The 57,671-nt window shown below is 66.5% G+C and carries 51 protein-coding genes (2 of these 51 only partly in view); 34 read left to right on the top strand and 17 right to left on the bottom strand.

Going from position 1 to position 57,671, the window contains the following annotated elements; all coding sequences use genetic code 11:
• A protein-coding gene (locus J2S97_RS08645; protein ID WP_307048338.1) for a carbohydrate ABC transporter permease crosses the window boundary here: on the bottom strand, positions 1-271 show its start. The gene continues 620 nt to the left of window position 1, outside the view; the window shows 271 of its 891 coding nt (coding positions 1-271); its start codon is at positions 269-271; its stop codon lies off the left edge, out of view.
• Positions 268-1,593 (bottom strand): extracellular solute-binding protein, encoded by a 1,326-nt coding sequence (locus J2S97_RS08640; RefSeq protein ID WP_307048336.1) that lies wholly within the window; start codon positions 1,591-1,593, stop codon positions 268-270. The genes J2S97_RS08645 and J2S97_RS08640 overlap by 4 nt, the downstream gene beginning before the upstream one ends.
• A gap of 232 nt (positions 1,594-1,825) precedes the next feature.
• On the opposite strand from J2S97_RS08640, the gene J2S97_RS08635 reads away from it, so the two are divergent.
• The 12 genes from J2S97_RS08635 to J2S97_RS08580 all read left to right on the top strand — a co-directional run bounded on the left by J2S97_RS08635 (position 1,826) and on the right by J2S97_RS08580 (position 11,988).
• Complete coding sequence (locus tag J2S97_RS08635; RefSeq protein WP_307048334.1) at positions 1,826-2,863, top strand: LacI family DNA-binding transcriptional regulator; 1,038 nt, start codon at positions 1,826-1,828, stop codon at positions 2,861-2,863.
• Between the two features lie 203 nt (positions 2,864-3,066).
• A complete protein-coding gene (locus tag J2S97_RS08630) occupies positions 3,067-3,369 on the top strand; it encodes a DUF4193 domain-containing protein (protein ID WP_104173883.1) in 303 nt (100 codons plus the stop codon).
• A 198-nt stretch (positions 3,370-3,567) separates the two neighbouring features.
• Positions 3,568-3,870, top strand: a complete 303-nt coding sequence (locus J2S97_RS08625) for an urease subunit gamma (RefSeq protein WP_307048333.1) — start codon at positions 3,568-3,570, stop codon at positions 3,868-3,870.
• Between the two features lie 9 nt (positions 3,871-3,879).
• Entirely contained in the window at positions 3,880-4,227 is a 348-nt protein-coding gene (locus J2S97_RS08620; protein WP_307048331.1) for an urease subunit beta, read from the top strand.
• Positions 4,224-5,969, top strand: a complete 1,746-nt coding sequence (ureC, locus tag J2S97_RS08615; protein ID WP_307048329.1) for an urease subunit alpha — start codon at positions 4,224-4,226, stop codon at positions 5,967-5,969. Before J2S97_RS08620 ends, ureC begins: the two co-directional genes overlap by 4 nt.
• A gap of 23 nt (positions 5,970-5,992) precedes the next feature.
• Positions 5,993-6,478, top strand: coding sequence for an urease accessory protein UreE (gene ureE, locus J2S97_RS08610; protein WP_307048327.1), 486 nt, complete (start codon positions 5,993-5,995; stop codon positions 6,476-6,478).
• A 15-nt stretch (positions 6,479-6,493) separates the two neighbouring features.
• Positions 6,494-7,162, top strand: coding sequence for an urease accessory protein UreF (locus J2S97_RS08605; RefSeq protein WP_307048324.1), 669 nt, complete (start codon positions 6,494-6,496; stop codon positions 7,160-7,162).
• 12 nt (positions 7,163-7,174) lie between these two features.
• Positions 7,175-7,792 carry an urease accessory protein UreG gene (gene ureG / locus J2S97_RS08600; RefSeq protein ID WP_307048322.1) on the top strand — a complete coding sequence of 206 codons (618 nt, stop codon included), beginning with the start codon at positions 7,175-7,177 and terminating at the stop codon, positions 7,790-7,792.
• A gap of 50 nt (positions 7,793-7,842) precedes the next feature.
• Positions 7,843-8,673 carry an urease accessory protein UreD gene (locus tag J2S97_RS08595; protein WP_307048604.1) on the top strand — a complete coding sequence of 277 codons (831 nt, stop codon included), beginning with the start codon at positions 7,843-7,845 and terminating at the stop codon, positions 8,671-8,673.
• On the top strand, positions 8,673-9,725 hold the full coding sequence (locus J2S97_RS08590; RefSeq protein ID WP_307048320.1) for a HoxN/HupN/NixA family nickel/cobalt transporter: 1,053 nt from the start codon (positions 8,673-8,675) through the stop codon (positions 9,723-9,725). Before J2S97_RS08595 ends, J2S97_RS08590 begins: the two co-directional genes overlap by 1 nt.
• A gap of 57 nt (positions 9,726-9,782) precedes the next feature.
• Positions 9,783-10,367 (top strand): HhH-GPD-type base excision DNA repair protein, encoded by a 585-nt coding sequence (locus J2S97_RS08585; protein ID WP_307048319.1) that lies wholly within the window; start codon positions 9,783-9,785, stop codon positions 10,365-10,367.
• A 43-nt stretch (positions 10,368-10,410) separates the two neighbouring features.
• Positions 10,411-11,988, top strand: a complete 1,578-nt coding sequence (locus tag J2S97_RS08580) for an FAD-dependent oxidoreductase (RefSeq protein ID WP_307048317.1) — start codon at positions 10,411-10,413, stop codon at positions 11,986-11,988.
• Positions 11,989-12,006: 18 nt separating this feature from the next.
• Here the strand turns inward: J2S97_RS08580 and J2S97_RS08575 are convergent, their stop codons facing one another.
• On the bottom strand, positions 12,007-12,615 hold the full coding sequence (locus J2S97_RS08575; RefSeq protein WP_307048315.1) for a TetR/AcrR family transcriptional regulator: 609 nt from the start codon (positions 12,613-12,615) through the stop codon (positions 12,007-12,009).
• Positions 12,616-12,769: 154 nt separating this feature from the next.
• Here J2S97_RS08575 and J2S97_RS08570 point away from each other — a divergent pair, with 154 nt between their 5' ends.
• The 5 genes from J2S97_RS08570 to J2S97_RS08550 all read left to right on the top strand — a co-directional run bounded on the left by J2S97_RS08570 (position 12,770) and on the right by J2S97_RS08550 (position 18,175).
• A complete protein-coding gene (locus J2S97_RS08570) occupies positions 12,770-14,227 on the top strand; it encodes an APC family permease (RefSeq protein ID WP_307048313.1) in 1,458 nt (485 codons plus the stop codon).
• Entirely contained in the window at positions 14,217-15,860 is a 1,644-nt protein-coding gene (locus J2S97_RS08565; RefSeq protein WP_307048311.1) for an amidohydrolase, read from the top strand. Before J2S97_RS08570 ends, J2S97_RS08565 begins: the two co-directional genes overlap by 11 nt.
• Before the next feature lie 61 nt (positions 15,861-15,921).
• The gene (locus J2S97_RS08560) at positions 15,922-16,305 is read left to right on the top strand and encodes a DUF1801 domain-containing protein (protein WP_307048309.1); all 384 of its coding nucleotides are present in this window, start codon (positions 15,922-15,924) and stop codon (positions 16,303-16,305) included.
• Positions 16,306-16,403: 98 nt separating this feature from the next.
• Positions 16,404-16,763: a VOC family protein gene (locus J2S97_RS08555; protein WP_307048307.1), complete on the top strand. Its 360-nt coding sequence runs from the start codon at positions 16,404-16,406 to the stop codon at positions 16,761-16,763.
• Between the two features lie 77 nt (positions 16,764-16,840).
• A complete protein-coding gene (locus J2S97_RS08550) occupies positions 16,841-18,175 on the top strand; it encodes an aspartate aminotransferase family protein (RefSeq protein WP_307048602.1) in 1,335 nt (444 codons plus the stop codon).
• Between the two features lie 128 nt (positions 18,176-18,303).
• Here the strand turns inward: J2S97_RS08550 and J2S97_RS08545 are convergent, their stop codons facing one another.
• Positions 18,304-20,181, bottom strand: a complete 1,878-nt coding sequence (locus J2S97_RS08545; protein WP_307048305.1) for an HNH endonuclease signature motif containing protein — start codon at positions 20,179-20,181, stop codon at positions 18,304-18,306.
• Between the two features lie 117 nt (positions 20,182-20,298).
• Positions 20,299-20,691 carry a (R)-mandelonitrile lyase gene (locus tag J2S97_RS08540; protein WP_307048304.1) on the bottom strand — a complete coding sequence of 131 codons (393 nt, stop codon included), beginning with the start codon at positions 20,689-20,691 and terminating at the stop codon, positions 20,299-20,301.
• 306 nt (positions 20,692-20,997) lie between these two features.
• On the opposite strand from J2S97_RS08540, the gene J2S97_RS08535 reads away from it, so the two are divergent.
• The 3 genes from J2S97_RS08535 (at position 20,998) to J2S97_RS08525 (ending at position 22,735) form a co-directional block, all read left to right on the top strand.
• The gene (locus J2S97_RS08535; RefSeq protein WP_307048302.1) at positions 20,998-21,282 is read left to right on the top strand and encodes a carboxymuconolactone decarboxylase family protein; all 285 of its coding nucleotides are present in this window, start codon (positions 20,998-21,000) and stop codon (positions 21,280-21,282) included.
• Positions 21,283-21,410: 128 nt separating this feature from the next.
• Entirely contained in the window at positions 21,411-21,644 is a 234-nt protein-coding gene (locus J2S97_RS08530) for a hypothetical protein (protein ID WP_307048300.1), read from the top strand.
• A gap of 47 nt (positions 21,645-21,691) precedes the next feature.
• On the top strand, positions 21,692-22,735 hold the full coding sequence (locus J2S97_RS08525; RefSeq protein ID WP_307048299.1) for an NAD(P)-dependent alcohol dehydrogenase: 1,044 nt from the start codon (positions 21,692-21,694) through the stop codon (positions 22,733-22,735).
• Between the two features lie 125 nt (positions 22,736-22,860).
• On the opposite strand, the gene J2S97_RS08520 is transcribed toward J2S97_RS08525, so the two are convergent.
• Positions 22,861-25,968 (bottom strand): alpha-amylase family glycosyl hydrolase, encoded by a 3,108-nt coding sequence (locus J2S97_RS08520; protein WP_373460525.1) that lies wholly within the window; start codon positions 25,966-25,968, stop codon positions 22,861-22,863.
• A gap of 185 nt (positions 25,969-26,153) precedes the next feature.
• Here J2S97_RS08520 and J2S97_RS08515 point away from each other — a divergent pair, with 185 nt between their 5' ends.
• Positions 26,154-27,023, top strand: a complete 870-nt coding sequence (locus J2S97_RS08515; protein ID WP_307048297.1) for a putative protein N(5)-glutamine methyltransferase — start codon at positions 26,154-26,156, stop codon at positions 27,021-27,023.
• On the opposite strand, the gene J2S97_RS08510 is transcribed toward J2S97_RS08515, so the two are convergent.
• The 8 genes from J2S97_RS08510 to J2S97_RS08475 form a co-directional block, all read right to left on the bottom strand.
• A complete protein-coding gene (locus tag J2S97_RS08510) occupies positions 27,020-28,006 on the bottom strand; it encodes a glycosyltransferase family 4 protein (protein ID WP_373460524.1) in 987 nt (328 codons plus the stop codon). The genes J2S97_RS08515 and J2S97_RS08510 overlap by 4 nt on opposite strands.
• 82 nt (positions 28,007-28,088) lie before the next feature.
• Complete coding sequence (locus tag J2S97_RS08505) at positions 28,089-30,248, bottom strand: amylo-alpha-1,6-glucosidase (protein ID WP_307048293.1); 2,160 nt, start codon at positions 30,246-30,248, stop codon at positions 28,089-28,091.
• Between the two features lie 241 nt (positions 30,249-30,489).
• The gene (locus J2S97_RS08500) at positions 30,490-31,023 is read right to left on the bottom strand and encodes a hypothetical protein (protein WP_307048291.1); all 534 of its coding nucleotides are present in this window, start codon (positions 31,021-31,023) and stop codon (positions 30,490-30,492) included.
• Positions 31,024-31,171: 148 nt separating this feature from the next.
• Positions 31,172-31,435: a GlsB/YeaQ/YmgE family stress response membrane protein gene (locus J2S97_RS08495; protein WP_307048289.1), complete on the bottom strand. Its 264-nt coding sequence runs from the start codon at positions 31,433-31,435 to the stop codon at positions 31,172-31,174.
• A gap of 134 nt (positions 31,436-31,569) precedes the next feature.
• A complete protein-coding gene (locus tag J2S97_RS08490; protein WP_307048288.1) occupies positions 31,570-32,400 on the bottom strand; it encodes an aldo/keto reductase in 831 nt (276 codons plus the stop codon).
• Between the two features lie 68 nt (positions 32,401-32,468).
• Complete coding sequence (locus J2S97_RS08485; RefSeq protein WP_307048598.1) at positions 32,469-33,488, bottom strand: NAD-dependent epimerase/dehydratase family protein; 1,020 nt, start codon at positions 33,486-33,488, stop codon at positions 32,469-32,471.
• A complete protein-coding gene (locus J2S97_RS08480; RefSeq protein ID WP_307048286.1) occupies positions 33,482-34,453 on the bottom strand; it encodes an aldo/keto reductase in 972 nt (323 codons plus the stop codon). Before J2S97_RS08480 ends, J2S97_RS08485 begins: the two co-directional genes overlap by 7 nt.
• Positions 34,454-34,503: 50 nt before the next feature.
• Positions 34,504-35,349 carry an aldo/keto reductase gene (locus J2S97_RS08475; RefSeq protein WP_307048597.1) on the bottom strand — a complete coding sequence of 282 codons (846 nt, stop codon included), beginning with the start codon at positions 35,347-35,349 and terminating at the stop codon, positions 34,504-34,506.
• A 176-nt stretch (positions 35,350-35,525) separates the two neighbouring features.
• Here J2S97_RS08475 and J2S97_RS08470 point away from each other — a divergent pair, with 176 nt between their 5' ends.
• From J2S97_RS08470 to J2S97_RS08445, 6 genes are all read left to right on the top strand, one after another.
• Complete coding sequence (locus J2S97_RS08470; RefSeq protein ID WP_307048284.1) at positions 35,526-36,431, top strand: helix-turn-helix transcriptional regulator; 906 nt, start codon at positions 35,526-35,528, stop codon at positions 36,429-36,431.
• Positions 36,432-36,550: 119 nt separating this feature from the next.
• On the top strand, positions 36,551-42,544 hold the full coding sequence (locus tag J2S97_RS08465) for an Ig-like domain-containing protein (protein WP_307048282.1): 5,994 nt from the start codon (positions 36,551-36,553) through the stop codon (positions 42,542-42,544).
• A gap of 77 nt (positions 42,545-42,621) precedes the next feature.
• Positions 42,622-43,833 (top strand): DUF58 domain-containing protein, encoded by a 1,212-nt coding sequence (locus J2S97_RS08460; protein ID WP_307048280.1) that lies wholly within the window; start codon positions 42,622-42,624, stop codon positions 43,831-43,833.
• Positions 43,830-46,313, top strand: coding sequence for a transglutaminase-like domain-containing protein (locus J2S97_RS08455; RefSeq protein ID WP_307048278.1), 2,484 nt, complete (start codon positions 43,830-43,832; stop codon positions 46,311-46,313). Before J2S97_RS08460 ends, J2S97_RS08455 begins: the two co-directional genes overlap by 4 nt.
• A gap of 27 nt (positions 46,314-46,340) precedes the next feature.
• Positions 46,341-48,026: a serine/threonine-protein kinase gene (locus J2S97_RS08450; RefSeq protein ID WP_307048277.1), complete on the top strand. Its 1,686-nt coding sequence runs from the start codon at positions 46,341-46,343 to the stop codon at positions 48,024-48,026.
• Between the two features lie 137 nt (positions 48,027-48,163).
• Positions 48,164-48,361, top strand: coding sequence for a hypothetical protein (locus tag J2S97_RS08445; RefSeq protein ID WP_307048275.1), 198 nt, complete (start codon positions 48,164-48,166; stop codon positions 48,359-48,361).
• Positions 48,362-48,422: 61 nt separating this feature from the next.
• Here the strand turns inward: J2S97_RS08445 and J2S97_RS08440 are convergent, their stop codons facing one another.
• The gene (locus J2S97_RS08440; RefSeq protein WP_104173833.1) at positions 48,423-48,632 is read right to left on the bottom strand and encodes a dodecin; all 210 of its coding nucleotides are present in this window, start codon (positions 48,630-48,632) and stop codon (positions 48,423-48,425) included.
• Positions 48,633-48,814: 182 nt separating this feature from the next.
• Positions 48,815-49,684, bottom strand: coding sequence for an SGNH/GDSL hydrolase family protein (locus tag J2S97_RS08435; RefSeq protein WP_373460523.1), 870 nt, complete (start codon positions 49,682-49,684; stop codon positions 48,815-48,817).
• A 162-nt stretch (positions 49,685-49,846) separates the two neighbouring features.
• Between J2S97_RS08435 and J2S97_RS08430 the strand changes: the two genes are divergently transcribed.
• The gene (locus J2S97_RS08430) at positions 49,847-50,104 is read left to right on the top strand and encodes a metal-sensitive transcriptional regulator (RefSeq protein ID WP_028270603.1); all 258 of its coding nucleotides are present in this window, start codon (positions 49,847-49,849) and stop codon (positions 50,102-50,104) included.
• A gap of 60 nt (positions 50,105-50,164) precedes the next feature.
• Here the strand turns inward: J2S97_RS08430 and J2S97_RS08425 are convergent, their stop codons facing one another.
• Positions 50,165-50,875, bottom strand: coding sequence for a FadR/GntR family transcriptional regulator (locus tag J2S97_RS08425; RefSeq protein ID WP_307048272.1), 711 nt, complete (start codon positions 50,873-50,875; stop codon positions 50,165-50,167).
• 152 nt (positions 50,876-51,027) lie between these two features.
• Here J2S97_RS08425 and J2S97_RS08420 point away from each other — a divergent pair, with 152 nt between their 5' ends.
• The 6 genes from J2S97_RS08420 to J2S97_RS08395 all read left to right on the top strand — a co-directional run.
• Positions 51,028-52,542, top strand: a complete 1,515-nt coding sequence (locus J2S97_RS08420) for a four-carbon acid sugar kinase family protein (RefSeq protein WP_307048270.1) — start codon at positions 51,028-51,030, stop codon at positions 52,540-52,542.
• A gap of 41 nt (positions 52,543-52,583) precedes the next feature.
• Complete coding sequence (locus tag J2S97_RS08415) at positions 52,584-53,486, top strand: NAD(P)-dependent oxidoreductase (RefSeq protein WP_307048268.1); 903 nt, start codon at positions 52,584-52,586, stop codon at positions 53,484-53,486.
• A 209-nt stretch (positions 53,487-53,695) separates the two neighbouring features.
• Positions 53,696-55,162 (top strand): GntP family transporter, encoded by a 1,467-nt coding sequence (locus J2S97_RS08410; protein ID WP_307048265.1) that lies wholly within the window; start codon positions 53,696-53,698, stop codon positions 55,160-55,162.
• Positions 55,162-56,028 (top strand): class II fructose-bisphosphate aldolase, encoded by an 867-nt coding sequence (locus tag J2S97_RS08405; protein ID WP_307048263.1) that lies wholly within the window; start codon positions 55,162-55,164, stop codon positions 56,026-56,028. Before J2S97_RS08410 ends, J2S97_RS08405 begins: the two co-directional genes overlap by 1 nt.
• Positions 56,029-56,118: 90 nt before the next feature.
• Positions 56,119-56,511 carry a DUF1304 domain-containing protein gene (locus tag J2S97_RS08400; RefSeq protein WP_307048261.1) on the top strand — a complete coding sequence of 131 codons (393 nt, stop codon included), beginning with the start codon at positions 56,119-56,121 and terminating at the stop codon, positions 56,509-56,511.
• A gap of 107 nt (positions 56,512-56,618) precedes the next feature.
• Positions 56,619-57,671, top strand: partial view of an acyltransferase family protein gene (locus tag J2S97_RS08395; RefSeq protein WP_307048259.1) — the 5' portion only. Its footprint extends 345 nt past the window's final position; 1,053 of the gene's 1,398 nt are visible here — the first part of the coding sequence; the start codon lies at positions 56,619-56,621; its stop codon lies beyond the right edge, outside the window.

Here is a 57,671-nt window from a genome sequence, read left to right as displayed (position 1 = left end):
GCAGCAGGCTGATCGGCGTCTGCACCAGCCAGGAAACCACCATGATCACGAAGGTCAGCCAGACAGCGTTGTACATGACGGGGTCGGACAGGACAGCGAGCCAGTTGTCCATGCCGGCCATGCTGATCGCGCCGATGCCGTCCCAGTTAGTGAAGCTCAGGGCAACGACGCCCAGGAGCGGAAGGACAGCGAAGACAGCGAAGAACAGCAGGGCGGGCAGGACCATCCAGCCGAGGGATCCACCCCGGGCCCTGAGTGAGGCGGCGCTCATTTCCCAAGCGTCGCATTCATGTTCTCGGCGAACTGCGCCGGGGTGATGGACTTGAGGAACAGTTGGTCGATGTTGCTCAGCAGCGCTTCCGCGGCGGTGGGGCTCAGGGCCTGGTCCCAGGACTGCTGCAGGCTGGGGGCGTTCTTGCTCAGCGTGTACACGTATGTCAGGAAGTCTTTGTCCTCGCTCGAAGCGAGCTTGTCCTCGATGCCCTGCACAATGGGCACCTGGCCGGAGGAAATATAGGCGGTGATCTCATCCGTGGTCAGCAGGCCGTCCTTGAAGAACTTCTTAGCCGCTTCTTTTTCCGCATTGCTGGCCTTGGCGGAGATCGAGAGGTACTGGGCGGGGTTGCCCACGGTGTTCAGGGGATCGCCCTTGCCGCCGCTGATGGTGGGGAAGTCGAACCAGCCGAGCTTTCCGTCCTGGACGAAGGTTCCGCCGTCGTGCTTCATCCCGCCGTATGTCCAGGCTCCGTGCAGCATCATGGCCGCCTTGCCGGTGAACAGGAGCGCCTGGTCGGCGTTGCTGTCCGCCGTGATGGAGGAGAATCCCTTGATGAATCCGTTGGCCGTGACCAGTTCCTGGATCTTGGCGCAGGTTTCGAGCACTGCCGGATCGGACCAGGCCATGGCCTTGCCGTCGAAAATCGCCTGGAAGACTTCAGGCCCGCCGATGCGGTCCAGCAGGTACTCCAGCCACATCATGGACGTCCAGCGCGACTGGCCGCCGAGCGACAAAGGCGCAATCCCCATGTCATTGAAGGTCCTGGTCAGGGCCAGGAGATCGTCCCAGGTCTTGGGCGGCTGGGCATTGGCTTTCGCGAAGAGTTCCTTGTTGTAGTAAAAGACGATCGGTGCCACCGTCTGCGTGGGCACGGCGTAGATTTTGCCGTCAACGGTGGCGGCGCCGAAGGAAGACGGGAAGAGCCGGGACTTGACGTCCGGATTCGCGTCGAACCAGCCGGTGAGGTCCTCCACTTGGCCCGCCTGTGCGTAGGTCTTCAGCGTTCCGCCGCCCCAGCCATAGATGATGGTGGGAGCCTGGCCAGCGCCGATGGCCGTCTTGATCTTGGTCTTGTAGGCATCGTTCTGGAAGGCGGTGGCCACGACCTTGGAGTCCGGATTGGCCGCATTGAAAGCGTCCAGGCTCTTTTTCCGGATGGACTCATTGGGTTCTCCGGTCAGGGACCAGAAGGTGGCGCCGCCGACGGGCGCCGTACCGGGGCCCGAGGTGCCGCAGGCGGTCACTGTCCAGGCTGCGAGGGGAGTGAGGGCCGCAAGGGCAAGGAATGACCTGCGTGAGGAAAGGCGTGCTTCCATTCTGATCTCCATTGAAAAGAGCCGCGGCGTTGCGGCGCTGGGTGGGTGCCGGCCGGTCGGGCGGCAGCAGGGACTCGGAACGTTTCGAAATATTTCGCAACTAATTCGTTTACTGAGATAGAAGTTAGCGCCGATCGCGGCCCTGCGTCAAGGGTTTTCGGGCGAATCTTGACGGAGGTGCCTCGGCTAGTGCAGACTTCAGCTACCGAAATTTTTCGAGAAAGTTGCTGGAATGCCTGCGAAGACACCTAAGGCCAAGCTGAACCTGGCCGACGTCGCGGCGCTTGCCGGGGTGTCCACTCCCACCGTTTCCAAGGTCATCAACGGCCGCGACGACGTTGCAGAGGCGACCCGTGCCCGCGTCCAGAAGGCCCTGGCCAAGCTGGGTTACGAGTCGCCGATGCAGCGCAGGGTCAGGTCCGCCGGGCCGGCCCTCGTGGACCTGGTCTTTGACGGGCTGGACAGTTCGTACTCCCTGGAAGTGATGTCCGGGATCGTCGGCTGCGCCGCGGAGGAGGGCGCAGAGGTGGTCCTCAGCAGCGTGACTCCGGACAAGCTGCAGAACACGGACCACGAACAATGGTCCCAGCGGCTTTTCGATGCCGGCCGCAAGGGACTCATCCTGGTGACATCCGAAGTCACGCCCGGCCAGCTGGAATCCTTCCGGCGCCGGAACATCCCCGTGGTGGTCATCGACCCGCTCAATCCGCCCCGGTCCGGGTTCGTCAGCGTCGGTGCCACCAACTGGGCCGGCGGCAAGGCCGCCGCTGAGCACCTAATCGCGCTCGGGCACCGGAAAATTGCGTTCCTGGGCGGCCCTGAGGCTGCCGAATGCAGTGTTGCCCGGCTCCATGGCTACCTGGCGGCCCTGCGTGCCGCCAACATCCCGGCGAATCCGGACTACATCGTGACCGGCCAGTTCCTGCGTAACTTTGGCGTCGCGGGCGCGCGCCAGCTGTTCGCCCTCGCCGACCGGCCCACCGCAATTTTCGCCGGTAACGATGCGATAGCGCTCGGCGTCCTGGACCAGGCCCGCCTGCAGGGCATCCGCGTCCCTGAACAGCTGAGCCTGGTGGGCTTCGACGGGACCGACATCACCGAACAGTCAGTTCCCCGCCTGACGTCCGTGGCGCAGCCGCTTCAGGAAATGGGGCGGACTGCCCTCCGGTCCGTCCTTCGGCTGGCCAACGGGGAAACCCTGGAATCAACGCACGTTGAACTGGCAACCGAACTGGTGGTCAGGGATTCGACGGCGGCGCCTGCCGCCTGACCTCCCGCGGCCTGAACTGAGGTTCCTGGACGTCCATCGTCTGTACTTAAGGCGCCTGTACTTAACTGGCAGGAATGCACTCTAAACTTGACGGGTCCCCCGCGTATCTCCGACGCAGTCTGTCTTACTGGCAGGGAATAAGGGCGCGATGGTGTATGTTGCATTGCCGTCAGACAAGAACATTAGAAAAGAGAACCCCCTAAGTGGCAACCGATTACGACGAAGTACGATCCGACGTCAAGGAATCCCAGGACAACTCCCTGGAAGCGCTCCAGTCAGCGAACGCCCCTGATGCACGCAGCGTTGTCCGTGAGCTGGATGAGGCCGACGCACTGGACGATGGCATGGTTCCCGGCGGGGAATTCGTCGCCGAGGAACTGGTGGTCCAGGTCATCCCGCAGGCCCAGGATGAATTCACCTGCTACTCCTGTTTCCTGGTCCGGCACCGGTCCCAGATCGCCCGCGAAAAGAACGGCCACGCCTATTGCGTTGACTGCGAAGGCTAAGCGCCGCCACACCGTCTCCCCGCATCCCCGAAACCGGGAGACGGACCCCGGAAATCTCACGGAAACCTGACCGGCCTACTGTGGTCACGAACCATAGTCGTAGGTGCTCTGGCAGGAGCGCTCCGGCGGGTCTGGCTAAGCCCGATCCTCCGGGTCTATAAACATAGGACCGAGCCGGGCCGTTGAAGGGATTTTCTGATGCATCTGATGCCCCGTGAGCAGGAAAAGCTCATGATCGTGGTAGCCGCAGACCTCGCCCGGCGCCGCCAGGCCCGCGGCCTGAAGCTGAACTTCCCTGAATCCGTGGCGATCATCAGCTACGAACTGATTGAGGGCGCCCGGGACGGCCGCACCGTCGCTGAGCTCATGAGCTACGGCACCACCCTGCTCAGCCGCGACGACGTGATGGAAGGCGTGCCCGAAATGATCCACGACGTCCAGATCGAGGCCACGTTCCCGGACGGCACCAAGCTTGTCACCGTCCACGATCCGATCCGATAGGGGCAGGCCATGATTCCGGGTGAGTATGTTCTGGGCTCAGCGCCTGTGGTGGTCAATGCCGGACGCGAGGCAGTCGACGTCGCCGTTGTTAACACCGGTGACCGGCCCGTGCAGGTGGGCTCGCACTACCACTTCGCCGAAGCGAACGCCGCCCTTGAGTTCGACCGCCAGGCCGCATACGGCCGCCGGCTGGACATTCCGGCCGGCACCGCCGCCCGGTTCGAGCCGGGGGACAGCAAGACCGTCCGGCTGATCGGACTGGCGGGCAGCCGCGAGGTTCACGGCCTCAGCAACGCGGTCAACGGCGCGCTGGATCCGGGCAAGGCCCGGCAAGAAGCGAAGGGGGAGGCCACGTGAGTTTTGAGCTGACACGCAGGCAGTACGCGGACCTGTACGGCCCGACGACGGGTGACGCCATCCGCCTCGCGGACACCGAACTGTTCCTCGAAATCGAAAAGGACCTCACCGTGTACGGCGAGGAGGTGGTGTTCGGCGGCGGCAAGGTGATCCGCGACGGCATGGGCCAGAACGGCCAGGTCCTGCGGGATGAGGACGTTCCGGACACCGTGATCACCAACGCTGTCATCCTGGATTACACGGGAATCTACAAGGCCGACGTCGCGCTCAGGGACGGCCACATCTTCAAGATCGGCAAGGCGGGCAACCCGCAGATCACCGACGGCGTGGACATCGTCATCGGCGCCAGCACCGAAATCATCGCCGGGGAACGGAAGATCCTCACGGCCGGCGCCGTGGACACGCACATTCACTTCATCTCCCCGGACCAGGTGCCCACCGCCCTCGCCAGCGGCGTGACCACCATGGTGGGCGGCGGAACCGGGCCGGCCGAAGGCACCAAGGCCACCACGGTCACCCCCGGGAAATGGCACATCCAGCGGATGCTGCAGGCCACCGAAGGCATGCCGATCAATATCGGCCTGTTCGGCAAGGGTCACGCCTCCGCCGTCGAACCGCTCGCCGAGCAGATCCGAGCAGGCGCCATCGGGCTCAAGGTCCACGAGGACTGGGGATCCACCACCTCCTCGATCGACAACTCGCTGAAGGTTGCGGACGAATACGACGTCCAGGTGGCCATCCACACCGACACCCTCAACGAGTGCGGCTTCGTGGAGGACACCATCCGGGCCATCGGCGGCCGGGTCATCCACACCTTCCACACCGAGGGAGCCGGCGGCGGCCACGCCCCGGACATCATCAAGATCGCCGGACTCCCCAACGTCCTGCCCGCCTCCACCAACCCCACGCTGCCGTACACGCGCAACACCATCGAGGAGCACCTGGACATGCTCATGGTGTGCCACCACCTCAACCCGGACATCCCGGAAGACGTGGCGTTCGCCGATTCCCGCATCCGTGCCGAGACCATCGCGGCGGAGGATGTCCTGCAGGACATGGGCGTCTTCGCCATTACCTCCTCCGACTCGCAGGCCATGGGCCGGGTGGGCGAGGTGATCACCCGTACCTGGCAGGTGGCAGACAAGATGAAGAAGCAGCGGGGGGTCCTCAAGGACCCTGCCGGTGGAACGCACGGCGCTCCTACTGGCTCCGGTGCGGAGAGTGACAACTTCCGGCTCAAGCGCTACGTGGCGAAATACACCATCAACGCCGCCATCGCGCAGGGCATGGCCGACTCCATCGGCTCCGTCGAGGAGGGCAAGTTTGCGGACCTGGTGCTCTGGGACCCGGCGTTCTTCGGGGTCAAGCCGGAACTGGTGCTCAAGGGCGGGCAGATCGCCTACGCGCTGATGGGCGACGCCAACGCCTCCATCCCCACCCCGCAGCCGCGCACCATGCGCCCGATGTTCGCCGCGTTCGGCAAGGCCGTGCAGCAGTCCTCCATCACGTTCCTGTCCCAGGCCGCCATCGACGCCGGGGTGCCGGAAGAGCTTGGCCTGCAGAAGGTCATCCGGCCCGTGTCGGGGATCCGGTCGCTGACCAAGGCCGACCTCAAGTACAACGACGCCACCCCGGACATCCAGGTGGACCCGGAGACCTACAAAGTGACCGTGGACGGCGAGGACGTCACCTGCGAACCGGCGGACGTGCTGCCCATGGCCCAGCGCTACTTCCTCTTCTAAGTTCCCGACCCCCGGAGCCCCACGTGATCATCGAGAAAATCCTCGGCAACCTGCACGAGATCCCGGCCTCGGAGGCCGGGGCCTTCGCCGGTCTGCACCAGGAGAAGGTGGTGCTGACCAGCGCCCAGTTGGTCAAGCGCATCCAGCGCGTCACCACGGACCACGGCAAGGAGCTCGGCATCCGGCTCCCGTCCGGATCCGGGGACCTCCGTGACGGCGACATCCTGCACATCGCCGAAACCAGCATGATCGTGGTGTCCGTACTGCCCACCGACGTGCTGGTGGTGGCGCCCCGGACCATCCACGAGATGGGGGTGGTGGCGCACTCGCTCGGCAACCGGCACCTGCAGGCCCAGTTCTTCGACGCCGCCTCCGAGTACGGTGCCGAAGTCATGGTGTGCCAGTATGACCACACCGTGGAGGATTACCTCAAACACGTCGGAGTGCCCTACGACCGCCAGGAACGCGTGATGCCCGTCCCCTTCCGCCATGCCGAACACTCGCACTGACGCGGCGGCGGTTCAGTGAGCGATTACCAGTTGGCATTGCAGCAGCTCACCGATTCTGCGCTTCCTACCGGGGCGTTTTCGCACTCGCTGGGGTTTGAGACATACATTGAGCGCGGGCTGGTCCATGATGAGGCGAGCTTTGGGGTGTGGCTTTCCGCGTTTGTGGGGCAGCAGCTTTCCTATTCCGACGGGCTTGCCATCCGTTTCCTGTATGAGGGCGTCCCTGTTGCCGGGCTGGATTCGCTGCTGACGGCACAGCTCCTGCCGCGGCAGCTGCGGGAGGCTAGCATCAAGATGGGGACGAGGCTGCTGGAGATCGGCTTAGAGGTTTTCCCGTCCCCGGAACTGGCGGCATACCGGGAGCTGGTGACCACCGGCCGCGCCGCCGGGCACCAGCCGCTGGCGTTCGCCGTCGTCGCCCGTTCCCTGGGCGTTCCGCTGACCGAAGCGCTCGCCGCGTACCTTTTTGCAGCGGTCACCTCACTGACCCAGAACGCCGTCCGCGCCATCCCGCTGGGGCAGAACGCCGGCCAGCGGCTGCTGCGGAAAGCGGCCGATGACGTCGCTGCCGCCGTCGGGCGGATCGCCCGCCTGGCACCGGACGACTTCGGGGCGGTCAGCCCCGGACTGGAAATTTCGCAGATGCGGCACGAGCATCAACGTGCCCGAATGTTCATGAGCTAGCAGGAGGACAGAATGTCTGAACCCATCAAGATCGGCATCGGCGGACCGGTTGGCGCCGGCAAGACCCAGCTCGTGGAGCGGCTCACCCGGCACATGAGCCGCGAAATCTCCATGGCCGCCATCACCAACGACATCTACACGATCGAGGATGCCAAAATCCTGGCCGCCAACGGAATCCTGCCTGAGGACCGGATCATCGGCGTCGAAACCGGCGGCTGCCCGCATACGGCGATCCGCGAAGACACGTCCATGAACACCGCGGCCATCGAGGAGCTCAAGAAACGGCACCCCGACCTACAGGTCATCTTCGTAGAATCCGGCGGCGACAACCTCTCCGCAACGTTTAGCCCCGAGCTCGTCGATTTTTCGATCTATATCATCGACGTGGCACAGGGCGAAAAGATCCCGCGCAAGGCCGGCCAGGGCATGATCAAGTCCGACCTCTTCATCATCAACAAAACCGACCTCGCCCCGCATGTCGGAGCGGACCTTTCAGTCATGGAGCGGGACTCGCGCGAATTCAGGGGCGAGAAGCCATTCTGCTTCACCAACCTCAAAACGGACGAAGGGCTCGACGCCGTCATCGACTGGGTGCGGCGAGACGTCCTGATGCTCGACCTGGCATCGTGAGCACGACGGCGGCTCTGGGGACTGCGGCCGCCCCTGCCGTGAAGTCGCCGATGGGGGAGCTCGAGCTGCGCATCGAGCATCGCGGGGCCAGGTCCGTGGCCGCGCATCAGTATCATCGGGGCGCCTTGAGGGTTTTACGGCCGCATTACCTCGATGAGTCCGGGCAGGTTTGTTATGTCGTTGTGAACCCTGGTGGGGCCTATCTTGGGGCTGATCTTTATGTCATCGATGTGGAAGTTGGTGACGGGGCGGCGTTGGTGCTGACGACGCAGTCCGCCACGAAGATCTACCGGACTCCGGGGTCGTTTGCCGAGCAGCGGATGACCCTGCGGCTGGGGGAGCGGGCGCAGCTGGAGCTGGCTCCGGACCAGCTGATCGCCTACCGGGAGGCCAGTTACCGGCAGAATACGCGCGTCACCGTGCGGCCGTCGTCGAGCCTGGTGATGGCCGAAGTCGTCACGCCGGGGTGGTCCCCGGACGGGGCGTCGTTCCGGTACGAGGAACTGCGGCTCCGCACCGAAATCCACGTGGAGGCAGCCGGCGGCACCGAACTCCTGGCGCTGGACAACCTGCTGATCCGGCCGCCCCTCAACGACGTCACCGGGATGGGGTTCATGGAAGGCCGCAGCCACCTGGGTTCGCTGGTGGTGGTGGATGAACGCGTAAACCAGGCCCTCGCCGACGAGCTCCATGGGCTCACCATCAGCCACGACGCCTACACCGGCGTGTCCCTGAGCGCATCAATCGGCGGAACGACCGGCCTGGTGCTGCGGTCGCTGTCAGACTCCACGGAGGAACTCAACCGGCTGCTGGGCGCGTGCACTGCCCTGCTGCGTGAACGCTGGCACGGGCAGGCGCCCCTGAACCTGAGGAAGTACTGATGACCACGCTGACCCAGTTCGCCGCGATGTACCGGGAACGCGAGCAGCTGCCGCTCCGGACCCGGATGCTCTTCGCGTTTGGGGCGGTAGCCGCGCTGCATGTTGCCGCCGTCGTACTTCTCCTTTCCGGAACGGCGGCGGGCGGACAGCCGCTGGCCCTGGGCCTGGTGCTCACCGCCTACCTGGCCGGCATCAAGCACAGCTACGACTGGGACCACATCGCCGCCATCGACAACTCGACGCGGAAGTTCGTGGCCCAGCGGAAGGATCCCGTGAGCGTCGGGTTCGCGTTCAGCCTGGGGCACAGCTCGGTGGTGATCCTGGCAGGGATCCTGGTGGTGGGCGGTGCAGCCATGGTGGGCCAGTTCATGGAGGACGGCACCACCGGAAACCTGGTGCTGGGCCTGATCGGCAGCGGCGTCTCCGGGCTGTTCCTGCTGGCGATGGGCCTGTTCAACGGCTCGGCTTTCCTGCGCGCCGCGCAGGCGTACCGGAACGTGCAGGGCGGCGGAGAAGTGCAGGACGGGGACCTTGAAGCGAAAGGATTCGTGGCGCGCCTGCTGGCCAAGCCGCTGTCCCGGGTTCAGCGGCCGCGGAACATCTACGTGATCGGCTTCCTGTTCGGGCTGGGTTTCGATACAGCCACCACCATCGGGCTACTGGTGATGACGACGGCGGCCTCCCTCGCCGGAGTGTCCCCGCTGGCCCTCCTGGCGCTTCCGCTGGCGTTCACCGCGGCCATGACGCTCTTCGACACCACCAACGGCGTCGCCATGATGCGCATGTACAGATCCGCCATCCACAATCCGCAGCGGAAGCTCGGCTTCAACACCCTGATCACCGGCATCTCGGCCGTGTCGGCCCTGTTCATCTCGGCCATCACCCTGGGCGGATTCCTCAATACGGCCTTTGGTTTGGAGGATCCCCTGACCACCTGGCTGGGCGCAGTGGACCTCGGCGACGCCGGGCTGCTGCTCGTGGCTGTCCTGCTGGCGGTGTGGGGTGTTGCCGCGCTGCGTGGGCGGATTAAGGGCCGTTCACAAGCGCCCTAGCTTCGACGCGGCCGCCACCCCATGACGCGCGCCGGGCCGGGTGGCAGGATAGGACGCATGGAACTGCACATCACAGGGGACCCCGCCGCCGACAAACTACTCAGCGATGACGCGTTTGCGCTGCTCACCGGCATGCTGCTGGACCAGCAGGTGACCATGGAGTCGGCGTTTGCCGGTCCCGAGAAGATCCGGACGCGCATCGGATCCATGGATCCCGCGGAGATCGCCGGGTACGACCCGCAGGGCTTCATCGAGATGTTCAAGGAGCGGCCGGCCGTGCACCGCTTCCCGGGATCCATGGCCGGACGTGTCCAGGCCCTCGCCGAAACCGTCCACAGTGATTGGAACGGGGACGCCACAGCCATCTGGACGCAGGGGAGCCCTGACGGGCCGGACGTGCTGCGCCGGCTCAAGGCCCTGCCGGGATTCGGCGAGCAAAAGGCCAAGATCTTCCTGGCGCTCCTCGGGAAGCAGTGCGGTCTCCAAGCGGAAGGCTGGCGCGAGGCCGCCGGACACTACGGCCAGAAGGACGCCTTCCTCTCCGTCGCCGACATCGTCGATCCGGAATCGCTGAGCAAAGTGCGCGCCAGCAAGCAGGCCGCCAAGGCCGCTGCCAAAGCGGCGAAGACCACCGGGGACTGACAACCCGGCCCAGGCAAGCCCAACTGCGTGGAAGGCGGATACCGTGAGTGAGCAGCCAGCAGGTAAGTTCGCCTCCCTTTGGGCGGCCACCAGTGCATCCACGAGCTACGCCGCCCTCAACGCGGACCTCGAGGTGGATGTGGCCGTGATCGGAGGCGGCATCGCAGGCCTGACCGCTGCGCTGGCCCTGAAACGGGCCGGCCAGACGGTGGCCGTGCTGGAGGCGGCCCGCGTGGGCACCGGAGTCACCGGAAACACCACCGGCAAGGTCACCTCCCTGCACCGGCTGGCCTACACGGAACTCGCCGGCCGGCACGGTGCCGAGGCGGCCCGCATCTACGGACAGGCCAACGAAGCCGCGATTCAGCATGTGGCCGGCACAGTGACGGAAGAAGGCATCGACTGCGGCTTCCGGCGGGTATCCAACTACACCTACGCCGAATCGGAGGCCACGCTCGATCTCGTCCGGGAGGAAGCTGCACTGGCCGCCAGGCTTGGACTCCCCGCGTCCTTCACCACCGAAGTGCCGCTGCCCTTTGCCGTCAAGGGGGCGGTCCGTTTCGGCGACCAGGCGCAGATCCACGCGCTCAGGTACGTGCAGGGCCTGGCCCGAGCCGTGGACGGAGATGGCAGCTTCGTGTTCGAGGAGTCGCCTGCCACGGGATTCCGGGACGGGACGCCGGCTGTGGCCGACACGGAGCGGGGATCGGTCCGGGCCCGGGAGATCATCGTGGCGACCAATATGCCGATCGAGGACCGGGGAATCTTCGCCGAGCGATGCTACCTGCACCGCTCCTACATCGTTGCCGCCCGCAGCGACCTACCCCCTTTGGATTCCACATTCCTCAGCCTTGACGAGCCGATGCGCTCCATCCTGACCATCGAACTCGATGGCACAAGCTATGTCCTTACCGGCGGCGAAGGCCATCCCGCGTCGGAGCGCAGCGACTCGGCCGAACGGTACCGGAGGCTCAGCTCGTTCGCCCGTGACCGCCTGGGCGCCGACGAGATCGTCTACCGCTGGTCCACCCAGGACGCCATGCCTGCCGACGGGCTGCCTTACGTCGGGCCAATGTCTCCGGACTCCCGGCACATTCACGTGATCACCGGACTGCGAAAATGGGGCCTGACCAACGGCACCGCCGCAGCCCTGATTCTCCGGGACACGCTGTGCGGCCGGTCCAACCCATGGGCGGCAGTGTTTGACAGCACGCGGGGCGTCCGCGACGGGCGTGCGGCGCAGGCAGACGGTGAGCCAACGGACGGTGAGCTGGCAGGCGGTGAGCCAACGGACAGTGAGCCAACGGACGGTGAGCAAACAGAGTCCGGGCAGCCTCCCGCGTCGCCGGAGGCGCCTGCCGTCCCGCTTGTTATCGCTCCGGGCGAGGGTCAGGTAGTGGATGTGGACGGGGCGAAGACCGCCGTCTACCTCAGTCCGGCGGGCAACCTCAGCGCCGTGTCGGCCGTCTGCACCCACCTGGGTTGCACCGTCGAGTTCAACCCGGCAGACGTGACCTGGGACTGCCCGTGCCACGGTTCCCGGTTCAGCACCGACGGCACCGTCGTCCAGGGCCCGGCCGCCCGGAACCTCGCTTCCAGCCCGGCACCGCCGCTTAGCTGAGCTTCGCCCGCTGCGGCGTTACCCGGCCAGCTTCGCCCGTAGTCCGCCGATGATCACATCCAGGCCGAAGTCGAAGGCGTGCCCGCCACGCTCCGCTGACGGTCCGGCATTGCCGAGTGCGCGCTTGAGCGTGGGGTAGCCCTCCCCGGGCGGGTCCCAGACAACTTCCGGAGCCGCCAGGTCCAGTGCCGCACCGAGGGCAAAGCTGTCGATGGTGGAGATGGCCGCCACCACGTCCCGGCCCCGGAATCCCGCACCCTCCAGAGCCAGCGCGAGGTCCTCGTAGAGGCCGATGACCTCCGGATCGGTGATGGACTGCAGGACCAGCAGCGGCGCCAGCCGCGGGTGGCGGGCGAACGCGTCCCGGTAGGCGCGGATCAGGACCCGCAGGGCAGCCTCCCAGTCGCTGTGGTCCACCGGAGAGTAGGGCTCTTCGGTGATGATCCGGTGGCGCAGGAGTTCCAGGATCTCGTCCCTGCCGCTGACGTGGTTATAGATGGAGGACTGGCTAACGCCGATCTTATTGGCCAGTTTCGGGAAGCTGAAGTCGCCGCTCTCATCAACCAGCTCCAGGGCGGCCGTGGTGAGGGCCTCCACGGATATCAGCGGGAGGAGCGGGCGCCCCATGGGTTCTCCTGACTGCAGCTCTTGTACGTCCTGCCCAGCCTAGTCGGCGGGACTCCGTGACGCTGTTTTGGGAAAACTATTGTGCTCTGCGCCACACGCCTCCATAATAAACGAAAGCCTTTCGTTTAGCAGGGCTCCCAGAAAGGACGGACAAGTGCCGGATACCCAAACCAGACCACCGACGTCGTCCGCGGACGGCTCCCTCAAGCGCAACGCCCTGGGCACGGGCGGCATTGCCTTCCTCGTTATCTCGGCAGCAGCCCCGCTCACCGTCATGGCGGGCGTGGCGCCCGTAGCCATCGGCGTGGGCGGAATCGGCGCCCCGGCCGGCTACCTCCTGGCCGGCATCGTGCTCACCCTCTTTGCCATCGGCTTCATGGCCATGACCCGCCACGTCAAGGCATCCGGCGGCTTTTACACGTACATTTCACTGGCCATGGGCAAGACCGTGGGACTCGCCTCCGCCATCCTGGCGATCGTCTCCTACAACTGCCTCCAGATCGGCGTCTACGGCCTCTTCGCGGTCCAGACCCACGACATGTTCAAGGTGCTGTTCGGACTCGAGGTGCCCTGGCCGGCCATCGCGCTCGCCGCCGTCGCTGCCGTATGGTTCCTCGGCTATCGGGGGATCGACGTCGGTGCGAAGGTGCTCGGCGTGCTCCTGGTCGCTGAGACGGGCATCCTCGCCGTGATGGGAGTGGGCATCCTCGGCAGCGGCGGAGCCCACGGGATCAGCGTGGGTTCGTTCAGCCCGGAGCACGCGTTCGGCCCGGGCGTCCTGGCGATTCTTGGCATCTGCTTCGCCGCCTTCATGGGCTTCGAGTCAACGGTGCTCTACCGCTCCGAGGCCCGCAACCCGGACAAATCCGTGCCGCGGGCCATGTACATCGCCGTCGGCTTTATGTCCGTTTTCTACGCCTTCATCGTCTGGACCGTGGTCCAGGCCTATGGCGAAGACCGCGTCGTGGAAGCCGCAGGCGACCTGGCTGGCGGGATGTTCTTCCAGACCATCAACCACTATGTGGGTCCGTGGGCCGAAGTGGTGATGTACGTTCTGATCGTCACCAGCGTTTACGCCTCGCAACTGGCCTTCCACAACGCGATCAACCGCTACGTCTACATGTTGGCCCGCGACGGCGTGCTGCCCGCCTTCCTCGGCCGTACCCATCCCAAATTCCAGTCCCCGCACCGCGCCGGCCAGCTGCAGACGGTCCTTGCCGCCGTGGTCATCACCATCTGCGCCCTGCTCAACGCCGACCCGTACCAGCAGCTGCTGATCTGGGTGAACACGCCGGGTATTTTCGGCATCGTCGGGCTTCAAGGGCTCGTTTCGGTTGCGGCCTTCCTCTACCTGCGCCGGAATCCCGCCGCAGCGACGCACAAACTGATGGTGCCGCTCAGCCTGGCCTCGGCAATCCTGCTCTTCGGCGTGGTGCTGCTGATCGGCCTGAACATCGAGCTGCTCACCTTCGCCGACGCCCTGACCAACACCATCCTCATCCTGGTGACGCCCCTCGTCTTCATCGCCGGGCTCCTGGCAGCCCGCTGGGTGCGCCGCCACCGTCCCAAGACCTTCGCGCAGATTGGAAGCTTCGAAACCCATGAATCCTGATTTGATCATCCTGGCCGACGCCGTCCACACGATGGAGGACTGGACGCCCGGGCGCCCCGCGCCACAGGCCGTGGCCGTCCAGGGCGGCGTGATTGCCGCCGTCGGAAGCCGTGAGGATGCCGCGGGCTGGCCGGCCGCGGAGGTCATCGACTTCGGTGCCGCCGTGCTGACGCCCGGCCTGGTGGACTGCCACATCCACCCTGTCTTGGGCCTGGAACTGACGCGCGGCTGCGACCTGTCCGGCGCCAAGGACCTTGCCGAGGTGCGCGCACTGTTGCGCGCCGAAGCGGAGGCGGTCCCCTCGGGGGATTGGGTGCGGGGCTGGGGCCTGGACCCGAATGTTTTCGGATCCGCCGCCGCCCACCGCGAGCTGATTGACGACGTCGTCTCCGGACGGCCGTGCCTCATCCGCCTCTTCGACGGGCATTCCGCCCTGGCCAGTTCCCGGGCACTCGAACTGGCGGGGGTCACCGGACCGCGGGCGTTCGAGCAGGCTTCGGAAGTCGTTTGCGACCCCAGCGGCAGGCCCACGGGGCTCCTGCTGGAGGCCGCCGCCGTCGAGCTCGTGGCGCATCTGATGCCGGCGGAGTCCTTCGACGAGCGGAAGGCGAGGCTGGCGGAACTCTTCACGCTGTTCGCGCGGTCCGGGCTCACGGGAGCGCACGTGATGGACTGCGGTGAGGGTTCACTGGAGCTCTACCGTGCCCTCGAAAACGACTTGGACGGCGGCCTCCCGCTGCGCCTGCGGATATCACCGTGGTGCATGCCCGGCAGCGGCGAGCAGGACTGGCGCCGGCTCGCGGAGCAGATCGGACTGGGCGGTAAGCGCTGGGAGGTGGCCGGCATCAAGCTGTTCGTTGACGGCACGGTGGACAACGGCACGGCGTGGCTGTTTGATCCCGACGTCTATGGGGAGTCGGTGGCCCCGTTCTGGCCCCGCCCGGAGGAGTACGCGGCGGCGGTGCGCTTCTTCGCCGGCCGCGGGATTCCCACGGCCACGCACGCGATCGGCGACGCCGGAGTGGCCGCTGTCCTGGACGCCTTCGAGTCCCTGCCTCCCGCGGTGCGGTCGGTTGCACCGGAGGCCGTGCACCGGATCGAACACCTCGAAACCGTCCCGGACGCCCTGATTGAGAGGTTCTCCCGGGCGGGCTTGGTGGCGAGCATGCAGCCGACGCACTGCACCCACTACTCCCGCGCCGACCAGAGCGACAACTGGTCCACGCGGCTGGGATCGGAACGCGCGAACAACGCCTGGCGGTGCGCGGACCTCCGTGCGGCGGGAACCACCCTGGGGCTCGGCTCCGACTGGCCGATCGCCCCGTTCGAACCGCTGCCCATCCTGGCGGACGCGCAATTACGACGGCGGGCCGGCCGCCCGGGCGAACAGCCGGTCGTTCCGGGCCAGGCCCTCACTGCTTTGCAGGCGCTTGAAGGCTACACGTCGCATGCTGCCAGGGCCGCGGGGGAATGGGTGGTCTCCGGGTCCGTCACCGTCGGCAAGCGCGCGGATTTCACGGTGTTCGACGTCGATCCGCTGTCTGCTGCGCCGGACGACCTGGCTGATGCGCAGGTTCTGGCCACGTTCGTGGACGGACGGGTGCAGCACCTGGCGGTGGGAGCAGTCCGGTAGGACGCGGGCCGGCCCCGCGCCGTCGGCTTGGGGCCGGACGCCGCGGGCCTAGTCTGTACGCATGGACAAGCCGGAAAAGGGGACGAACCGCAACCCTGCCGTTGATGAGTGGTTCCAAAACTATGACAACCCGCAGCGGGACCTGGTGGCCAGCATCCGGGACTTCATCCTCGCGGTCGACCCGGCCGTGACCGAGGCCATCAAATGGCAGGCGCCCACCTTTATGTACAAAGGCAACATCGCCTCCTTCTTCCCCAAGTCGAAGAAAAACGTGACGCTTATGTTCCACACCGGCGCCTCCCTGCCGGACGAGCTGGGACTCTTGGAAGGCGACGGCGAGGTGTCCAGGGTTGCGCGCTTCCTCGATGCGGCGGATTTTGAGGCCAAGAAGCCGGCGCTTGAGGCGGTCATCAGGCGATGGATCCGGGACAGGGACCGGGGCTAGGGCGACCATCCGGGAGCAGCGTCGGAGTCAAGCCGTTCGACGACGGCGCATCCCCCCGACTGCAGACACCCCCCACCTTCCGCCGGTAGCATGCCCGTATGGCTATCGCACGCTTCCCCACCCTCGTCATCGACTGCCCCGACGCTGGAGCCCTTGCGGCCTTTTATGCTGCCCTGCTCGGCTGGAACGTGAAGGATGACGGCGACTGGGTCGAGATCCGGCCCGACGACGGCAGCAACTGCATTTCGTTCCAGCAGGTGGACGGCTACCAGGCGCCCGAATGGCCCGGCCAGTCCCACCCACAGCAGATGCACCTGGACATGGTGGTGCAGGACCTGGACTACGGGCAAAAAGAGGTCATCAGGCTGGGAGCCACCAAAGCGGAGACGCAGCCCGGCACAACCTTCCGCGTGTTCCTCGACCCCGCCGGCCACCCCTTCTGCCTCTGCCTGAGCTAGGCAGGACGAACGGGTTCACTAACTATCTTCGTTTCCCGTTCCTGACGTTCAAGAGACCGCCGAGGGACAGCCCGGCACTGAAGCAACGGAGGTTGGTCATGAATCTCGACGAACTGGTCTTCCATCCCTGGGTTGTTCAGGGGCCGCGGGACGTGCCAACCTTTGTCGGCGGCTCCGGGAGCTACGTCATCGACGCCAACGGACGGCGCTACCTGGACTTCAGCTCGCAGCTGGTGTTCACCAACCTTGGTCACCAGCATCCGCGCATCGTGGCTGCGATCAAGGAGCAGGCCGACCGTCTGTGCACGCTCGCACCTGGCCACGCGTCCGATGTCCGGGGCGAAGCGGCGCGGCTGATTGTGGAGGTCGCGCCGGAGCGCCTTGGGCACGTGCTGTTTACCACCGGCGGGACTGAGGCTATCGAGCATGCGGTTCGGATGGCGCGCCTCTACACCGGCCGGCCGAAAGTGCTCGCGGCTTACCGCTCGTATCATGGCTCGACGGCGGCATCGATCCACCTCACCGGCGACCCGCGCCGCTGGGCTTCGGACACCGGCGCGGCAGGTGCCGTCCATTTCTTTGGACCTTTCCTGTACCGGTCGGCGTTCGGATCGAGGACGCCGGAGGAAGAGTGCGAGCGGGCGCTCGCCCATCTGGAACAGGTAATCCTGTTGGAAGGCCCGTCGACGATCGCCGGCCTGGTTCTGGAATCTGTGATCGGCAGCTCGGGTGTCATTGTGCCACCGGCCGGGTACCTGCGTGGGGTCCGTGAGCTGTGCGACCGCCACGGCATCGTCTACATCGCCGACGAGGTAATGGTGGGTTTCGGCCGCACGGGCGCCTGGTTCGGCGTCGACCACGATGGCGTGGCGCCCGACCTGATGGCGTTCGCGAAGGGCGTGAACTCCGGGTACGTGCCGCTGGGCGGCGTGCTGGTCGGCGACGCGATCTACGAGATGTTCACCAGACGCCCCTACCCCGCGGGCCTGACATACAGCGGACACCCGCTCGCCTGCGCCGCAGCCGTCGGCGCCATCAGCGCGATGCACGAGGAGGGCACCGTTGCGGCAGCCGCCCGCCTCGGCACTGACATCCTGGGGCCAGGGCTCAGGGAGCTTGCCGGGAAGCACGAGTCCGTCGGCAACGTTCGCGGCATCGGCGGCCTCTGGACCGTCGAACTGGTCCGCGACCGGTTGACCAAAGATCCGCTCGTCCCGATAGGAGCCACTGGTGCGGCGAATGCGCCAATGGTTGCCTTCACCAAGGCATGCCTGGACCGGGGCATGTTGCCGCTGACTATGGGTAACCGCGTCAATGTCGCTCCTCCCCTTAACGTAAACGACTCCGACGCCGCCGCGGGTCTGGCCATCCTGGACGAGGCACTGGCGGCAGCCGACGCCTTCCTGGACTAACGCATTCCTTGCCTGCAGCGGGGCGCGCCTTGAACGTCGTGCCGGCCCCGCTAGCGATTCCGACTTGATCCGATCGGCGTTGCTGCGTTCGCCCGCTTGGTCAGCGCACGGTTGCGCCTGGCAGCATCTCATTCGAGCCTGAAGTATCTGTTCCGTTGTGGTCTTTGTCGTGGGTCGATGTGGGGTGGCGGGATGAACCAGGGGATGCCGGTTTTGACTTGGATGGTCCATTGTTCTTTGTGGATGAGGTGGTGGTGATGGGAGCAGAGGAGGGTTCCGTTGTCGGTGCTGGTGGGTCCGCCGTGTGACCAGTAGGTGATGTGGTGGGCTTCGCACCAGGTGGCGGGGATGGTGCAGGCGGGGAAGGCGCAGCCCTGGTCGCGGGCGGTGATGGCTTTGCGGATGTGCGGCGGGAAAATCCTTGTGGTGCGGCCGATGTCCAGGATGCGGCCTTCGCTGCCGAGCAGGACGGGGATGATGTCGGCGTCGCAGGCGATCTTCCGGACCGTGGAGGCTGTGACCGGGCCGGTGAACATGAACGAGCCCGTGCCCGGGATGCCGTGGATGCTCGGAATGCCGGGTGATCCGGTTGGGCTGTCGTTGGTACTTGTTCCGGTGCCTGCGGCCGGGGTGCGGTAGCGCGGTCCTTGGGCGGTGGTCTGCTCGAGGCGGTCCAGGAGGTCGCGGTAGTCGATGGTGACCATGACCTGCGGGCGGAGTCCTCCCGCGGCGGGGAGTGCGCCGGTGGTGAGGGCTGTTTTGCAGGCGCCGACGAGGCCGTCGAGGAGCCGCTGCGGCCGGGTCCGCCGGTCCAGATCCTGGCCCAGATCCAGGTCCAGGTCCAGGTCCAGGGCAGCTTCTCTGCCGGCGGCGGTGTCCGGGCCTTCGCTGGTGTCCTGCCTGGCGGTTCCGTCAGTGTCTCCTGGTACCGGGACGTCACTGCTGCCGTCAGTGCCGCCTGCCGGGGTGCGGGGGTTGGTGGCGGTGTTCATCACGGTCAGCAGTGATTCGTACTGGTCCGGGGTGGCGAAGATTTCCAGGTGGTGGAGTCCGCGGCGGGCGCGGCGGAGGAATACGCCCTGCCGGCGGTGGAGTTCCTCTTCGGAGGGTTCGGATCCGTCCTGGTCGATCGCGTCGGTCCATTGCCGGGCGACCCGGGTCAGGAAGTCCGTGTCGTTTTCGGCCGCGGTCCGGGTCAGGGCGTGTTCCATCCGGGCCGTGGTGTCCGCGTCGGCGTGGTGCCGGACCCGCTCCAGGGCAAGGGTGATGATGGTCGCGGGCCGGGATGCGACGGTCCCGGCGGTAACGGCGGCGGCGAGTTCGGGCCGGACCGGAGGTTCGGTGTGGCCGGCGAACCCGGCACGGGGCAGCAGATCGGCCGCGAGGGCCATCCTGCGCCGGGCCTCGGCGACACTGATCCGCAGCCGGGACCGGAGGAACTCCGCAGCGTTCCGGCACCCGTCATCGGCAGGGTCCGGTCCCGCAACGGTTGACGCTTGGCCGGCGGCGGCCGTTTCGGTCGGTTCTGCGCCCCATCCCGTGACCCAGCCGGCAGCCCGGCCAGCCCGGCCCGAGCCCGCTGACCCCGCCGCTCCTGTGCCGACTGCGGCCGAGCGCGCTGCCGCGGCGGCTTCACGCCGGGTTCGGTCCACTGCCCCGGCCGCGACGATCTGCAGGTATTCGACTACCCGGGAGACTTCCTCGACGTGGCCGGCGAAGTCCGCAGCCTCGCGGAAGCTCAACAGCGCGGCGTCCTCGGCCGCTGTCGAACCGATCCCCTTGAGCAGCTCAAGGCTCCTGGCGAGATCACCGGACCCTCCGCCGTCGGACGCTGCTTCAAGTGGATGCTGGCGTCCCGCAGGGACACTGCGAAGGCCGCGGACGCGCGCGGTAAACGGTTGAGGAGCCGGCGGTTGAACAGCAGGAGGCTGAACAGCGGCACGGGCAGCGGGCAGTTTGGCCCACCGCAATGCCCCTCCTGCTGCAGAATCCCCCACGGCTTCCATGAACTAAGTCTGCCGCGGGGGTATGACGTTTAGGCCTGCTGCTCGGGCTGCGGAAATACGCCAGCCGCCGGTCGCCCCGGGAACGGGGAGCGCCAGGCCGAGCCAGTCAGGAAACCCCTACTCCGAGCGGTCCACGTGCTCGGCCCAAGCGGTTTCCGGGCCCTCCTGGCCTTCGCCCAAGGCTTCCCACATGGCCAGGTGGCACATGAAGTGGCCCGGGGCGGCGCCGTGCCAGTGCTCTTCACCCGGCGGCGTGTAAATGGTGTCGCCGGGACGGATCTCGATGACCTCGCCGCCGCGGGACTGGACCAGGCCACGGCCTTCGGTCACATGCAGGGTCTGGCCGTTCGCGTGCGAGTGCCACGCGGTGTGGGCGCCCGGCGAGAAACGGACCATATTCACGCGCAGCTGCGAGGGTTCCTCGCCCCTGGCGATCACGTCGAACCAGACGTCGCCGGTGAACATTTCCGCGGGTCCCTTGTTGCTTGGCGTCTTCGGCTGGATTTCCAACTGGTCTCCCTTTGTTGCTGGACTTGCGGCTGCCTTGCGTTTGGCTGGATTGCGCGCCAGTGGGCGTCGCGGCGGCGCCCCATAGGCGCGGCGTTTCACGCATTCAACACTAGGAGGCTTCACCGGCGGCTGGGAGGCCCTGTCAGTACCTGTATCAGCAGAACCTTCCCCGCGCGGAGAGGACGCGGTTTGTTGGATAAGCACCGAAAACATCCTAAGGAGCACCACCATGGCAACAGAGACCCCCTCACCGGCCCAGCGGCTCATCGGCGACGCGCGCCCAAACTGGCGCAGCTTACCGACGACGTGCTGTTCGGTGACGTCTGGGCGCGGCCCGGGCTCTCACCCAAGGACCGCAGCCTCATCACCGTCGCGACGCTCACCGCGCTGTACCGGACAGGACAGCTTCCCTCCCACCTGCGCCTGGCACTTTCCAACGGACTCTCCCCGGACGAGCTGGTGGAGGCCATCACCCATCTGGCCTTTTACGCAGGGTGGCCGAACGCCATGACGGCCGCCACTGCGCTCAAGGAAGTCCTTGCAGAACAGGCCACCCCTGCGGAAACCACGACGACGGCGCACGCCGGCTGACCGGCCCAACGCACCGTTACATCAACCCACGCTCCTGCTCATGGGCCGGCACAAGGACCGTACGGACCTGGGACTCGAATTCGGTGCCACGGACATCAACCGAACGCGGGGACGAAGGGATCGAACGCATGCGCGAACTCACCGGCGGCGACGGAACGCACACGGTGCTGGAGTGCGTAGGCACCCAGGACGCCATTGACACCCCCGCCCGGGCCTACATCGAAGAACTCATGCCGGACATCCTGTCGGGAACAATCCAGCCCGGCAAGATGTTTGACCATACTGTTGCCCTCGACGACGTCCCCGCCGGCTACCGGGCCATGGCCGACCGCGCATCGCTCAAAGTGCTCATCCGCCCCTAAGACTTCCACCCAACCGAACCAATCCCTCACCCAACATTGGAGAGAAATTGCTTACCGCTAACGCTTACGCTGCCCCGTCCGCTGACGGAGCCCTCATTCCCACCACCATCGAACGCCGCGACGTCGGGCCCCACGATGTGCTGATCGAGATCAAGTACGCCGGCATCTGCCACTCCGACATCCACACCGTCCGCGGCGACTGGGGACCCCAGCAGTACCCGCTGGCACCGGGCCACGAAATCGCCGGAATCGTCACCGAGGTCGGCGCCGAAGTCACCAAGCACACCGTCGGCGACCGCGTCGGCGTCGGCTGCATGGTGAACTCCTGCGGCGAATGCGTGAACTGCGAGAAGGGCGAGGAGCAGTACTGCCTCAAGGGAATGACCGGCACCTATGGCGCCGTGGACCGCGACGGCACCATCACGCAGGGCGGCTACTCCACCCACGTCGTGGTGACCGAGGATTTCGTCGTCCGGATCCCGGAGGGCATCGAGCTCGACGTCGCCGCGCCGCTGCTTTGCGCCGGCATCACCACCTACTCGCCGCTGCGCCACTGGGGCGCGGGACCCGGCAAGAAGGTGGCCATCGTGGGACTCGGCGGGCTCGGACACATGGCCGTCAAGATCGCGCACGCCATGGGCGCCGAGGTCACCGTGCTCTCGCAGTCACTGAAGAAGCAGGAAGACGGCCTGCGCCTGGGCGCGGACCACTACTACGCCACCAGCGATGAGAACACCTTCTCGGACCTGGCCGGCAGCTTCGACCTGATCATCAACACTGTCAGCGCCAAGATCGACATCAGCTCCTACCTGCAGCTGCTGACCCTCGACGGTGCCCTGGTGAACGTGGGCGCCCCGGCGGAGCCGCTCCCGGTGAACGTGTTCTCGCTGATCATGGGCCGCCGGTCCTTCGCCGGCTCGGCAATCGGCGGCATCCGCGAAACCCAGGAAATGCTCGACTTCTGCGCCGAGCACAACCTCGGCGCCGAGATCGAAGTCATCCCGGCCGAGAAGATCAACGATGCCTACGAACGCGTCCTGGCTTCCGACGTCCGCTACCGCTTCGTCATCGACACCTCCACCCTGGTCTAAGAAGGCAACAAAACCACGCACCACAAAGCAGCGCCGTCCTCAGGAGAGGGCGGCGCTGCTTTCCCGGTTAACGTCCACGAGCTGGACCGCCACGCCGGTGGTAGGCGCGCCCGGGCCCGGGACGCCTAGCCGGCAGTCATCACGTGGGTGAAGTGGTCGTACCGGATGGTGAGGGGGCCGCCGTCGTGCGCCAGGCTGATATTGGCGCCGTTCGGCGAGCCGCCGGCACCGTAACTCACATTCCAGGACCGGTCCAGGGCAGCCTTGAACTCGTAGGTACCGGCGGGAAGGTCGGGTACGGACAGCTTCCAGACCAGGTCGGCGGGGTCCAGGACCAATTGGGCCTTGTCGCACGCCGGCAACCAGTCCTCCGGGCATCCCAGCTCCGAATTCATGCTGCCGGCCGCAGCCACTGCGCCGGGTTGCTGCGACGCGTAGACCGGGCTGAGCAGATGGGTCGTGTGGTCGTACCGGAAGGTGACGGCACCTCCCGGGTGCTCCAGCGCGATGTTCTGGCCGTTGAAGGCGCCGCCTGCCCCGTAGTTTTCGCCCCAGCCGCCGTTGATGGCGGCCTTGAACTCGTACGTTCCCCTTGGAAGTTCAGGCACCGTCAGGCGCCAGACCTTGTCCGCCGGGTCGAGCGACATGAAGGCGGAGGCGCAGGCCGGCTGCCAGTCGCCCGGGCAGCCGAGCTCGGAATTCAGGCTGCCGGCCACCGTGACCGAATCCGGCTGCGGGATTTCACCGGCCACAACGGTGCGGATATTGCTGACCACAGTCGCCGCGCCCGGAACGGACATCGTTGCCCGGTAACGGACCCCGGTGCCGTCGGCGATCCCCAGCGCCGCAAGATCGTCGAAGACCGTGTAGGCCGGCGATGAGCTGTCCGAACCGATGGCAGTCCAGCTGCCGCCGTCCACGCTCCGCTCGAAGCTCACCGTGTAGTCGGCCTTCTCCGGGCTGGCGGTGGCACTGACTTCCACCTTGCCGTCCACGCTGCCGCCCTCGGCCGGTTTCTGCATTATGAGGACAGGGGAGGGGACAGCGCCCGTCCGGGCTGCGCTCGCGGAGGTGTGCCCGCCGTTATCGAGGACCACTGCGCGATATTCCACAGCCGTGCCGGGGTTCAGCCCCGTGACCTCGTGGAACACCTGGTACGGGGCGGTGTCGTCCGTGCCGATCGGCTCCCATTCCCCGCCCGGTGTCCGCGCCTGGAAGGTGACCTCGTAGAACGAGGAACTGTCGACGTCGGCCGCCACCCGGATCCTGCCGTTGTCGCCCGCCGCCGTGGCCGGCTCCTGGAGCACGACGGCGGGGGCCGCCTTGGAGTGCGGAATCCGGCCTGACGATTCGTAGACCACTGCGGAAAGCGGCGGGACGGTGACGGTGAGTTTGCCGTCGGCGGCCGACTTGGACTCCGCCGCGGAGCCACCGGTGTCCCCATAGACCCGGCTGTACGTGCGCTTGGAGATGTACGTGGGCACCGCTGCCGTCTGCGCCGTCTCGCTGTTGTTTACTGCCACCACGTATTCGCGCTGGTCCTTCGCGTCAGTGCGGGAGAACGCGTAGATGCCAGTACCGTTCGAGGCGTACCGGTTCTGGTGGGCGCCGTTTCGCAGGGCCGGATGCTCTGCAGTCAGCGCGGCGAGTTCGCTGATCTTGCCGTAGAGCGGATGGCCGGTGTCGAAGTTGTCCGTGGCATGCGTGGCGTCAGTTCCCAGCAGGTCATCGTCGAGATATTCGGGCACCTGGCTGGCGAAGAGCGTCTGCCGCGCATCCTGGTCCCCGCCCGGCCCTGTGAAGCCCTGCTCGTCGCCGTAGTACACCACGGGGTTGCCCCGCGAGAAGTACATCAGCTCGTGGGCCAGCCGGTCCCGGGCAACGCGTTCGGCATCGTCCGTCCCCGGGTTGTCCGCGGCAATGAAGCTGCCGATCCGCCCCATGTCGTGGTTGCCCAGGAACGTGGGGAGTTGGTAGACGTTGGAGTCGGCGTCGGTGTACCAGTCGTCCGCTGCGAAGAACGTCTCAAGGTTCGCGGCCGCCTGGCTGCGTGAGGCAAAGTTCCTGGCGGCGTCCTGGAACGGGAAGTCCAGGACGGCCTGCATCTCGTTGCGGGTGGTGAACTGGGAGGTGAAGCTCTTGGAGGTGTCAAAAACCTCGCCGAACATAAAGAACTCGTCCTTGCCCTGTTCCCTGGCGTAGTCCAGCACCCTGGGGCCGAACTCCTGCCAGAACTCGTCGTTGACGTGCTTCATGGTGTCGATCCGGAAACCGTCCACGCCGAAGTCCTTGATCCATGTTTCATACACATCCGCCATTCCGTCCACCACGGTGGGGTGCTCTGTGAAGAGATCGTCCAGGCCGAAGAAGTCGCCGTAGAAGGAGTCCTCGCCCTGGAAGGTGGTGTCACCCCGGTTGTGGTACAGCGCGGGATCGTTCAGCCAGGACGGCACCTTGAGGTCCTTTTCGGCGGGTTCCAGCTTAGGCGTGTACGGGAATGATGTTGCCGGGTCCAGCGCCGGGAACGTGTCCTTTCCGGCGTAGTCACGGTCGTCGAACTCCACGCCGGCGGCTGTCTTGTAGGGCGCGGCGTCCTTCGGGACGTACGGCTTGCGGGCGTCCTTGGGGTCTTCTCCGTAGCCGATCACGTCCGCGGTGTGGTTGGTGATGATGTCGAAATAGACCTTCATCCCGCGCGAGTGCGCCTCGTCGATCAGCGCCTTCAGTTCAGCGTTGGTCCCCAGGTGCGGGTCGATCTGGGTGAAGTCGGTGACCCAGTAGCCGTGGTAGCCGGCCGATTTGTCCTCCGGCTGGACCGCTTTGTTCTTGAAGCTGGGCGTCAGCCAGATGGACGTGGTGCCCAGGCCCTGGATGTAGTCGATCTTGTCCAGCAGTCCCTTGAGGTCGCCGCCGTTGTAGAAGCCTTTTTTCGTCGGGTCGAAGCCGGACACCATCGGATCGGAGCCCAGCCCGCCGTCGTCGTTCGCGCTGCTCCCGTTGCTGAAGCGGTCCGCCATCACGAAGTAGAAGTTCTCGTCCGTCACCGGAGCGCGGAGCGAATGGGCGGCCGACGGCGAGCCGGGGCCTTTCGCCTCAGGCGTCGCGTGGGCCGGTGCCGCCAGCGAGGCCGCGGCAACCAGCGCCGCGACGGCTGCGGCGGCAAGCCTGGCAGGCGGCCTGAGGGGTGAATGTTTGCACGGTGGATTCTTATGGATTGCACTGCGGGAAAACACGATGAGGAAACCTTCCGGTAAGCGACATTGCTGCTGTGAAGGACGATGCGGGAGACCGGCTACTGAGAGCCAAGTCACACTGTAAGCGCTTGCACCGACATTTTCCAGCAAATCCCAAGGTTGCTTGGCACCGCTCTTCGTTCGATAGCATGAATCCCATCGACCGCTGCTGAGGGAGCCCGCTTTTGCCACCAGAAAGCTCATTGCGGACCGGTCAGCCCGGCCGGACGGAATCTGCGGACAGTCCGGACGACGCAGTCCGCCGTCTCCGCGCTGCCGGCTGCGTCTTTGCCGAAGACGAAGCCCGCCTGCTCACAGGCGCGGCAGCCTCAGCCGCTGAGCTGGACGCGATGATTGAACGGCGCATCGCCGGGCTTCCCTTGGAGCACATCCTCGGTTGGGCTGAGTTCTGCGGGCTTCGCGTGGGGGTCGCTACAGGCGTGTTCGTGCCCCGCCGACGGACCGAGTTCCTTGTCCGGCAGGCGGAGCTGCTGCTCCGCGGTTCCCACGACGGAGGATCCCACGACGGCGGGCGGGGCGCCGCCGTCGTCGACCTCTGCTGCGGTTCCGGGGCCGTGGGGGCTGCCCTGGCAGCACGCGTGGCCGGGATCGAACTGCACGCCTCGGACCTGGACCCCAATGCGGTGCTCTGCGCCAGGCGGAACCTTGAGCCGGCCGGCGGCCGGGTCCATGAGGGCGACCTCTTCGAACCGTTGCCGGACCGGCTCCGCGGCCGCATCGGAATCCTGGTGGCAAACGCTCCCTACGTCCCCACGGCGGCGATCGGGACCATGCCGCCGGAAGCCCGCACTCACGAGCCCCGGATGTCCCTGGACGGCGGTCCGGACGGGCTGGACATCCAGCGAAGGGTTGTTGCCGGGGCGCCGGACTGGCTTGCGCCCGGCGGGCACGTGCTGATCGAGACGAGCCGGCGCCAGGCGGGGCGGACCATCGGGCTCATGCGGCAGGCCGGACTGGCGGCGCGGCTCGCCGGCGACCCGGAGCTGGACGCCACTGTGGCGATCGGCACTCTCGCGGGCAGCAGTACAGGTTAGAACCCGGCAGCGGCCTGCTCCTCCGTTGCCCGCGGGGATCCCGCCAGCAGCGCGGAGTAGAGCCGGATGTACTCCCGGACCATCCGCCGTGAACTGAAGCGCTGCTCGGCTGCCCGCCTGCAGTCACTGCGGCGCAGCCAGATGCAGCCGCGGAGCGATTCCGCGAGGCCCTGTAGGCTGTCCGCGAGGAACCCCGTTTCGCCGTCGCTGATGATTTCCGGGGCCGAACCCCGACGCGTGGCCACTACCGGCGTGCCGGCGGCCAGCGCCTCGATCATGACCATACCGAACGGTTCCGGCCACTGGATCGGATTCAGCAGCGCGACGGATTCACCCAGCAGCAGGTACTTGTCCGCTGTGCGCAGCTCGCCGAGGTATTCGATGTCCGTGCCCAGCAGCGGTTCGATCACGTCGTGGAAGTAGTCCTGTTCAAACGGTTCGCGCATCTTAGCGCCGATCCGCAGCGGGATGCCTGCCTGGCGTGCCACCATGATGGCCTGGAGGACTCCTTTATTTGGGTGCATGCGCCCCAGGAAGCAGGCTCCGCCGTTGGGCGACGGGCTGTACCGGACGGACCGGACATCGATGCCGTGATGGATGACGGCGTCGATCTTCACTCCCCGGGCGGTGGACGCCTGGTGGTGCGAGATGGCCACGAGTGATGCTTCCCGGTGCATGGCGCGGTAAATCTGCGTGAGTTCGTCGTCGAACGGCCCGTGGAGGGTGGTGACACGGGGAACATCCGGCACCCTCCGCTGGCACAGCGGGCCCAGCAGCGTGTGGTCATGCACGATGTCCACATCCTGCATGGCTTCGTAGGCGCGGAGAACGTGCAGGATCTCCTGCCGTCCCGAGTCCATGCAGAGGTCGGACGATTCCGAGAGGCTCGGAACCCTCGGAACGGGACAGGTGCTGTCGGCCGAGGCGGCAAGCACAACGTCGTGCCCTGCCTCCGCGAGCCCCACGGCAAGCGTGTGGACCACCGATTCCGTCCCTCCGTAGCTAGGCGGGGGTACAGGAATCCAAGGTGGCGCCAAGATGCCGATACGCATTGTGCCTCCTACATCAGCCAGCCTTCCGGCCGGGGTCATGGTGGACCCTAATGAGGTCCGCCAGGGGTTCCTGCGTCCCCAGATGCAGCTCAATCGACGGCGGCAGCCCCGTCACGTGTGCGCTGTTGCCCGAGACCTCGATGGTCAGCCGGGAACCGGCCAGCGGCATTTGCTCTTTCCGCAGGTAGCCGAATCCGTCCGGGAAGGCAGGGCTCAGCCAGAGCCGGCCGGTGGAGGCGGACGGATCAAATCGCAGCAGGACCCGGATGAGGTGGATGGGCGTGGCCGATGCCCAGGCCTGCGGTGAGCACGACGACGGGTAGGCAATCGGGGCCCGGCCCGCTTCGCGCGGGAAACCGCAGAACAGCTCCGGGAGCCTGCCGCCGAAAGCCTCCGCGGCGTCGAAGATGGCCATGGCCACGCGCTGGGACTCTTCAACGAAGCCGTAGCGCATCAGGCCGGCGGCAATCAGGGCGTTGTCATGCGGCCAGACGGAGCCGTTGTGGTAGCTGACCGGGTTAAAGGCGCCCATGGTGGAGGCCAGCGTGCGGACGCCCCAGCCGGAGAACATGTCCGGCTCCATCAAGCGCTGCGCCACAAGGAGCGCCTTGTCATCGTCCACGATGCCTGACCACAGACAGTGCCCCATGTTGGAAGCGCAGGCATCCACGGGCCGTTTGTCCTTGTCCAGGGCCACGGCGAAGTATCCGCGTTGCGGCAGCCAGAACCTGCGGTTGAACTCCTCTTTGAGTGCGGCAGCCCGGTCGCCCCAGGTCCGGGCAAGGGTGGCGTCTCCGGTGTCCAAGGCCAGCAGCGCCCGGGCCACGTAGGCGCTGTAGACATAGCCCTGGACCTCGCAGAGTGCGATGGGTGGTTCAGCGAGCGTGCCATCCGCGAAATTGATGCCGTCGTAGGAGTCCTTCCAGCCCTGGTTGAGGAGCCCGTGCCGGGTGGCGCGCTCATATTCCAGAAAGCAGTCCCCGTCCCGGTCCCCGTAGTTGGTAATCCAGTCCAGCGCCCGGTCCGCACTGGGCAGGAGTTCCTGCACCGCCTGCGGCTCCAGTCCCCAGCGGCTGACCTCCCCCAGTAGCATGACGAACAACGGGGTGGCATCCGCCGTCCCGTAATAGATCCCGTCCCCGCCCAGCGACAGGGCGCCGCCTGCACCGAGGCGTACCTCGTGGAGGATCCGCCCGGGCTGCTCCTCTGTGAGCTTGTTGATTTTTTGGCCCTGGTGTTCGGCCAGCGTCTGTAGAGTGCCCAGCGCGATGGTGGGATCCACGGGAAGCGCCATGAGGGAGGTCAGCAGGGAGTCGCGTCCGAACAGGGCCATGAACCACGGTGCTCCCGCGGCAATCACGGTGCGGTCCGGATGCGCCGGGTCCGGGATCCGCAGCGAGCCCAGGTCCTGCTGGCTCTGGCGCAGTATCCTTTCGAGCACCGGATTGTCCGTGCTGATCTGCGGTGCGGCAGCCCACCAGCGTCGGTGGCGCAGGGCGGGAACCGACTCATGGTGCGGGACGCTGGCCGAGAACTTGCCCGGCGGTTCGCTGCCGTCCGAGCTGGGTGTGACCACAATGGTGGCGGTCCAGGATCCTTTCGCCGGCACCGTCACCTTGAACATCACGCCGTGCCGGTTCACGTCCCCTCCCGGGGCGCTGACCGTGACACCCAGCAACCTGCCGTTGTGGCGCCCGCTGATGATCAGCCGGTGGCCCTCAGGCCGGTGTGAGGGGCGCAGCTGCCTGGTCTTCCGGCCGGCCTTGACCTCGAACAGGTCCGCGAAGTCTGCTTCCACCGCCAGTTTGATGCTGCAGGGCGCGGGAGCGCTGGAGTAGTTGCGCACGGTCAGCGTCTCCCGGACACCGTCGCCCACCTGCCGGTCACGCTCAATCACCATGGGACGGTCGGCTGCTCCGTCCGGCTGGGGCGCACGGCCGGTGAACACCGCCCGGTACGGTTCCGGGTTCACCGCCATGAGTCCTTCCACCACGTGGTTGTTGACCATCAGGTTCCAGCGCGAGAGGATCCGGGTGTCCTGGTAGTAAGCGCCGTGCGCCAGGGCGGGGTCCAGATCACCGTTGCCGGCCGAAATCAAGAAGGAGGATCCTTCGACGATGGTCACGGCGTCGTGGCCGATTGATCCGGCGGTCTCCAGCGTCCAGCCATTCATGGCCGCCGCCGACGAACAGGCCGCGCCGGAGTGATTGCGTGAATTGAGGCGAGACGTCGAAAGCTCATGAATTCACTCCGGACCGAGGATTCAGTGGCCAACTGCTTAGCCACCCACATTCTAAAATTCCTGCTGACTTCGGGCAAGGAATCTTGGGCTGGCACAGGAACGGGGTCCTCCCGGGCCGGACAACGCATCCGGCCGGGAGGACCCCGTGCTGTTGAGGATGGACCCCGTGGAGCTAGCTGGAAGTCCGCTCGGGGTTCGTGTTCGTGGCGGCCCCGGCAGGCGTAGCGCCGCCTTCGTCGGACCAGTCCTGGCCGGTTGCATCATTCAACGCCGGGTCGCTGGTGACGTCCGGAGTGCCGGTGCCCGGGGTGCTGGTGTCAGAGGTGCCCAGGTTGACGGTCTCCGGGTGCGTGCTGTGCGACGGGACGTAGTCGCCCGCCGGCAGATCGCTCCCAGTGCTGGAATCACCGGCTTTCGCCTGGCTGTCCTTGGTGCTGTTCTTGCCGGAGCCGGCCGCGTTGTCCCGGTGCACGGCCGAGCTGATGACCGTGCCTGCGCGGCGGGCCGCCTCAGTCAGCTGGTCAGAGACTTCGGGCGCCTTTTCCTTGACCGCCTCGGTGGCTGCGGCCACTTTGTCCTGGACCGGTTTGCTGTCCCAGAGGGCGGCAGCGCGTGCCTTGATTTTCTCGTAGGCGGCGCGGCCGGACCTGGATCCGAGGATAAAGCCCGCTGCCATGCCTGTACCAAAAAGAAGTTTTGCTTTCATGTTGTACTCCTGCTCCGTGAGAAGGTTCCGTACTCGGGCGGACCGTGTAGGTGGTTGCCCACCAACAAATGGCCACAGCCTAGAGCCCTGAATGAAAAAACGGCCCCAGGAAAGAATCCCGGGGCCGTTTTTCAGGCCAGACTCCGCTTTAGCGGGCTGTGCGCTTAGTGATCATGCCGTAAACAAGCAGGACGATGATCGCACCGCCAATGGCCAGGAGCCATGTGGACAGCGAGAAGAACTCGTTGATGCTAACGCCGAAGAGCAGGCTGCCAATCCAGCCGCCCAGGAATGCACCCACGACGCCCAAGATGAGCGTCATGATGATGCCGCCACCCTGCCGGCCAGGGAGGATTGCCTTAGCGATTGCTCCGGCGATGAGGCCCAGAATCAGAAATGCGAAAAAACCCATTTTATCGTTCCTTCTTCTTTCATTGAGGAGGTGCCCGGATCCCGGGCACGCTTCATCCTTCTCCCTAATACTAATCATGCTTAGTATTAATCTTCCAGTCGGCGGACCTGTGAATTTCTGCGGAGCGCCGGCTTTCAGTGGCCTTGGACGTCAGAATTCACTCCGGACTCGTCACCTCCATCCAGCGTGGCGATTGCATTAATGTCGTCCGGATCCAAGGCAAAGCCGAAGATGCCCAGGTTCTCTTTCATGCGTTGTGGATTGGCCGACTTGGGGATGGCAACCAGGCCCTGCTCAACGTGCCAGCGGAGGACGATCTGGCCGGCGGTCTTGCCGTGCTTTTGGGCGATCCTTCCCAGTACTGGGGCGTTCAGGAGGTCGCTGCCCGCGCCCAGCGGGCTGTAGGACTCAGTGACGATTCCATGCCGCCGGTTATAGGCAATATCCACTATCCGGGTGATCGTCGGGCTGACCTGGATCTGGTTGACGGCCGGCACAACATCGCAGGCGTCCATCAGTCTCTCCAGGTGCGCCGGCTTGAAGTTGGAGACACCGATTGACCGCACCTTGCCGTCTGCCTGCAAACGTTCAAAAGTTTTCCAGGTGGAGATAAATTCGTCCCGCCGGGGGAGCGGCCAGTGGATCAAAAGCAGGTCCACGTAGTCCAGCCCGAGTCGTTTAAGCGATCCTTCCAGCCCGGCCACGGCCCTGTCCTGCCCTTGGAACTCGCCGTCCAGCTTTGTGGTGATGAAAATCTCGGAGCGGTCCAGGCCGCTGGAACGAACGCCGTTACCCACTCCCGCTTCGTTGCCGTATTTCACCGCAGTATCGATATGTCGGTAACCGGCTTCCACGGCCTGCACAACGGCGGCGGCCACCTGCTTGTCGTCCAGCGGCCAGGTCCCCAGCCCGATCTGGGGAATCCGGTGTCCGTCATTGAGCTCAATCACTGGTGAAAGTGCCATTTATAGAGTCTTTCCTATCGGAGTCGGTTTGCACAGATGTCCAACGGCACAGTCTTCCAACCGTCCGTTTACGGCCGGCGGGCCCAGCCGACGAGCCGGTCGCTGAGTTCCATAAAACCGGCATCAACCTGCTGCAGCCCGGGGTGGGCATCGTGCCATTGGACAATTTCATGGGCGCCGTCCGCGAATGGGATGGAGGAGTGGAAGGACGGCACCAGCGACTTGATCTTCGAGTTGTCGAACACCACGGAGTGCGCCCTGTCGCCGAGCAGCCACGGGCCGCGTGCGGGGTCGTGCGCGGCGATGGTGTCCGAGGCCACGTGCACCAGCTCCGGCTCTGCGATGCCGGCCGCCCGGGCAAACAGCCGGTACACCTGGTCCCACGGAAGGAACTCGTCGGAGGTGATGGTGTAGCTCTCGCCCACTGCCTGCGGCCGGCCCAGCAGGCCCACGAACGCCTTGGCGAAGTCCCGGCTGTGCGTCAGCGTCCACAGCGATGTGCCGTCCCCGTGGACCAGCACCGGCAGGCCCCCGCGCATGCGGTGGATGTCCGTCCAGCCGCCCAGCAGGGCAATTTTCGTGCGGTCGTAAGTGTGGGAGGGCCGGACCACTGTGACCGGGAAGCCGTCGTCGCGGTAGGCCCGCATTAGCAGGTCCTCGCAGGCGATCTTGTCCCGGGAATACTGCCAGAAAGGGTTGCGCAGCGGGGTGGACTCCAGGATCGGCAGCCGGGCGGGCGGCTTCTGGTAGGCGGAGGCTGAGCTGACGAACACGTACTGGCCGGTCCGGCCCGTAAATTGCTCAATGCCGGCCGCAACGTGGTCGGCGGTGAAGGAAATGAAGTCCGCCACGGCGTCGAACTCGCGGCCGCGCAGCGCCTCGCGGACGGCTGCGGCGTCCCGGATATCGGCGGTCACCACCTGCGCGCCTTCCGGCGCCGGGCGGTCGGCGGACTTTCCGCGGTTCAGGATGGTGAGCCGGTGACCCAGCGCGACGGCGTGCTCCGCCGCCGCCGCGCTGATCACGCCGGTTCCGCCGATGAACAGGATGTCCGACGGCGCCGCCACCGTTGCGGGAAGACTCACCAGGCGTAGTCTTCCGGGGCGGTGCGATGGCCGGGGAAAATGTCGTCGAGGTGCTTGAGCGCATCGGCGTCGAGCGTCACGTCCAGGGCCCGGATCGCGGCGTCGAGCTGTTCCTGCGTGCGCGGACCCACGATCGGTGCGGTGACCGCGGGCTGGTGCAGCAGCCAGGCGAGGGCAATGTCCCCGGGTTCGTGGCCGAGGTCGTCGGCCAGGTCCTCGTACTGGCGGATCTGCTCCTGGTGCTTCTTGAGGGTCTCGGCCGCGCGGCCCTCGGTGCGCCGGACGCCGTCGCGCTCTTTCTTCAGCACGCCGCCAAGCAGGCCACCGTGAAGGGGCGACCACGGGATCAGGCCCAGGCCGTACTGCTGCGCGGCCGGGATGACTTCCAGCTCCACGTTCCGGGTGAGCAGGTTGTAGATGGACTGCTCGCTGACCAGGCCGGTGAAGTGCCGGCGCGACGCGGATTCCTGGGCCTGGGCGATGTGCCAGCCGGCAAAGTTGCTGCTGCCCGCGTACAGGATCTTGCCCTGCTGGACGGCCACTTCCATTGCCTGCCAGATCTCGTCCCAGGGTGTGTTCCGGTCGATGTGGTGGAACTGGTAGACGTCGATGTAGTCCGTCTGGAGCCGCTTGAGGCTTGCGTCGAGGGCCCGCCGGATGTTCAGCGCGGACAGTTTGGACTCGTTGGGCCGGTCTGTCATGGTGCCGTAGAGCTTGGTGGCCAGGACCGTGCGTTCGCGACGTTCGCCGCCCTGGGCGAACCAGCGGCCAATGATTTCCTCGGTCCAGCCGTGCTTGCCGGAGCCGCCGTAGACGTTGGCGGTGTCAAAGAAGTTGATGCCGGATTCCAGGGCGGCGTCCATGATGGAGTGCGCGGCCGCTTCTTCGGTCTGCGGTCCGAAGTTCATGGTGCCCAGGCACAGGCGGGATACTTTCAGGCCTGAACGGCCAAGGTGCGTGTACTGCATGCTGAGGGTCCTTTGGATTGTGCGGTCTTGGTATCTGGCCCGGGGGCCGGTTACATCTGGCTGAAGGCGGCGACGGCGGGGTCGGCCCCGGCCTGTGCCCCGGACTCCAGCGCGGTGATTTCCACAAGCTCCGCGGGCGAGATCCCGACGGAGACGGCGCCGAGGTTCTCCCGCATGCGGTTCGAATCGGCGGACTTGGGGATGACGATGGTGCCCTGGGCGAGGTGCCAGGCCAGCACCACTTGGGCCGGCGTAGCGCCGTATTTGCCGGCCAGCGCTTTCACGGCGGCGGCATTCAGGTCAGCCCCCTGGCCCAGCGGACTGTAGGCCTCCACGGCGATGCCGAGCTCCCGGCACTTGGCTGCCAGTTCCTGCTGCTGGAAGGTGGGGTGGATTTCGAACTGGTTCACGGCCGGGACCACTTCCGCTGCCGGGAGGAGGGTGTCCAGGTGCTCCGGAAGGAAGTTGGAGACGCCGATGGCGCGGATCTGGCTGTTGGCGTACAGCTTCTCCATCGCTTTCCATGCTTCGGTGAAGAGCCCCTGGGACGGCACGGGCCAGTGGATCAGGTAGAGGTCCACGAACTCCACTCCCAGTGCTTTGCGGCTGTTCTGGAAGGCCTCGTGCGCGGTGCCCTGTTCGCCGTTTCGCAGTTTGGTGGTGATGAAGAGTTCCTCGCGGGGAATGCCTGAGGCTGCGATGGCAGCGCCGACGCCTGCCTCGTTACGGTAGGCCGCGGCGGTATCGATGTGGCGGTAGCCGGCCTCAAGCGCGTCCTCGACGATGCGCTGCGTTTCTTCCGGCGGCACCTGGAACACGCCGAAGCCGAGTTGCGGGATCTGAACGCCATTGTTGAGGGTCAGTTGCGGGATGGTGGTCTGGTGCGTCTGGGACATCATCAGTTCTTCCGGTCGTAGGGCTCACGGGAAACCGCTTTCATGCGGGCTATGCATCGAGCCTATGCACTTTCCGGCGCCCTGTCAGTAGGACTGCCTGTTCCTGTTTTTCCTAGGACTGGCAGTCCTACCTTCGTTGTAGAAAGGGGGCTTCCCGGCCGTGCACAATGGAAGGCATGGGTCAGAGCGCCGAGTTTGGAAAATTCCTCAAAGCCATGCGGTCACGGCTGAAGCCGGAGGACGCCGGGCTGCCCGGCACAACGGGTGCCCGGAGGGTTCCCGGGCTGCGCCGCGAGGAGATAGCGCGGCTGGCGGACGTGAGCACGGACTATTACACGCGCCTGGAACAGGGCCGCAACATCCACCCGTCCAGGGCCGTGCTGGACTCCGTGGCGCGGGCGCTGCGCCTGGACACCAGCGAGCACGCCCACATGATGGACCTGCTGGAGAACTGCGCCGAATCGCAGCGGCCGCCGATCCCGGCCCAGGGCGTCCGGCCGGCCCTGCGCCAGCTGCTGGACGCAGTGGGCGACGTCCCGGCGCTGGTCCTGGGCCGCCGGAGCGATGTCCTGGCCGGCAACCGCCTGGCCTTCCTGCTGTTTGCCGACTTCCTTGCCATGCCGGCAGGGGAGCGGAACCTGACGCGCTGGCTCATGCTCGAGCCCCGTGCCCGCGACCTGTTCCGGGACTGGAAGACCGTGGCGGCCGAAGCCGTCGGTGCCCTGCGCGTGGACGTTGGCCGGCACCCGAACGATGCCCAGGCCAATCAACTGGTGGGCGAGCTCGCGGTGCACAGCGAACATTTCCGCCAATGGTGGGCAGGGCACAGGGTGGCCGCGCCGTCCGCTGGCAGCCTCCGGCTCCACCATCCGGTGGTCGGGGACCTGGAACTGAACTTTGAAAACCTGGTGCTGCCGGACGACCCGGACCAGATCCTCCGGGTGTTTTCCGCGAAGCCGGGTTCGCCGTCGGCCGATTCCCTGACGCTGCTGGGCAGTTTCGGTGCCGGAGAGGCAGATGCGGCGCCGGGGACCACACCTTCGTTTGTGACAGGCAGCGAAGCACGCACCCCTGACGAATAGGCCCAGCGGCCGGCCCTCCTATAGGATTCAGCTACCTATGGAATGGGGGAGCTATGGGCGTTCGTTCTTGGGTGGAACGAAAGAGGCGTGTTCTGGCCTCGGCAACCACATTTTCAACGTTGGCTGCGGTTGCCGCTGCGGCGGTGATCTATCCGGGGTTCACGGTCACGCAGGTTGACCTGAACGACGGCGGGGTCTGGGTCACCAACGCCAGCAAGAACCTGGTGGGCCACCTCAACTACCAGTCCAAGCTCCTCGACGGCGGCCTGCTCGCCGCAAGCCCTGACTTTGATGTGCTGCAGGACGCCGGCACCGTCTTCCTCTCGGACCACAGCCAATCCTCGCTCAGTCCGGTCAGCGTCACCGACGTTGCCCTCGGCCAGCCGCAGTCCCTTCCCTCGCCCGTGGACGTGAGCTTCGGACAGAAATCAATCGCCCTGGCCAGCCGGGAAAAGGGCGCTCTCTGGCTTACCAACAGCAACGCACTGGGATCCTTCGACGCGGCCTCCGCTGAGCCAGTCCTCACGGAAGCCAAGGGAATCGTAGCCACCGTCGGAGCCGACGACGTGGTTTACGCCGCCAACCCTTCCAAGGGCGAGATCATCACGCTGAAGCTGGACGCCTCCGGTGCCGTCGCTGCCCGGGACACCGAGCAGCACGGCGCCCTCCGCAACATTGAAAACGCCCAGATCGCCGCCGTCGGGGACAAACCGGTGGTGCTGGATACCGCCACCGGATCCCTCTTCCTGCCCGGCGGCAAGAAAGTGGTACTGGCAGACCCCTCCGGCGCCAAGCTGCAGCAGAGCGGTCCGGGGGCGTCCTACGTGGCCGTGGCCACCGCAAAGGCTTTGGTCAAACAACCTCTGGACGGATCGGCCGCCACGGTCACCGACCTTGGCGCAGCGGGAGCCCCGGCCGCGCCGGTGCGCCTGGGTTCCTGCCTGTACGCGGCCTGGGCCGGCTCCGGAAAATACCTCCGGGACTGCGACAACGCCAATGACAACGCTCGCCAGGACATCCCCTCCACCGGCTCCCGCGCCGACTTCGTCTTCCGGGTCAACCGCAACGTGGTGGTGCTCAATGACGTGTACTCCGGAGACGTGTGGCTGGTGACCGAAAATATGCGCCTTGTCTCCAACTGGGACGATGTCATTCCGCCGCCGGACAAGTCAGATGACCAGGACGAGGACGCAGCGGACAACAACCCGGTGGACACGCTGCCGGACCGCACCAAGGAAAACCGTCCACCCACCGCCGTGGACGACCAGTTCGGTGTCCGCCCGGGCCGTACCACGCTGCTGCCGCTGCTGGACAACGATTCCGACCCCGACGGCGATGTCCTCACCGCCCGGCTGCAAGGCGAGGCGCCCGCCGTCGGAAGCCTGCAGAACGTCTACAACGGAACCGGCATGCAGGTGACCGTCCCGGCGGACGCCAGCGGAACGGCGTCGTTCCAGTACCAGGCCAATGACGGCCGCGGCGGAACGGCGACCGCAACGGTCACCCTGACCGTCAAGGACAGGGCCACCAACGAAGGCCCCACCCAGAAGCGCGTCCCCACCATCCTGCTGGAGCAGGGCAAGAGCATCAGCCAGAACATGCTCACGGACTGGATAGATCCCGACGGCGACGACCTCCTCCTGATGTCAGCGACCACTTCCAGCGAGGGGGACCAGGTCCGGATCCGCCCGGATGGCCAGCTCACTTTCCAGGACGTGGGCACCAGCCTGGGACGGAAGGAAGTCCTCCTGGTGGTGTCCGACGGCCAGGCCCGGACCGAGGGCAAACTGATAGTTGATGTCCGTGCCAAGGGCAGCCTCCCGCCCAAGGCCAACGCCGACCACGCGGCCGGCATCGCCGGCCAGGACCTGGTGGTGTCCCCGCTGGCCAACGATGTTGACCCGACCGGCGGCGCCCTGCGCCTCACCCGGGTGGACACGCCGCCGGAGCTCACTGTTACGCCCGACTACCAGTCCGGCACCTTCGGTTTCCGCGCCGCGAACCCCGGCACCTACTACCTGACCTACCTTGTCACCAACGGTCCGGCCAGCTCCGCCGGGCTGATCCGGATCGAGATCAGCCCGGCCGGCGCAAGCGCGGAGCCTCCGGTGGCCGTGGCGGACCTTGCCTTGCTGCCGGTGGGCGGCGAGGTGCTCATTGATGCCCTGGCGAATGATTCGGATCCCGCCGGCGGCGTCCTGGTGATCCAGTCCGTCAGCCAGCCGAAGAACACCGCGATCGGCGTGGCCGTGCTGGACCACCACATCCTGCGCATCACGGACGTCCGGGGCCTCACCGCCCCCACCAGCTTCACCTACACGGCTTCCAACGGGACGGCCAGTGCCACCGGCGAAGTGACCGTGGTGCCCGTCCCGGCCCCCAGCAAGCTGCAGCCCCCGGAAGCGGCCGCGGATGAAATCACTGTGCGCGCCAACGACGTGGCCACCATCAGCGTCCTGGCAAACGACAGCCACCCCAACGGCTCCAAGCTGCAACTGAACCCTGTCCTGGTCCAGGGCGTGGATCCCGCCGATGGCCTCCTGGCAGTCTCCGGAGACGTGCTGCGCTTCAAGGCCGGCCCCACCCCCAAGACCGTCCACGCCATTTACGCCGTGACGGGACCGGACGGGCAGGAGGACTCCGCCCAGGTCACCATCCACATCCGCGGCGGCGGCGCCGAGCAGAACTCACGACCGCTGCCGCAGAAGGTCACTGCCCGCGTCATCGCCGGCAAAACCTCCCGCATCAGCATCCCGCTGGACGGCATCGATCCGGACGGGGATTCCGTGACGCTGATCGGGCTGGAAAAGGCCCCCGGCAAGGGCACAGCCACAGTGGGCGCCAGCTGGATCGAGTACACCGCCTCCCAGAAGGCCTCCGGCCAGGACCTCTTCTCCTACGTGGTGGAAGACCGCTTCGGCGCACGCTCCACCGCCTCCGTGGTGGTGGGCATTGCCCCCGCACCCGGTACGAACCAGAACCCGGTGGCGGCCGAGGACACCATCACCGTGCTCCCCGGACGCCATGTCGCAGCGGACGTGCTCGCCAACGACGCCGACCCCGACGGCGACTCCGTGGTCCTGGCCGCCGACGGCCTCGAAGCCGCGCCGGAACTGGCCGCCGAAGTCAAGGACGGCAGGGTCCAGCTGACCGCCCCGGCCGCGCCGGGAACGGTGATTGTCCATTACGGCATCAGCGACGGGCGCGGAGGCGCCGCCGTCGGAACCCTCAAGGTGGAGGTCCGCAGCGATGCGCCGCAGCTGCCTCCGGTGGCCCGGGACGACCGCGTGACCTTTGCCGAAACCCTGGGCAAAACCGCGGTGGACGTTCCTGTCCTCAAGAACGACGAGGACGCCGACGGCGTGGCCAGCGAATTGGCTATCAGCTTCCCGCAGCCCGCGCCGACGGCACGCGTATCCGGCACCGGGACTGTCTCCATAACGCTGAGCGATGAATCCCAGATCATCCCCTACACCGTCACCGACGTGGACAAGCTGTCCTCGACGGCGTTCATCATGCTCCCCGGGCTGAAAGAGCAGCGCCCGGCGCTGAAGAGCAGCGCCCCGCTGGAAGTCGTCAGCGGGCAGCAGCTCACCATGGACCTGCAGCAGCTTGTGGTGGTGCGTTCGGGCAAAACTCCCCGGATCACCCAGGACGCCAAGGTCCAGGCCGTGGCCTCCAACGGTGCCCCGCTGGTCAAGGACGGAACAACACTGCTGTTCACGTCCGCGGACGATTATTCGGGACCGGCGGCCGTCACCTTCGAGGTGACCGACGGCGCAAGCGTTGACGATCCCGACGGCAGGATGGCCGTCCTGACCATCGGGATCCGCGTCCTCCCGGATCCCGCCCGCAACCACGCGCCCGTCTTCGCCGGCGGCAGCATGGAGACAGCAGCGGGCGAGGAAGCGGTACTTGACCTACGCCAAGTGGCGAGCGACGTCGACGAGGCAGACAAGGACAAGTTGTCCTTTGCGCTCTCCGGGGCTGCTCCCGCCGGCCTCAAGGTTTCCCTCGAAGGGAGCACGCTCAAGGCAACGGCCGACGGCGCCCCCAAGGGGGCCAGTCTCCCCGTGGCCGTCAGCGTCACCGATGGCCGGAGCGCGCCCGTCAGCGGCACCGTCAACGTCCAGGTTGTGGCGTCCAAGCGCCCGCTGGCCGGTGTGAACGATGACGTGGTCGCCAGTGCGCGGGCCGGCCAGGCTGAGCGCGTGAATGTCCTGGACAACGACAGCAACCCGTTCCCGGACTCGCCCCTGAAGATCCTCAGTGCCATCGTTGAAACCGGCACAGGCACGGCCACCGTGGACGGTGGCGTGGTGACCGTGACGCCTGCGGAGAATTTCGTGGGGACACTGGTTGTCCGGTACCGGGTCCAGGACAAGACCCAGGACGCCGAACGGGAAGTGGATGGCCGGGTCCGGCTCACCGTCAAGGACAAGCCCGATGCTCCCGCCACACCCACCGTGAGTGAAGTGCGGGACCGGACCGTGGTCCTGAACTGGTCCCCGCCGGCCAGCAACGGTTCGCCCATCACCGGTTACAAAGTCTCGGGCAGCAGCGGCTTCTCCCAGCAATGCCCTGCCACCACCTGTACGCTCAGCGGGCTCACCAATAACGTTGAATACACTTTCACGGTGATCGCCACCAACGAGGTGGGAGATTCCCCGGCGTCGCCTGCCTCTGCACCCGCCCGTCCGGATGCCAAACCCGATGCGCCGGGCGCACCCACCCTGGTGTTCGGGGACAAGGAACTCACGGTCAACTGGTCTGTGCCCAACAGCCCCGGCTCACCGGTCGAAACCTACAATTTGGAGATTTCGCCGGCGCCGCCCGGCGGGAACGTCCGGACCAGCAACATCGCCGGTACGTCGTTCCGATGGACCGGACTCGAAAACGGCACTCCGTACCAAGTCCGGGTCCAGGCTTCGAACAAGGCACCGGAACCGTCGGATTGGAGTGCGTACTCTGCCAGCGAGATTCCCGCCGGCCTGCCGGGCGCACCGGGGAAGCCCGGCACCACGCGGTCCAGTTCGGGCGGTTCGGAGTCCATCATGACCGTCAGTTGGGCGGCTGCGCCAGCGAATGGCGCCCCCATCGACACGTACACGGTCACGGCCGTACAGGGCGGCACCGCCGTAACGAGCAGCACTGTGTCCGGCAGCCAGCTGAGCGTTGCCATGACGGTGGGCAACTCCGCAACGGACTATTCATTCACGGTGGTGGCCAAGAACAAGGCCGGCAGCTCGGCGGCCAGCCCGCCGTCGGATCCCCGGCGCGCCTTCGGCACCCCTGGAGCTGTGCCGGCCGTTCAGGCGGACCCGCTGGACAACGCTGTGCAGCTGACCTTCCAGCCGGCCGCCGGAAACGGGGCCACCCCCACCTACCAGTACCAGGTCAACGGCGGCGGGTTCCTGGCCCTCGCAGCTGACAAGGTGGTGCGGAGCGGCGTGCCGAACAACGGCAACTACACCATCGGCGTGCGCGCGGTGAACAGCATGGACGGTGCCACCTTCGAAGGTCCGGTGACCAACTCCAACCAGGTGGCACCGTACGGCAAGCCCTTCGCGGCCAGCGTCAACCCCGTAACCGTCACCACGGCAGTGCGCTTCGACGTCGGAGCGGTCGCCACCAACGGCCGGGCCATCGTCCGGCTGGAGTACCAGGCTTCGGACGGACAAGCGGGGAACCTGGGCGCCGGTGGAGGCTCGGTCACGGCAGGGAACGGCTATGACCAATCCGTCAGCATCACGGTGACCACAGTCGATGATTTGGGGCAGCGGACCTCCGCCAGTGCCTCCGGTCAGACCGCGCCCGCGAAGTACATGACTGTGCAGAACGGTTCCAAGAGCCCCGGGACGTGCGAATGGCCATCGAACCAGACCACGGCGTCCGACACTCGCGCGAACTGTGCCGCCGGGGGCGGTCAGTTCGTCGAGGAAAATACCAGAGTGCAGCTCCAATGCGTGACAAACGGTGCCGCGTACAAGATCTACGACGGAAGCACCGGGCAGGACACGGGCACTACCAGTTCGATTTGGTACAAGGCCATCAACAATCTCTGGATTCGTCCCAGCGACGGCCCTGTCGACTCCGGAGTACCTCCATGCTGAGGACTGTTTGCGGCTCTGCTGCTCTGCAGCAGCCGGTCAGCGCCTAAAACCCCACTGCCGTCCGAAAGATGCGATTCATGCCTAGAACTTCGCCCGCCGTCGCCGGTCTCGGCCGTACACTGCTGGCTGCCCGGCCCGCAGCCCTTGAACTGGTCACTGTGCTGGGCTGGCAGGTACTGGCCGCCGGCCTGGGTTTCGGGATCATCGGTGCCCTCCTGGGCTGGGAGGAAACCATCACTGCCGCCGCGGCAGCGCTGGCGCTGATCCTTGTGGCGGCCGTCTTCGTGGTGGGCCGAACGTCCTACGGGGTGGCCATGGACCTGGCCAAGACCCGCGTGGAGGTGGGGGAGATGGCAGTTGGCAGCATCACCGTGTCCAACATCTCGGCACGTCCGCTGCTCCCGGCGGCCATCGAACTTCCGGTGGGTTCCGGCACTGCCTCCTTCGCCGTCCCGCGGCTCAGGCCCGAGGACATCCACGAGGATCTCTTCACCATCCCCACGGCCGTCCGCTCGGTGATCAAAGTGGGTCCGGTCCGGTCCGTCCGCGCGGACCCGCTGCGGCTGCTGAGCCGCCAGGTCACCCTCACCGACGCCGTGGACCTTTTCGTCCACCCCCGCACGGTATCCCTGGCAGGCTCCGCCGAGGGGCTCATCCGGGACCTGGAAGGCATGCCCACCACCAACCTGACCAATGCCGACGTGTCCTTCCACGCCCTGCGCGACTACGTTCCGGGCGATGACCGGCGCCACATCCACTGGAAGACCACCGCCCGGACGGGAAAGCTCATGGTGCGCCAGTTCGAAGAGACCCGGCGCTCCCACCTGGCCATGGCACTCTCCACCAACCTTGACGAATATGCCGCCGGGGAAGACCTGGAGCTGGCCATTTCGGCGGCCGCGTCCATCGGCAAGCAGGCCATCCGCGAGCAGCGCGAGATCAGCGTTATGACGCAGGACGGACGGCTCCGCACCGACACCGCCCGTGTCCTGCTCGACGGCATGACCCGCCTGGTGGGTGCGGAATCCCGCACCACGGCCACGGACGTCGCCCGGCTTACCGGCGATGCCGTCCCCAACGCCTCCGTCATGTTCCTGGTGCTGGGCACGTCCGTGACCCCCGGGCAGCTCAGGACCGCAGCGGCGTCGGCGCCTCCCGGCGTGCGCTGCTTCGCCATCCGGTGCCAGGCCGGCGCCGCCCTGGACCGCCGTGCCATCGGTGACCTGACGGTCCTCACCCTCGGAGAGCTCACCGAACTTCCGCGCCTGCTGGTCAAGGCTGTGGCATGACCCGGCGCGCTGACCAGGGCCCGGCCAAGGGACGGACTGCCCGCATGCTTCCCGCTTTATGGCCGCCCACGCTCTGGGCGGATGCAGCGGCCCTCGGCGCACTGCTGGCCGCAGGGATTCTCGGTTTCTACTCCACTTTCGCCGGCGACTGGCGCTTCCTGCTCGCGGGCTTCGGCGGGATTGCCTTGGGCCTGGCCCTCGCGGCCCTTTCGGCCCGGCACCGGCTGGGGATCCTCCTGACCCTGGCGTTGGCTGTACTGGCCTACCTGGTGTTCGGCAGCAGCCTCGCCGCCCCGGGCCAGGCGATCGCCGGCGTAGTGCCGTCACCCGAATCGCTGCGGACCGTCATCGCCGGTGTGGTCCTCAGCTGGAAGCAGCTCCTCACCAGCGCCGCGCCGGTAGGAGCAGGGAATGGCCTGCTCGTGGTCCCGTTCCTCGGCGCCTATGTCGCGGCCCTCCTTGCCGGCACCATGGCCTGGCGGCTCCGCAGGCCGGCGTGGTCCGTGCTCCCGGCGGCGGCACTTCTCCTCCTGGCGACGGCGATGGGCACCCACGAAACATCCCTGGCTGCTGTCCGCGGCATGCTGTTTGTTGCCATCGCGGTGGTTTGGCTGGCATATCGCCGCCGGGCAGCGGCCGCACCTGCAGCCGTCGTCGGCGGCCAGGCGTCACCGTCGGTGCCGACCGCTGCTGCCCGGCTGCGACGGGCCTTCTTTGCGGCCGGGGTCCTGGGCGTGGCTGGCGCCGTGGCGCTGGCAGCATCTCCGGCACTGACGGCCTCCACCACCCGCCAGATCCTGCGCGACGTGGTGGTTCCGCCGTTGGATCTCCGCGACTATTCCAGCCCGCTGGCCAGCTTCCGGGATTATGTGAAGAACCAGAAGGACAGCAAGCTGCTGGCCGTGACCGGGCTTCCCGAGGGTGCGCGGATCCGGCTGGCAACGCTGGATTCCTATGACGGCGTGGTGTTCGACGTCTACGGCAGCGGCTCCAGCAACTTTTCTCCCATCAGCAACTCAGCCGCAATCGGGCTTGCCGGCCAGACGCCGGACGCCCGCGACGCTGCCTCACCGGCAACAAACGCACCGGTGGAGGTTACCGTGGAAGCGTACAAGGGCGTCTGGTTGCCTTCCAGCGGGAACCTGCACGGCGTCGACTTCGGCGGCGCCCGGTCCAGGCAGCTGGACGACTCACTCTTCTTCAACGCTGCAACGGACACCGCCATCACCACGGCCAGGCTCCAGGCCGGGGACAGCTACAGCATGGCGGTCGCGTACCCGGCGCTTCCCACGGACTCCGAGCTGGAACAGGCGGACTTTGCCGCAGTGCCCCTGCCCCCGGCTGAAAGCGTGCCGCCGATCGTGGCGGCCAAGGCCAACGAAATTGTGGGCGACTCTTCGCTGGCCATTGAACGGGTCCGCAAACTGGAAGCGGCGCTGTCCAAGCAGGGAGCATTCAGCCATGGGCTGGACGGCGAGGCCCGGAGCCTGTCCGGACACGGTGCGCAGCGCATCTCCTCCATGCTCAATGCCAAGCAGATGGTGGGCGATGACGAGCAGTATGCAGTGGCCATGGCACTCATGGCCCGCGAACTGGGCATTCCCGCGCGGGTGGTGATGGGCTTTTACCCGGATCCGAAGGAACCGAAGGAACAGGAAAAGCCCGGCACAGTGGAAATCACTGGCGACGACGTCCATGCCTGGGTCGAAGTGGCGTTCGCGGGCGCCGGCTGGGTCCCCTTCAACCCGACGCCCTCCGAAGACAACGTCCCCATTCCGCCGGACCCGCAGCCCAAGTCCAAACCCCAGCCCCAGGTCCTGCAACCGCCCCCGCCGCCGCAGGCTCCGGCCGAACTGCCACCGGACTCTGCCCCTGAGGCGCAGGACGCCGAACAAAACGAGCCGGGCCTCTGGGCCTTCCTCGGACCGATCCTCATGGCGATCGGCATTGGCCTGATCCCGGTGGCCGTCCTGCTCCTTCCCCTGGCCCTCATCGCCTGGCTGAAGCTGCGCCGCCGGAAACGCCGCGCGTCCGGCGGAACTGCTGCCGACCGCATCAGCGGCGGCTGGAGCGAGGTCATGAGCACGGCAAGCGACCTGGGCACCCGGGTTGCCGCCGGAGCTACACGGCGGGAAAACGCCGCGAACCTCGCCGAAGCATTCCCCGCCAGCGGCTCCACCACCGTGCTCCTGGCCCACCGTGCGGACGAAGCCATTTTCGCCGCGGGGGATCCCAGTGACGAGGACATCCGTGCCTTTTGGGCGGACGTTGACTCGTCCCTGAAACAGATGACGGGTTCAGTAGGGTTCTGGCAGCGGCAGCGGGCCAAGTTCTCCCTCAGGTCGCTTGCCGAGGGCGGAGTCCGCTCGCAGCTGCGGACGCTGGGGGCCGCGCTGCGGACACGACTGGTGGCGCCCATGCGGCGGCTACGGAAAACGCCGGCGGAGCAGCGGCCCGGAAAGGGGACCGGACGTGGCTAAAGCAGGATTCGTTCTGGAGGAACTGACATGAGTGCAAGACGCGGACCTGCTGCACCGCCGGCCATCGAGGGCTACCAGTACGTGCAACACCTCGGATCCGGCGGTTTCGCCGACGTGTACCTCTACGAGCAGGACAGGCCGCGGCGCAAGGTCGCGGTCAAGGTTCTTCTCTCGGACCTGAAGACCGACGGCGCGCGGCGCCGATTTGAGTCCGAGGCAAACCTGATGGCGCAGCTGTCCACGCACCCGTTCATTGTCACGATCTACGAAGCGAACGTCACGGCTTCCGGACACTCCTACCTGGCCATGGAGTACTGTTCCAAGCCCAACCTGGACCTCCGGCTTCGGCGGCAGCGCTTCAGCGTGGACGACGCCCTCGCTGTGGGTATCCAGGTTGCGTCCGCTGTCGAAACCGCCCACCGGGCAGGGATTGTCCACCGGGACATCAAACCGGCCAACATCCTGGTGACGGACTATAACCGCCCGGCCTTGACCGACTTTGGGATTTCCGGCACTACCGACTCCGCGGCAGACGACGACGGCGGGATGTCGATCCCGTGGTCCCCGCCGGAAGCCTTCCAGCGCTCGGATGCCGATGGCGTGATGGTGGACGTGTGGGCACTGGGCGCCACGGTGTACACCCTGCTGGCCGGTCATTCTCCATTCGCCGTTCCGGGCGGCAACAAATCGCAGCGCGACCTGATGTCCCGGATCGCGACCAGTCCTTTGCCCGACCTGGGCCGGATCGATGTCCCGCAATCCCTGCAGCAGGTCCTGGCCACGGCGATGGCCAAGCAGCCCGAATCAAGATATCCGTCCGCCCACTCGTTTGCGCTGGCACTGCAGCGGGTCCAGGCCGAGCTCAGCCTCGCCGTGACACGGTTTGAAGTGCTCGACGACCGCCAGGACGCCGATCACCCCGGCGACGACTCCGGCGAAGACGCAACCCGGATTCGCGGCGTGGTTTCGATCGACCCGCGTGCCACAACGTCCACGGGCACCTCCACCACGTCTTCCGCCACAGCGGCCCGGGCCTCGGCAGGCGCCTGGGCGAAACAGTCCACCATGCCGGTAGCAGACGGGAATACCACCGTTGCGCGCAGGGCTGACGGGAGCGCCGCCGGGCCCCTTTCCGCCGTGCCGCCGCCGGCTGCTTCTGCCGCCGTTCCCGCAACTGAATCCCGGATGGGATGGGACCGTCCTGCACCGTTCACGCCTTCGCCGGTGGAGGACACACAACTTCGGCCCGCTGAACCGAAGCCGGTGCCCGACAGTGCTGAAGATCCTCAGCCCCGCCGCCGGCCCAAGTGGCTGCTGCTGGCCGCCGGGGGCGTCCTCACGGCTGCCGCAGTGACCGGACTCGTGGTGGTCAACGGCGCCCCCACAACACCCAGCGTGCCGCACGCCAGCCCTGGCCTTGACGGACCGCTGGACCCGGTGGCGCCGGGCAGCGTGGTTCCGGCGCCGGCCAAGCTGACGGGAACGAAGGCAGGCGGAAGCGTGACCTTCACGTGGGAAAACCCCGCCCCGGCCGACGGGGACGTGTACATGTGGCGTGCGGTGTCCGTTTTGCAGTCGGGCGAGTACACGAGTTCCAGCGAGGCCCGGGCAGTACTGGCAGCCGTCGCGGACGAGCAGACCTGTCTCGAAGTAGTGATCCGCCGCAGCAACGGCCAGGCAACGCCCGAACCCGCAAAGGCCTGCGTTCCCTGACCAATACGTTCGACTCCGGAGCAACTGTGCAGCCGCCCCATCAACCGGGGTGATTCTGGACGAACGCCCATTGGGGGAGCGCGGCCGGTTTCCTAGCCTTGGGGTAGACCTTTCACTACCAAGGATGGGATTCAACGATGAAGCGCATCGCACTGCTCCGAGAACGAGTAGCCACCTCCGGCGCCACAGGAACCCACTGCCCGGTGTCCGGGCTGTGGGCTCCTGAAGATGCACCGCATGACGGACAGACGTTCTTTGAAGGACACATTTTTCCGTCCTACAACGGCTCGCCCACTGTCTGGCGCCGCAACACGGCGGGCGCTACCTCACGCTGAGGCGGCCCCGCCCTGCTGTAATCAGCCTGCCGTGATTCAGGCCCGTGGTGATTCGGCTGGTTCAGCGCTCCAGGCGGAAGCCCAGCTTGATGGTTACCTGCCAGTCGGCCACCTTGCCGTCTGCCAGGTGGCCGCGGATTTCCTTGACCTCGAACCAGTCCAGGTTGCGGAGGGTCTTTGCGGCCTCGGCGATCCCGTTACGGACGGCGGCATCCACGCCCTCATTCGAAGTTCCGACAATTTCAGAAATGCTGTAGGTGTGATTCGACAACTTCGCTCCTCATAATCTCCATTGACACCCGGAACTGCGGGCCGTCCCTGCAGATTAGCGGACGGAGGGCGGAACGACTAGCATTTCGCTGCGGCCACCGGATATGCCAGCCGAGGGAAACGAGACGTTAGGACGCAGCTGCCAGCAAGCAGCGGTCAGTACTCAGCGGTCGGGGCCGGCACTCAGCGGTCGGGGCCGGCGGGAAGCGGGCCGTGCGGCATCCCGGGCCCAAACACCGGGCCCGGCTCCGGGCGTTTTGCCTTCAGGCCCGGACCTGTGGGGCGCTGCCGTACCCGGCGCAGCACCCACGGGAACAGATAATCCCTTGCCCAGACCAGATCACTGCTCCTGGCCTGCCTCCAGCTGCCCGTGGGCAGGACCTTGGGCTGCAGGGGCTGCAGGGTGTGGGGCACGTTCAGTGTCTCCAGCACCATGGCCGCGATGGTGTGGTGGCCCAGGGGCGAGAAGTGCAGGCGGTCCGGATCCCACATTTGCTGACCGGTCAGCTGACGCAGGCTCCACAGGTCGGCCACCACGCCGTCGTGCCTGGCCGCGATGGTGCGGAGGTTTTCGTTGAAGATGGCCACCCTGCCGCGGATGCGGTTGAACACCGGGGTGTTACCCCAGTCCGGTCCGGTGAAGAGCACCACCGTTGCGCCGGTGGCACTGAGCAGTCCTATTACCGGATCCAGCTTCTCCGCCAGCTTGTCCGGATCGCTGCCCCGGAACACGAGGTCGTTGCCGCCCGCCGAGAGCGTGACCAGGTCAGGCTTTAGTTCAAGTGCCGGACCCACCTGGTCATCAACGATCTGCTGGAGCAGCAGGCCCCGGACCGCAAGGTTGGCGTAGGCGAAGTCCCGGTGCCCCAGGCTTAGCTCTTCAGCGACCCGGTCAGCCCAGCCCCGTACACCGCCGGGGCTCCGCGGCTCCGGATCGCCGTAGCCCTCGGTGAACGAATCCCCCAGTGCCACGAAGCGGTTCCACGGATGAGGCGCGGGAGTGCGTGCCGCGGACGGTGTCCGTGCCGGTCCGGGAATGCTGAACGTGCTCACGCTCCCATCGTGACCCCCTATTTCGGCGGAAAACAGGGCCGAAGGGCGCAATTTGCCCTGCCCGCGACGCCCCGGTGGCGGTGCTCCAGGCCACGGAGACAGGCACAGGAAATACCAAGGGGGGTATAAGCTTAATGGAGACTTGAAGCCACGGAGGATGCAATGGAACTCGATCCCGCCGACATGAAGCCCGTCATCAACCGGCTACGCCGCGCGCAGGGGCAGCTCGCGGCTGTGACCCGCATGATCGAGGAGGGCCGCGACTGCAAGAGCGTGGTCACGCAGCTGGCCGCGGTTTCCAGCGCCCTGGACCGGGCTGGATTTTCCATTATTGCCACCGGCCTGCAGCAGTGCATGCAGCAGGAGGACCCCAGCCTGGACAGGGCTGAACTGGAGAAGCTCTTCCTCTCCCTCGCGTAGCCGGCCCGCCGGGCCGCCTCTTTCGCGTAGCCGGCCCGCGTAGGTCTGGCCGGAAAGCCGTCAGGCGCTCTTCGCGTCGAGCACGTACGTCTTCAGGTCATCCAGGGTCTGCTGCATGTGGGCGTCCATGGCGTTGCGGGAGCGCGCGGGGTCCCGCGATTCCAAAGCGTCGGCGATTGCCTGGTGGTGGCCGATGGCGTGTTCTTGGATCTCCCGGACCTTGGAGGTCTGTGTCCGGCGCTTCTCCAGCACACGGTGCAACGGCTCGAACAGGACCGCCACAAAAACGTTCTCGGAGGCACGCAGGATCACGTCGTGGAAGGCGAGGTCAGCTTCCACGAACGCGGGCAGGTCATCGGACTCGTGAGCCTTGCGCATGGCTGCCACGTAGCCGTGGAGTGTCTTGATCCCGGCGTCGCTGATCCGTCCGGCTGCCAGCTCGCAGGCCCCGGTTTCCAGCATCCGGCGGAGCTCAATCAGCTGGATGGCCGCGGATGCGTCATTCTTGCCCTCGGAAGCGGCGCGGAGGACTGCCTCCAGCGAGGCCCAGCGGTTGAGCGGATTAACGAAGGTGCCCCGTCCCCGCTCCACGCTCAGGATGCGCTGCGCTTCCAACGTCTTCATAGCCTCGCGCACGGTCATGCGGCTGACTTCGTGCTTCGCGCTTAGTTCCAGCTCGCCGGGGACGCTGGCCCCGGGCGGGAACTCGCCGGCAATGATCCGGTCAAGGAGTTCATCGGCCACCACGCCGACCAGTGATTTCCGTGCCAATTTTCCCCCGTTCCGCAGTGAGCGTCGATTTGTCCGACAAGTCTACTTGCGCGTCCCTGTGCCTTGTGACACACTAGCACTCAAATGTTAGATGTCAGACATCTTACAAGTACCTAACCGCAGCAGAGATTTCATACACAACGGAGTGCAAAGTGCCCCTTGAAGCAGATGTACTGGCCGCCTTCCCGGCAGAGGTCCAGATTCCCGCTGAGCTGGTTGCCGACGCTGTAGCGGCGTCGTCGGCAGCCTCACCCCGAGTGCTCGTAGTGCTCGACGACGACCCCACCGGCACACAGTCCGTTGCGGACCTGCCGGTCCTCACCCGCTGGGACGTGGCCGACTTCACCTGGGCCTACAACCACATCCGGGAGAATAAGACCAAGCCCGCCGTCTACGTACTGACCAATACCCGCAGCCTGGACCCGGCCGAGGCCGCCGCCCGGAACGAGGAAATCGTCCGTAACGCCCTGGCCGCCGCAGGCGCCACCGAAGGCGAACAGCTCCGGCTTGGGTTCGTCAGCCGCAGCGACTCCACCCTCCGCGGCCATTACCCGCTGGAACCGGATGTCATCGCCGCCACCGTGGCGGCTGTCAGCGGCGAGAAGACCGACGGCGTCGTCATCATTCCGGCGTTCCCCGACGCCGGGCGCGTGACCATCGGTGGCGTGCACTACATGCGCGGCACCGGGGCCGACGCCGGCAAGCTGACCCCGGTGGCCGAGACCGAATTCGCCAAGGACGCCTCCTTCGGCTTCGCCAACTCGGAAATGGCGAAGTACGTAGAGGAGAAGTCCCAGGGCCGCTTCGCCGCGGACTCCGTGATCGTCCTGGACCTCAACATCATCCGCGCTGCAGGTCCGGACGGCGATCCGCAGATCTCCGCCAAGGCCATCGCCGATGCCATCGACTCCGCCACCGACTCCACCCCGATCGTGGCGGACATCGTCTCCGAAAACGACCTCCGTGCCCTGTCCCTGGGTCTCGAGGAAGCCGAACGCCGCGGCAAGAAGCTGCTGTACCGTGTGGGCCCGCCGTTCGTCCGTGCGCGGATCGGCCAGGAAATCCGCACCGAGCTTAGCGGCGAAGAGGCCTACGCCGGCAACACCCCCTCGGAGGCCGGCGGACTCATCGTGGTCGGCTCGCACGTCGGCGTGACCACGCGCCAGCTCAAGGCACTCACTGAGCAGCACAGCGCAGCGCGCATTGTCGAAATCGACGTCGAGAAACTCCTTGCGGCCGAGACCGAAACAGACAACGCAGCCACCTACCTCGACGAGACCGTGGACGAGGTGGTCGCGGCGCTGCGCAGCGGCGACGTCATCGTGCACACCAGCCGCCTGCTCATCAGGACCGACGACGTCACCGAAAGCCTGCGGATCGCCCGTACGGTGTCCGCCGCCGTCGTCGCCGTCGTGAACCGCACGCTCAAGACCTTCCCGCCGCGTTTTGTGATTGCCAAGGGCGGCATCACGTCCTCGGACGTCGCCGCGCACGGCCTGGAAATCCGGCACGCGATTGTCCGCGGCCCCATGCTCCCGGGCATCGTGAGCCTGTGGGAGCCGGTGGACGGCCCGGCCAAGGGCATCCCGTACATCGTCTTCGCCGGCAACGTGGGCGATGACCAGTCCCTCGCCGACGTCACGCGCAAGCTCAGCAACACCTTCTGATCACCCGCCCCACATATCGCCAAAATTCAATGGAGAACACCATGACCACCAGCAGCTACACCATCACCGTTCTCGGCCTTGGCGCCATGGGCCTGCCCATGGCCACCCGCCTGGCCAGCGAGCTGACCGTCCACGGCTTCGACATCGCCGAGCCCCGCCTGAAGCTGGCCGAAGAAGCCGGCATCCGCACCTTCGCCTCCGCCCGCGAAGCCTCCAAGGGCGCCGACGCCCTGCTCCTGGCGGTCCGCAACGGCGAGCAGCTCAACGACGTCCTCTTCGGTGAGAACGGCGTAGCCTCCGTCCTGGAGCCGGGCGCCGTCGTGATCCTCGGCAGCACGGTAGGCACCGAAGCCATCCCCGCCACGGTCGCAAAGCTCGCCGAATACGGCGTCGAGCTCGTGGACGCGCCGCTGTCCGGCGGCCCCAAGCGCGCCGGTGAAGGCGATCTGCTGATCGTGGTGGGCGCCTCGCCCGAGGCCCGGGAAAAGGCCCGGCCGGCACTGGAGCTCCTCGCCTCCACCCTGACCGTGGTGGGCGACAAGCCCGGCGACGGCCAGGCCCTCAAGACCGTCAACCAGCTCCTCTGCGGCGTCCACATTGCCGCCGCCGCCGAGGCCATGGCCCTCGCCGACGCCTTGGGCCTGGACCAGGCCAAGACGCTTGCGGCCCTCGAAGCCGGCGCCGCTGGTTCGTTCATGCTGTCCAACCGCGGACCGCGCATCCTCGAGGCCTACACCGAGGAAGGTGCCGAGGTGCTGTCCCGCCTGGACATCTTCGTCAAGGACATGGGCATCGTGGGCAAAGCCACCCGCGCCGCCGGCCTCGCGGCCCCCGTTGCCGCCGCGGCCGAGCAGCTGTACCTCCTGGGCCAGGCCCAGGGCCTCGCCGCCGCCGACGACTCCGCCGTCATCAAGGTTGTGGCGCCTACCAAGCGCACCGCCTAAGCACCCACCCGTCACAGTTTTTGTCCATTTAGAGCGACTTAAGACCCCTTGAAGTCCCCGTATCTGGACAAAAACTCGTCCCCCACAAAGCCCGACGACGGCGGTCCCCCCTCCGCCGTCGTCGTACCTCCCAGCGTTCCCCGACAGAAATAGTTAGCGCCTGATTGCCCGTCTTCTGGAAGACTGGCTCGTCAAAGGAGACACCCGTCATGAACCATCTGATGAACCCGCTGATCGTGCGGGCGGCTGACACCCCAGCCATCAAACCCGCAGTGGAACTAGGCACTCCACTGCTCCTCACCATTGCTGCCATTGGCATCGCCATCCTGCTGGTGATGATCATCCGCTTCAAGATCCAGGCCTTCGTGGCCCTGTTGACCGTGAGCATCCTGGTGGCAGTGGCTTCCCAGATCCCGCTCAAGGATGTTTTCACCGTTGTGGCCAACGGTGTGGGCGGAACGATGGGCAAGGTTGCCTTGCTGATCGCACTGGGTGCCGTGCTCGGCCGCATGATCGAAGTCTCCGGCGGCGTCCAGTCACTGGCTTCCCACTTCACGGAAAAGCTTGGCGCCAAGCGCGTGGCGGTGGCGCTGACGGCCGTCGGCTTCCTGGTGGCCATTCCCGTGTTCTTCGAGGTGGGCATCATCGTGCTGGTCCCCATCGTTTACGCCTTCGCCAAGATTGCCAACGTCCACCCGGTCAAGTTCGGCCTGCCCATGGCCGGCATTATGCTCGCCATCCACGTCGCCGTTCCTCCGCACCCGGGCATCGTCGCCGGCGCCGGTGTGTTCGGTGCCGACATCGGCCTGATCACCCTCATCTCGCTGCTGATCTGCATCCCGCTCGGCTTCCTCTCCTACTGGGTTGCCAGCATCATGAACCGCAGGGAATACGAGCTCCTCCCCAGCGTCAAAGCCCAGGTGGACGAATTCGGCTCCGACTCCTTGGTGAAGGTCGGCCACGACGGCCCCGGCGCCGCCGCTATCGCCCCGCCCCGGCCGGCCCTGATCATCTTCCTCATCGCCGCACCGATCGTGCAGATCCTCATCGGCACCCTGGGCACGCTCACCATCCCCAAGGACAACTCCTTGTACGGTCTCGCCGCCTTCATCGGCAACCCGTTCTTCGCACTCCTGGTGGCAGTGGCACTGTCCTTCTTCCTGCTGGCCGTACGACGCAATTGGTCCCTGCGCGAGACGGGCGAGATCTTCGAGGGTGCCCTGCCTCCCATTGCCTCCATCCTGATGGTGGTTGCCGCCGGCGGCGTATTCGGTGAGGTCCTGCGCACGTCCGGCATCGGTGCCGCGCTCTCCGAGACCCTGGACCAGCTGGGCCTGCCGCTGATCGTCCTCGGCTTCATCATCTCGCTGGCCCTCCGTGCGGCGCAGGGCTCGGCAACCGTGGCCATCGTCACCACTGCCGGCCTGCTCACCTCGGCCGTCGCCGAGGGCGGCTACACGCCTGCCCAGATCGCGGTGCTGGTCATCGCCATCGGCTTCGGCTCACTGGGCCTGTCCCACGTGACCGACGCCGGCTTCTGGACCGTCGTGCGGTACTACGGCCTCACGGTTTCGGACGGCCTCCGTACCTGGACCGTCCTGACCACCATCCTGGGACTGGCCGGCTTCCTGCTGACCTTCGTGGCCTGGATCCTGGTGGGAGGCCTGGGCGTCTGATGCGCACCCGACTCGACCACCTGGTAGTTTCCGCCCTCCAGCAGGGTGCAGCCGTCCCGGCCTTCACCTGCTACGACTTCACCACTGCCCTGGCCGTGGTGGAGGCGGCCGAGGCGGCCGGCCGCGGCGCCATCCTGCTGGTGGCTCCGAAGACGGCAGCCACCCCCAACGGGCTGCGGCTCATCTCGGCGCTCCGCGGGCTGGCGGACTCCGCCGGTGTTCCCATCGCCGTGCAGCTGGACCACGCCTCCGATCTCCGGGTGATAGCCGACGCCGTTGCGGCGGGGGCGGATTCAGTCCTCGCGGACGGCTCGTCGCTGCCGTACGAGGAAAACATCGCGCTGGTCCGCGAAGCACGCGCCGTGCTGGAAGCGCAAGGCCATGCCGGCGTCGTGATTGAAGCGGAACTGGGCGGCCTGGCAGGTGACGAGGATCGTGCCTTCGGCCTGGACGCCGGCACGGGCACCGGCACTGCCGGGCTGACTGACTCCGCCCAGGTGGAGGACTTCGTGGCCCGCACCGGCGCACAGCTCCTGGCCGTGGCCGTGGGCAATGTGCACGGCAAGTACAAGGGGGAGCCGCAGCTGCGGTGGGACGTGCTGCAGGACATCGCAGTGCGCACCCACATCCCGCTGGTGCTGCACGGCGCCTCCGGCATCCCGGCCGAGGAACTGGTCAAGGCCGCCGCCATGAACGTGGGCAAGGTGAACTTCAACACCGAGCTCCGCACCGGTGTGCTGGCCACGCTGGAAGCACAAACCGGGCCGTACCGTGCCGACGGTGAGAACCTCCAGGGATTGCTCGGGAAGTGGAACGCCTCGGCCAAGGACTTCGCCGCCGGAGCCCTGTCCACCCTCACGAAGTAGGGAGTTTTTGTCCACATAACGGGACTTCGAGGGTCATTATGTCGCGATAAGTGGACAAAAACTCCCAACGAGGGAGGCTAGGATCGAGCCATGATCCCGGCCTCCCTCGTTTTCGCGTTCCTCGCGGCACTGCTGCATGTCTACATCTTCACGATGGAGTCCGTCACCTGGACCCGGCCGGCCACGTGGAAGCGCTTCGGCGTCGCCTCGCAGGCCGACGCCGAGACCACCCGACCGCTGGCCTACAACCAGGGCTTCTACAACCTGTTCCTGGCACTTGGCGCGCTGATTGGTGCCGGCGCGGTCCTCCTCGGCCAGCCGGTGGTCGGCTGGACGCTCATCTTCGCCTCCTGCGGCTCCATGGGGCTCGCGGCCGCCGTCCTGGCGCTGACCGGACGGAAGTACCTCCGCCCGGCCGCCATCCAAGGTACGACGCCGTTGCTCGCCGTCGTACTCGGCCTCCTGGGGCTGCTGCTCGGCTGAGCGCCGCCAGCCCGCTCGGTGGAGCCGCGTCGGTTGTGGCCCTTGACGGACGCCCGACGGACAATGGAACGTACGCAGAGAATCGAACCGCGTCCGTAGGGAGCGCAATGGGTGTTCCGCAGCAACCACCGCCGGAACCGGCAGGGTTAGCGCAGGCAAGCGAAGTGCAGGACCTGCCCGCACCGGAACGCGACCTGGTGATCGACCTCGCCCGCTTCTTCTGCCTGGCCCTGGTGGTGGTGGGCCACACCACGATGGTCAGCCCGGTGCTTCACCCTGACGGAACGGTGACCACCGAGAATACGCTCGCCCGGCAGGATTGGTTCGAGCCGATCATCTGGATTTTTATGGTGATGCCGCTCTTCTTCGTGGCCGGCGGCATCACCGGACTGCAGTCGTGGCGGAGGCTTAGGGCACGCGGCGGCACCGGCCTGGAATTCGCCCAGGCCAGGCTGCTGCGCCTCATCCGCCCGGCCGCCGCCTTGCTGGCTGTGATGTTCGCCGGACTTTGGGCGGCGCGGCTGTTCGGCGTGGAACCCCAGGTGGTGGAGCTGATCGTCACCGGCGCCGGGATGCCGCTCTGGTTCCTCGCCGCGTACCTGGCGGCCCAGTTGAACATCCCCTTGCTGGCTGCGCTCCATGACCGCGCCCCATGGCTGACGATGGCCGGGCTCACCGCGCTGGTGGTGGCGGTGGACTGCTTCCGCGGTTCCCTGCCTCCGCTGGCCTACGCCAACATCGTCTTCCTGTGGTGCGCCGTCCAGCAGCTGGGGTTCATCCTCGCCGACGTCCCGGTGCGCGTACCCAGTGCGTCCACGTTGGTGGGCATCGTCATCGCGAGCAACCTCCTGCTGGGCCTGGTCACGGGCCTGGGGCTGTACCGGGGCAACATGCTGGTGAACCTGAATCCGCCCAATTTCTGCCTGCTGCTCCTTGGCGTGGCCCAAGCCGCGGCGCTGCAGCTCTCCCGCCCCGTCCTCACCGGCTTGGCCGCGGCAAGGTGGGTCCGGGTGCTGGTGGGGCTGGCCGGACGGCGCGCCATGACCGTGTACCTGTGGCACCTGCCGCTGCTGGCAGCCATGGCCGGGCTGCTCCTGCTCACCGGCTTCCCCAAACCGGCGGCGGGGACCGCCGGGTGGTGGTGGTCGCGGCCGCTGGTC

Source organism: Arthrobacter oryzae (genome assembly GCF_030812315.1).
Taxonomy (GTDB): domain Bacteria; phylum Actinomycetota; class Actinomycetes; order Actinomycetales; family Micrococcaceae; genus Arthrobacter; species Arthrobacter oryzae_B.
Note: the sequence above shows the minus strand (reverse complement) of the source record. Positions and strands in the feature narration are given on the sequence as shown.

Bases quoted from the DNA above. Each gene is read 5' to 3' on its own strand.
- J2S97_RS08640 (WP_307048336.1), bottom strand. From the start codon at position 1,593: ATGGAAGCACGCCTTTCCTCACGCAGGTCATTCCTTGCCCTTGCGGCC.
- J2S97_RS08635 (WP_307048334.1), top strand. From the start codon at position 1,826: ATGCCTGCGAAGACACCTAAGGCCAAGCTGAACCTGGCCGACGTCGCG.
- J2S97_RS08625 (WP_307048333.1), top strand. From the start codon at position 3,568: ATGCATCTGATGCCCCGTGAGCAGGAAAAGCTCATGATCGTGGTAGCC.
- J2S97_RS08620 (WP_307048331.1), top strand. From the start codon at position 3,880: ATGATTCCGGGTGAGTATGTTCTGGGCTCAGCGCCTGTGGTGGTCAAT.
- ureG (WP_307048322.1), top strand. From the start codon at position 7,175: ATGTCTGAACCCATCAAGATCGGCATCGGCGGACCGGTTGGCGCCGGC.
- J2S97_RS08595 (WP_307048604.1), top strand. From the start codon at position 7,843: ATGGGGGAGCTCGAGCTGCGCATCGAGCATCGCGGGGCCAGGTCCGTG.
- J2S97_RS08590 (WP_307048320.1), top strand. From the start codon at position 8,673: ATGACCACGCTGACCCAGTTCGCCGCGATGTACCGGGAACGCGAGCAG.
- J2S97_RS08585 (WP_307048319.1), top strand. From the start codon at position 9,783: ATGGAACTGCACATCACAGGGGACCCCGCCGCCGACAAACTACTCAGC.
- J2S97_RS08575 (WP_307048315.1), bottom strand. From the start codon at position 12,615: ATGGGGCGCCCGCTCCTCCCGCTGATATCCGTGGAGGCCCTCACCACG.
- J2S97_RS08565 (WP_307048311.1), top strand. From the start codon at position 14,217: ATGAATCCTGATTTGATCATCCTGGCCGACGCCGTCCACACGATGGAG.
- J2S97_RS08560 (WP_307048309.1), top strand. From the start codon at position 15,922: ATGGACAAGCCGGAAAAGGGGACGAACCGCAACCCTGCCGTTGATGAG.
- J2S97_RS08555 (WP_307048307.1), top strand. From the start codon at position 16,404: ATGGCTATCGCACGCTTCCCCACCCTCGTCATCGACTGCCCCGACGCT.
- J2S97_RS08545 (WP_307048305.1), bottom strand. From the start codon at position 20,181: ATGGAAGCCGTGGGGGATTCTGCAGCAGGAGGGGCATTGCGGTGGGCC.
- J2S97_RS08530 (WP_307048300.1), top strand. From the start codon at position 21,411: ATGCGCGAACTCACCGGCGGCGACGGAACGCACACGGTGCTGGAGTGC.
- J2S97_RS08505 (WP_307048293.1), bottom strand. From the start codon at position 30,248: ATGAATGGCTGGACGCTGGAGACCGCCGGATCAATCGGCCACGACGCC.
- J2S97_RS08500 (WP_307048291.1), bottom strand. From the start codon at position 31,023: ATGAAAGCAAAACTTCTTTTTGGTACAGGCATGGCAGCGGGCTTTATC.
- J2S97_RS08495 (WP_307048289.1), bottom strand. From the start codon at position 31,435: ATGGGTTTTTTCGCATTTCTGATTCTGGGCCTCATCGCCGGAGCAATC.
- J2S97_RS08490 (WP_307048288.1), bottom strand. From the start codon at position 32,400: ATGGCACTTTCACCAGTGATTGAGCTCAATGACGGACACCGGATTCCC.
- J2S97_RS08480 (WP_307048286.1), bottom strand. From the start codon at position 34,453: ATGCAGTACACGCACCTTGGCCGTTCAGGCCTGAAAGTATCCCGCCTG.
- J2S97_RS08475 (WP_307048597.1), bottom strand. From the start codon at position 35,349: ATGTCCCAGACGCACCAGACCACCATCCCGCAACTGACCCTCAACAAT.
- J2S97_RS08470 (WP_307048284.1), top strand. From the start codon at position 35,526: ATGGGTCAGAGCGCCGAGTTTGGAAAATTCCTCAAAGCCATGCGGTCA.
- J2S97_RS08460 (WP_307048280.1), top strand. From the start codon at position 42,622: ATGCCTAGAACTTCGCCCGCCGTCGCCGGTCTCGGCCGTACACTGCTG.
- J2S97_RS08455 (WP_307048278.1), top strand. From the start codon at position 43,830: ATGACCCGGCGCGCTGACCAGGGCCCGGCCAAGGGACGGACTGCCCGC.
- J2S97_RS08450 (WP_307048277.1), top strand. From the start codon at position 46,341: ATGAGTGCAAGACGCGGACCTGCTGCACCGCCGGCCATCGAGGGCTAC.
- J2S97_RS08445 (WP_307048275.1), top strand. From the start codon at position 48,164: ATGAAGCGCATCGCACTGCTCCGAGAACGAGTAGCCACCTCCGGCGCC.
- J2S97_RS08430 (WP_028270603.1), top strand. From the start codon at position 49,847: ATGGAACTCGATCCCGCCGACATGAAGCCCGTCATCAACCGGCTACGC.
- J2S97_RS08415 (WP_307048268.1), top strand. From the start codon at position 52,584: ATGACCACCAGCAGCTACACCATCACCGTTCTCGGCCTTGGCGCCATG.
- J2S97_RS08410 (WP_307048265.1), top strand. From the start codon at position 53,696: ATGAACCATCTGATGAACCCGCTGATCGTGCGGGCGGCTGACACCCCA.
- J2S97_RS08405 (WP_307048263.1), top strand. From the start codon at position 55,162: ATGCGCACCCGACTCGACCACCTGGTAGTTTCCGCCCTCCAGCAGGGT.
- J2S97_RS08400 (WP_307048261.1), top strand. From the start codon at position 56,119: ATGATCCCGGCCTCCCTCGTTTTCGCGTTCCTCGCGGCACTGCTGCAT.